Annotated in this window: 52 protein-coding genes and 1 riboswitch (2 of these 53 cut by a window edge); of the genes, 26 read left to right on the forward strand and 26 right to left on the reverse strand. The window is 58.2% G+C overall.

Annotated elements, in window-relative coordinates; translation table 11 throughout:
* From ptsP to ACP7A4_RS01425, 4 genes are all read left to right on the forward strand, one after another.
* On the forward strand, positions 1 to 1,533 hold the 3' portion of the coding sequence (gene ptsP, locus ACP7A4_RS01410) for a phosphoenolpyruvate--protein phosphotransferase (protein WP_426245242.1). 1,329 nt of this gene lie to the left of the window's left edge; 1,533 of the gene's 2,862 nt are visible here — the last part of the coding sequence; its start codon lies off the left edge, out of view; its stop codon occupies positions 1,531 to 1,533.
* Positions 1,533 to 2,474, forward strand: coding sequence for a 1-phosphofructokinase (gene pfkB / locus ACP7A4_RS01415; protein ID WP_203302268.1), 942 nt, complete (start codon positions 1,533 to 1,535; stop codon positions 2,472 to 2,474). The genes ptsP and pfkB overlap by 1 nt, the downstream gene beginning before the upstream one ends.
* 11 nt (positions 2,475 to 2,485) lie before the next feature.
* A complete protein-coding gene (locus tag ACP7A4_RS01420) occupies positions 2,486 to 4,222 on the forward strand; it encodes a PTS fructose-like transporter subunit IIB (RefSeq protein ID WP_203302269.1) in 1,737 nt (578 codons plus the stop codon).
* A 176-nt stretch (positions 4,223 to 4,398) separates the two neighbouring features.
* Positions 4,399 to 4,803, forward strand: coding sequence for a hypothetical protein (locus tag ACP7A4_RS01425; RefSeq protein ID WP_426245245.1), 405 nt, complete (start codon positions 4,399 to 4,401; stop codon positions 4,801 to 4,803).
* Positions 4,804 to 4,851: 48 nt separating this feature from the next.
* Here ACP7A4_RS01425 and ACP7A4_RS01430 read toward each other — a convergent pair whose 3' ends face one another.
* Positions 4,852 to 7,386 carry a PepSY domain-containing protein gene (locus tag ACP7A4_RS01430; protein ID WP_426245247.1) on the reverse strand — a complete coding sequence of 845 codons (2,535 nt, stop codon included), beginning with the start codon at positions 7,384 to 7,386 and terminating at the stop codon, positions 4,852 to 4,854.
* 137 nt (positions 7,387 to 7,523) lie between these two features.
* Complete coding sequence (locus ACP7A4_RS01435; protein ID WP_048362501.1) at positions 7,524 to 9,848, reverse strand: TonB-dependent receptor; 2,325 nt, start codon at positions 9,846 to 9,848, stop codon at positions 7,524 to 7,526.
* A 216-nt stretch (positions 9,849 to 10,064) separates the two neighbouring features.
* On the opposite strand from ACP7A4_RS01435, the gene ACP7A4_RS01440 reads away from it, so the two are divergent.
* Positions 10,065 to 10,745, forward strand: coding sequence for a Fe2+-dependent dioxygenase (locus ACP7A4_RS01440; protein ID WP_426245249.1), 681 nt, complete (start codon positions 10,065 to 10,067; stop codon positions 10,743 to 10,745).
* A 3-nt stretch (positions 10,746 to 10,748) separates the two neighbouring features.
* A complete protein-coding gene (locus tag ACP7A4_RS01445; RefSeq protein ID WP_203302272.1) occupies positions 10,749 to 11,471 on the forward strand; it encodes a tetratricopeptide repeat protein in 723 nt (240 codons plus the stop codon).
* 103 nt (positions 11,472 to 11,574) lie between these two features.
* Here the strand turns inward: ACP7A4_RS01445 and ACP7A4_RS01450 are convergent, their stop codons facing one another.
* The 5 genes from ACP7A4_RS01450 to ACP7A4_RS01470 all read right to left on the reverse strand — a co-directional run bounded on the left by ACP7A4_RS01450 (position 11,575) and on the right by ACP7A4_RS01470 (position 16,607).
* Positions 11,575 to 12,738, reverse strand: a complete 1,164-nt coding sequence (locus tag ACP7A4_RS01450; protein WP_203302273.1) for a type III PLP-dependent enzyme — start codon at positions 12,736 to 12,738, stop codon at positions 11,575 to 11,577.
* 380 nt (positions 12,739 to 13,118) lie between these two features.
* Positions 13,119 to 14,276 carry a betaine/proline/choline family ABC transporter ATP-binding protein gene (locus tag ACP7A4_RS01455; protein WP_059765161.1) on the reverse strand — a complete coding sequence of 386 codons (1,158 nt, stop codon included), beginning with the start codon at positions 14,274 to 14,276 and terminating at the stop codon, positions 13,119 to 13,121.
* Positions 14,273 to 14,926: an ABC transporter permease gene (locus tag ACP7A4_RS01460; protein ID WP_048362506.1), complete on the reverse strand. Its 654-nt coding sequence runs from the start codon at positions 14,924 to 14,926 to the stop codon at positions 14,273 to 14,275. The genes ACP7A4_RS01455 and ACP7A4_RS01460 overlap by 4 nt, the downstream gene beginning before the upstream one ends.
* A gap of 9 nt (positions 14,927 to 14,935) precedes the next feature.
* Positions 14,936 to 15,829, reverse strand: coding sequence for a glycine betaine ABC transporter substrate-binding protein (locus tag ACP7A4_RS01465; protein ID WP_059765159.1), 894 nt, complete (start codon positions 15,827 to 15,829; stop codon positions 14,936 to 14,938).
* Between the two features lie 25 nt (positions 15,830 to 15,854).
* Entirely contained in the window at positions 15,855 to 16,607 is a 753-nt protein-coding gene (locus ACP7A4_RS01470; protein WP_173426994.1) for an ABC transporter permease, read from the reverse strand.
* 305 nt (positions 16,608 to 16,912) lie between these two features.
* Here ACP7A4_RS01470 and ACP7A4_RS01475 point away from each other — a divergent pair, with 305 nt between their 5' ends.
* Positions 16,913 to 18,496, forward strand: a complete 1,584-nt coding sequence (locus ACP7A4_RS01475; protein ID WP_048362509.1) for a peptide chain release factor 3 — start codon at positions 16,913 to 16,915, stop codon at positions 18,494 to 18,496.
* 228 nt (positions 18,497 to 18,724) lie between these two features.
* Positions 18,725 to 19,051 carry a hypothetical protein gene (locus tag ACP7A4_RS01480; RefSeq protein WP_048362510.1) on the forward strand — a complete coding sequence of 109 codons (327 nt, stop codon included), beginning with the start codon at positions 18,725 to 18,727 and terminating at the stop codon, positions 19,049 to 19,051.
* A gap of 130 nt (positions 19,052 to 19,181) precedes the next feature.
* On the opposite strand, the gene ACP7A4_RS01485 is transcribed toward ACP7A4_RS01480, so the two are convergent.
* From ACP7A4_RS01485 to ACP7A4_RS01525, 9 genes are all read right to left on the reverse strand, one after another.
* On the reverse strand, positions 19,182 to 20,156 hold the full coding sequence (locus ACP7A4_RS01485) for a peptide ABC transporter ATP-binding protein (protein ID WP_059765157.1): 975 nt from the start codon (positions 20,154 to 20,156) through the stop codon (positions 19,182 to 19,184).
* On the reverse strand, positions 20,156 to 21,124 hold the full coding sequence (locus ACP7A4_RS01490; RefSeq protein WP_059765155.1) for an ABC transporter ATP-binding protein: 969 nt from the start codon (positions 21,122 to 21,124) through the stop codon (positions 20,156 to 20,158). The genes ACP7A4_RS01485 and ACP7A4_RS01490 overlap by 1 nt, the downstream gene beginning before the upstream one ends.
* 10 nt (positions 21,125 to 21,134) lie before the next feature.
* Entirely contained in the window at positions 21,135 to 22,049 is a 915-nt protein-coding gene (locus ACP7A4_RS01495) for an ABC transporter permease subunit (RefSeq protein ID WP_048362513.1), read from the reverse strand.
* 10 nt (positions 22,050 to 22,059) lie between these two features.
* Positions 22,060 to 23,070: an ABC transporter permease subunit gene (locus tag ACP7A4_RS01500; protein ID WP_048362514.1), complete on the reverse strand. Its 1,011-nt coding sequence runs from the start codon at positions 23,068 to 23,070 to the stop codon at positions 22,060 to 22,062.
* A gap of 75 nt (positions 23,071 to 23,145) precedes the next feature.
* A complete protein-coding gene (locus ACP7A4_RS01505; RefSeq protein ID WP_059765153.1) occupies positions 23,146 to 24,741 on the reverse strand; it encodes an ABC transporter substrate-binding protein in 1,596 nt (531 codons plus the stop codon).
* A gap of 76 nt (positions 24,742 to 24,817) precedes the next feature.
* Positions 24,818 to 26,200, reverse strand: coding sequence for an OprD family porin (locus ACP7A4_RS01510; RefSeq protein ID WP_048362516.1), 1,383 nt, complete (start codon positions 26,198 to 26,200; stop codon positions 24,818 to 24,820).
* 165 nt (positions 26,201 to 26,365) lie between these two features.
* Positions 26,366 to 27,964 (reverse strand): ABC transporter substrate-binding protein, encoded by a 1,599-nt coding sequence (locus ACP7A4_RS01515; protein ID WP_048401319.1) that lies wholly within the window; start codon positions 27,962 to 27,964, stop codon positions 26,366 to 26,368.
* A gap of 299 nt (positions 27,965 to 28,263) precedes the next feature.
* Positions 28,264 to 29,889 carry an ABC transporter substrate-binding protein gene (locus tag ACP7A4_RS01520; protein WP_048362518.1) on the reverse strand — a complete coding sequence of 542 codons (1,626 nt, stop codon included), beginning with the start codon at positions 29,887 to 29,889 and terminating at the stop codon, positions 28,264 to 28,266.
* Between the two features lie 417 nt (positions 29,890 to 30,306).
* Entirely contained in the window at positions 30,307 to 31,026 is a 720-nt protein-coding gene (locus ACP7A4_RS01525) for an SIMPL domain-containing protein (RefSeq protein ID WP_426245256.1), read from the reverse strand.
* Positions 31,027 to 31,317: 291 nt separating this feature from the next.
* Between ACP7A4_RS01525 and ACP7A4_RS01530 the strand changes: the two genes are divergently transcribed.
* From ACP7A4_RS01530 to ACP7A4_RS01550, 5 genes are all read left to right on the forward strand, one after another.
* Positions 31,318 to 32,580 (forward strand): ATP-binding protein, encoded by a 1,263-nt coding sequence (locus tag ACP7A4_RS01530; protein ID WP_059765147.1) that lies wholly within the window; start codon positions 31,318 to 31,320, stop codon positions 32,578 to 32,580.
* Positions 32,573 to 33,133, forward strand: a complete 561-nt coding sequence (locus ACP7A4_RS01535; protein ID WP_059765145.1) for a response regulator transcription factor — start codon at positions 32,573 to 32,575, stop codon at positions 33,131 to 33,133. The genes ACP7A4_RS01530 and ACP7A4_RS01535 overlap by 8 nt, the downstream gene beginning before the upstream one ends.
* Positions 33,134 to 33,237: 104 nt before the next feature.
* The gene (locus ACP7A4_RS01540; RefSeq protein ID WP_426245259.1) at positions 33,238 to 33,732 is read left to right on the forward strand and encodes a hypothetical protein; all 495 of its coding nucleotides are present in this window, start codon (positions 33,238 to 33,240) and stop codon (positions 33,730 to 33,732) included.
* Positions 33,733 to 33,783: 51 nt separating this feature from the next.
* Positions 33,784 to 34,074, forward strand: coding sequence for a PA4642 family protein (locus ACP7A4_RS01545; RefSeq protein WP_048362523.1), 291 nt, complete (start codon positions 33,784 to 33,786; stop codon positions 34,072 to 34,074).
* A 265-nt stretch (positions 34,075 to 34,339) separates the two neighbouring features.
* A complete protein-coding gene (locus tag ACP7A4_RS01550; RefSeq protein ID WP_426245261.1) occupies positions 34,340 to 34,792 on the forward strand; it encodes a hypothetical protein in 453 nt (150 codons plus the stop codon).
* 94 nt (positions 34,793 to 34,886) lie between these two features.
* On the opposite strand, the gene mqo is transcribed toward ACP7A4_RS01550, so the two are convergent.
* Together mqo and ACP7A4_RS01560 are read right to left on the reverse strand one after the other, a co-directional pair.
* Positions 34,887 to 36,386 carry a malate dehydrogenase (quinone) gene (gene mqo, locus ACP7A4_RS01555; protein WP_048362525.1) on the reverse strand — a complete coding sequence of 500 codons (1,500 nt, stop codon included), beginning with the start codon at positions 36,384 to 36,386 and terminating at the stop codon, positions 34,887 to 34,889.
* 733 nt (positions 36,387 to 37,119) lie between these two features.
* Positions 37,120 to 37,353, reverse strand: a complete 234-nt coding sequence (locus tag ACP7A4_RS01560; protein ID WP_238938276.1) for a hypothetical protein — start codon at positions 37,351 to 37,353, stop codon at positions 37,120 to 37,122.
* A 158-nt stretch (positions 37,354 to 37,511) separates the two neighbouring features.
* Between ACP7A4_RS01560 and ACP7A4_RS01565 the strand changes: the two genes are divergently transcribed.
* Positions 37,512 to 38,096: a YajG family lipoprotein gene (locus tag ACP7A4_RS01565; protein ID WP_047273725.1), complete on the forward strand. Its 585-nt coding sequence runs from the start codon at positions 37,512 to 37,514 to the stop codon at positions 38,094 to 38,096.
* A gap of 59 nt (positions 38,097 to 38,155) precedes the next feature.
* Here ACP7A4_RS01565 and ACP7A4_RS01570 read toward each other — a convergent pair whose 3' ends face one another.
* Both ACP7A4_RS01570 and ACP7A4_RS01575 read right to left on the reverse strand, forming a co-directional pair.
* The gene (locus ACP7A4_RS01570) at positions 38,156 to 38,362 is read right to left on the reverse strand and encodes a hypothetical protein (protein WP_048362527.1); all 207 of its coding nucleotides are present in this window, start codon (positions 38,360 to 38,362) and stop codon (positions 38,156 to 38,158) included.
* Between the two features lie 84 nt (positions 38,363 to 38,446).
* Positions 38,447 to 39,610 carry a 1-acyl-sn-glycerol-3-phosphate acyltransferase gene (locus tag ACP7A4_RS01575; protein ID WP_426245264.1) on the reverse strand — a complete coding sequence of 388 codons (1,164 nt, stop codon included), beginning with the start codon at positions 39,608 to 39,610 and terminating at the stop codon, positions 38,447 to 38,449.
* A 108-nt stretch (positions 39,611 to 39,718) separates the two neighbouring features.
* Between ACP7A4_RS01575 and ACP7A4_RS01580 the strand changes: the two genes are divergently transcribed.
* Genes ACP7A4_RS01580 through ACP7A4_RS01595 form a run of 4 tightly spaced genes read left to right on the forward strand, consistent with a single transcriptional unit; the run spans position 39,719 to position 41,709 of the window.
* Complete coding sequence (locus tag ACP7A4_RS01580) at positions 39,719 to 39,901, forward strand: CPXCG motif-containing cysteine-rich protein (RefSeq protein WP_426245266.1); 183 nt, start codon at positions 39,719 to 39,721, stop codon at positions 39,899 to 39,901.
* 5 nt (positions 39,902 to 39,906) lie between these two features.
* On the forward strand, positions 39,907 to 40,167 hold the full coding sequence (locus tag ACP7A4_RS01585; RefSeq protein WP_059765127.1) for a putative signal transducing protein: 261 nt from the start codon (positions 39,907 to 39,909) through the stop codon (positions 40,165 to 40,167).
* A gap of 48 nt (positions 40,168 to 40,215) precedes the next feature.
* Positions 40,216 to 40,842 (forward strand): SOS response-associated peptidase, encoded by a 627-nt coding sequence (locus ACP7A4_RS01590; RefSeq protein ID WP_059765123.1) that lies wholly within the window; start codon positions 40,216 to 40,218, stop codon positions 40,840 to 40,842.
* 45 nt (positions 40,843 to 40,887) lie between these two features.
* On the forward strand, positions 40,888 to 41,709 hold the full coding sequence (locus tag ACP7A4_RS01595) for a M48 family metallopeptidase (protein WP_059765121.1): 822 nt from the start codon (positions 40,888 to 40,890) through the stop codon (positions 41,707 to 41,709).
* Between the two features lie 72 nt (positions 41,710 to 41,781).
* On the opposite strand, the gene ACP7A4_RS01600 is transcribed toward ACP7A4_RS01595, so the two are convergent.
* From ACP7A4_RS01600 to ACP7A4_RS01610, 3 genes are all read right to left on the reverse strand, one after another.
* Entirely contained in the window at positions 41,782 to 42,366 is a 585-nt protein-coding gene (locus ACP7A4_RS01600; RefSeq protein ID WP_048363013.1) for a TMEM165/GDT1 family protein, read from the reverse strand.
* Between the two features lie 91 nt (positions 42,367 to 42,457).
* Positions 42,458 to 42,578: riboswitch (yybP-ykoY riboswitch) on the reverse strand.
* Between the two features lie 49 nt (positions 42,579 to 42,627).
* On the reverse strand, positions 42,628 to 43,626 hold the full coding sequence (locus ACP7A4_RS01605; protein WP_426245269.1) for a methyltransferase: 999 nt from the start codon (positions 43,624 to 43,626) through the stop codon (positions 42,628 to 42,630).
* Positions 43,627 to 43,656: 30 nt separating this feature from the next.
* Entirely contained in the window at positions 43,657 to 44,622 is a 966-nt protein-coding gene (locus ACP7A4_RS01610) for a 2-hydroxyacid dehydrogenase (protein WP_426245271.1), read from the reverse strand.
* 80 nt (positions 44,623 to 44,702) lie between these two features.
* Between ACP7A4_RS01610 and ACP7A4_RS01615 the strand changes: the two genes are divergently transcribed.
* From ACP7A4_RS01615 to ACP7A4_RS01635, 5 genes are all read left to right on the forward strand, one after another.
* Entirely contained in the window at positions 44,703 to 45,332 is a 630-nt protein-coding gene (locus tag ACP7A4_RS01615) for a LysE family translocator (RefSeq protein ID WP_048362535.1), read from the forward strand.
* A gap of 105 nt (positions 45,333 to 45,437) precedes the next feature.
* The gene (locus tag ACP7A4_RS01620; protein WP_426245273.1) at positions 45,438 to 47,090 is read left to right on the forward strand and encodes a fatty acid--CoA ligase; all 1,653 of its coding nucleotides are present in this window, start codon (positions 45,438 to 45,440) and stop codon (positions 47,088 to 47,090) included.
* Positions 47,091 to 47,182: 92 nt separating this feature from the next.
* The gene (locus ACP7A4_RS01625) at positions 47,183 to 48,949 is read left to right on the forward strand and encodes a DUF1302 domain-containing protein (protein WP_426245275.1); all 1,767 of its coding nucleotides are present in this window, start codon (positions 47,183 to 47,185) and stop codon (positions 48,947 to 48,949) included.
* 31 nt (positions 48,950 to 48,980) lie between these two features.
* The gene (locus ACP7A4_RS01630; protein WP_059765113.1) at positions 48,981 to 49,622 is read left to right on the forward strand and encodes an MBL fold metallo-hydrolase; all 642 of its coding nucleotides are present in this window, start codon (positions 48,981 to 48,983) and stop codon (positions 49,620 to 49,622) included.
* Positions 49,623 to 49,722: 100 nt separating this feature from the next.
* Positions 49,723 to 50,439: an OmpA family protein gene (locus ACP7A4_RS01635; protein ID WP_059765111.1), complete on the forward strand. Its 717-nt coding sequence runs from the start codon at positions 49,723 to 49,725 to the stop codon at positions 50,437 to 50,439.
* A 114-nt stretch (positions 50,440 to 50,553) separates the two neighbouring features.
* Here ACP7A4_RS01635 and ACP7A4_RS01640 read toward each other — a convergent pair whose 3' ends face one another.
* On the reverse strand, positions 50,554 to 50,988 hold the full coding sequence (locus tag ACP7A4_RS01640; protein WP_048362539.1) for a YhcB family protein: 435 nt from the start codon (positions 50,986 to 50,988) through the stop codon (positions 50,554 to 50,556).
* A gap of 139 nt (positions 50,989 to 51,127) precedes the next feature.
* On the opposite strand from ACP7A4_RS01640, the gene ACP7A4_RS01645 reads away from it, so the two are divergent.
* From ACP7A4_RS01645 to zapE, 3 genes are all read left to right on the forward strand, one after another.
* Entirely contained in the window at positions 51,128 to 51,763 is a 636-nt protein-coding gene (locus tag ACP7A4_RS01645; RefSeq protein ID WP_426245278.1) for an alpha/beta hydrolase, read from the forward strand.
* A gap of 24 nt (positions 51,764 to 51,787) precedes the next feature.
* On the forward strand, positions 51,788 to 53,143 hold the full coding sequence (locus ACP7A4_RS01650) for a tryptophan--tRNA ligase (RefSeq protein WP_059765107.1): 1,356 nt from the start codon (positions 51,788 to 51,790) through the stop codon (positions 53,141 to 53,143).
* A gap of 91 nt (positions 53,144 to 53,234) precedes the next feature.
* Complete coding sequence (zapE, locus tag ACP7A4_RS01655) at positions 53,235 to 54,329, forward strand: cell division protein ZapE (protein WP_203302285.1); 1,095 nt, start codon at positions 53,235 to 53,237, stop codon at positions 54,327 to 54,329.
* A gap of 65 nt (positions 54,330 to 54,394) precedes the next feature.
* On the opposite strand, the gene ACP7A4_RS01660 is transcribed toward zapE, so the two are convergent.
* Together ACP7A4_RS01660 and ACP7A4_RS01665 are read right to left on the reverse strand one after the other, a co-directional pair.
* Positions 54,395 to 55,315, reverse strand: coding sequence for a GlxA family transcriptional regulator (locus ACP7A4_RS01660; protein ID WP_173427001.1), 921 nt, complete (start codon positions 55,313 to 55,315; stop codon positions 54,395 to 54,397).
* Positions 55,316 to 55,542: 227 nt separating this feature from the next.
* Positions 55,543 to 56,426, reverse strand: the 3' portion of a protein-coding gene (locus ACP7A4_RS01665; protein WP_426245281.1) for an NADP(H)-dependent aldo-keto reductase. The gene runs 157 nt beyond the window's last position; only the last 884 of its 1,041 coding nucleotides appear in the window; the start codon falls outside the window, past its right edge; the stop codon is at positions 55,543 to 55,545.

A 56,426-nucleotide genomic window follows, 5' to 3' on the forward strand; every position in this document is an offset into this window, starting at 1 on the left:
TTGGCTCAGGTGCGACAGGACATTGAAGGTCTGATTCAACGCAGCCCGTCCAAAGCCATTCGCGAAATCTTTATTACCCATCAGGAAATGCTCGACGATCCCGAGCTGAGCGATGAAGTCGACAACCGTTTGAAGCAAGGCGAAAGCGCAGAAGCGGCGTGGATGTCGGTGATCGAAGCCGCAGCGCGTCAACAGGAGTCGTTGCAGGATGCGTTGCTGGCCGAGCGTGCCGCCGATTTGCGCGACATCGGCCGCCGTGTGCTGGCCCAACTGTGTGGCATCGAAACGCCAGCCGAACCCGAGCAGCCTTATGTGCTGGTGATGGATGAGGTCGGTCCCTCTGATGTGGCGCGCCTTGATCCAGCCCGGGTCGCGGGTATTTTGACCGCCCGCGGCGGCGCCACGGCCCACAGCGCCATTGTCGCCCGTGCCTTGGGCATCCCGGCGCTGGTCGGTGCGGGGGACGCGGTGCTGTTGCTCGCGCCAGGCACCCAGCTACTGATAGATGGACAGCGTGGCCGCCTGCACGTTGCCCCGGACGCCGACGCGTTACAGCGCGCCACGCAAGAGCGTGACAGCCGTGAACAACGCTTGCAGGCCGCCAGCGCATTGCGTCACGCGCCTGCGGTGACCCGCGACGGGCATGCGGTCGAAGTGTTTGCCAACATCGGCGAGAGCAAGGGCGTGGCCAATGCTGTCGAGCAGGGTGCCGAGGGCATCGGTTTGCTGCGCACCGAACTGATTTTCATGGCCCATTCCCAAGCGCCGGATGAAGCCACGCAAGAGGCCGAATATCGCCGCGTGCTCGACGGTCTCGACGGTCGCCCTTTGGTGGTGCGCACTCTGGACGTGGGCGGTGACAAGCCGCTGCCGTACTGGCCGATTGATAAAGAAGAAAACCCGTTTTTGGGCGTGCGCGGTATCCGCCTCACGCTGCAACGCCCGCAGGTGATGGAAGGACAGTTGCGCGCCTTGCTGCGTTCGGCAGACAACCGCCCGCTGCGCATCATGTTCCCCATGGTCGGCAGCGTCGCGGAATGGCGTGCAGCGCGGGACATGACCGAACGTCTGCGCCAGGAAATCCCCGTGGCCGACTTGCAGCTGGGGATCATGATCGAGGTGCCTTCGGCCGCGTTGCTGGCCCCGGTGCTGGCCAAAGAGGTGGATTTTTTCAGCGTCGGCACCAACGACCTGACGCAATACACCCTGGCCATCGACCGTGGTCACCCGACCCTGTCGGCGCAGGCCGATGGCTTGCACCCGGCGGTGTTGCAACTGATCGACATCACCGTGCGTGCGGCCCATGCCCACGGCAAATGGGTGGGTGTGTGTGGCGAGTTGGCGGCAGACCCGCTGGCCGTTCCCGTGCTGGTGGGGTTGGGCGTGGATGAATTGAGCGTCTCGGCCCGCAGCATCCCGGAAGTCAAAGCGCGGGTGCGAGAGTTGAGCATGGATCGCCTTAAAACCCTGGCCGCCGACGCGTTAAGCGTGGGCAGCCCGGATGAAGTTCGTGCATTGGTGGAAGCGCTCTAATGGCCAAGATTCTGACCCTTACGCTGAACCCGGCGCTGGATTTGACCGTGCGTGTGGCGCAGTTGCAGCCCGGCGAAGTCAACCGCAGCCAGGCCCTGTTGACCCACGCGGCGGGCAAGGGCATCAACGTCGCGCAAGTGCTGGCCGATCTTGGCCACAAGCTGACCGTCAGCGGCTTTCTCGGCGAGGATAATCAACAGCCTTTCAACGCCCTGTTTGCCCGACGTGGGTTTGTCGACGCCTTTATTCGGGTGCCGGGTGAAATCCGCAGCAACATCAAACTGGCCGAAGACGATGGTCGCGTCACTGACGTGAACGGCCCGGGCCCGCTGGTCAGTGAATTCGCCCAGCAAGCGCTGATCGACAAAATCGACCAGATCGCTGCCAGTCATGACGCGGTGGTGGTGGCGGGCAGTTTGCCGCGAGGTGTCAGTGCGCAGTGGTTGCATCACTTGCTGCTGCGGCTCAAGGCGATGGGCTTGAAAGTGATTCTGGACACCAGCGGCGAAGCCTTGAAACAAGGCTTGAGCGCAGGGCCGTGGCTGATAAAGCCCAACACCGAAGAACTCAGCGATGCCCTGAGCTGTGACATCAGCAGCCTTGAATCCCAAGTGGCCGCCGCTTCGCGTTTGCAAGCGCAAGGCGTTGAGCATGTGGTGATTTCCCAGGGGGCTGACGGTGTGAACTGGTTTAGCCACGGTCAGGCACTTCAGGCCTTGCCACCCAAGGTCAGCGTCGCCAGCACCGTGGGCGCAGGTGACTCGCTGTTGGCGGGCATGCTGCATGGCCTGCTCAGCGGGCATACCCCGGAACAGACCGTGCGCACCGCCACGGCGATTGCGGCCATGGCGGTCACCCAGATTGGTTTTGGTATCAGCGATGCGGCGCACTTGGCGACGCTCGAAAGCGGCGTGCGCGTGCGCTCCCTGACAGAAGAATAAGAGGCAAGGACATGAAATTAGCCATTGTGACGGGCTGCCCCAACGGCATGGTGACCAGCGTGCTGTGTGCCCGGTTGCTTGACGCTGCTGCGCAACGTCAAGGTTGGAGCACCAGCGTTGAAGTGCATGACCCCAAGCACCCTGAGCGTCAATTATCGGCAGCGGTGATCGACGAAGCCGAGTGGGTACTGGTGGTGAGCAGTACGCCGCTGGACATGCAGCGCTTTATCGGTAAACGCGTGTTTCAAAGCACCCCGGCCCAGGCCTTGCAAGATGTAGAGGGGGTATTGCGCCGGGGCGTGGAACAAGCCCAGGTGTACGCCGCTGCTGACGCGGTGGTCGAGGCTGCGGCGCCTGCCCGCGCGCCCAAAATTGTCGCGGTCACGGCGTGTCCAACGGGCGTGGCGCATACCTTCATGGCCGCCGAAGCCTTGCAACAAACGGCCAAGCGCCTGGGCTATGACTTGCAAGTCGAAACCCAGGGTTCGGTGGGCGCACGCAACCCGCTGAGCGCCCAGGCCATCAGCGAGGCTGACGTGGTGTTGCTGGCGGCGGACATTGAAGTGCCGACCGAGCGTTTTGCCGGCAAGAAAATCTACCGTTGTGGCACCGGTATCGCGCTCAAGCAATCGGAGGCCACGCTGAAAAAAGCCCTCAGCGAGGGGCAGCAAGAATCGGCTGCCACGGGGGCTTCGGGCACGGTCAAATCGGAGAAGACAGGTGTGTATAAGCACCTGCTGACTGGCGTGTCGTTCATGTTGCCAATGGTGGTGGCGGGTGGGCTGCTGATCGCGTTGTCATTCGTGTTTGGCATCACGGCGTATAAAGAGCCAGGCACTTTGGCGGCGGCGTTGATGCAGATCGGCGGTGATGCGGCGTTCAAACTGATGGTGCCGTTGCTCGCGGGATACATCGCCTACTCGATTGCTGACCGTCCGGGCCTTGCGCCGGGGATGATTGGCGGCCTGCTGGCCAGCACCTTGGGGGCGGGGTTTATTGGCGGGATCATTGCCGGTTTTATCGCCGGTTATTGCGCCAAGGCGATCAACCGTTATGCGCGGTTGCCGCAAAGTCTTGAGGCATTAAAACCGATCCTGATCATCCCGCTGTTCGCCAGCCTGTTTACGGGCTTGGTGATGATCTACGTGGTGGGTAAACCGGTGGCGGGCATGCTTGAAGGGCTGACCCACTTTCTGGACAGCATGGGCACCACCAACGCTATTTTGTTGGGCGTGCTGCTGGGCGCGATGATGTGCGTCGACTTGGGCGGGCCGATCAACAAAGCGGCGTATGCGTTTTCAGTGGGGCTGTTGGCGTCGCAAAGTTATGCACCGATGGCGGCGACCATGGCCGCGGGCATGGTGCCGCCGATTGGTTTGGGTATTGCCACATTGATCGCCCGGCGTAAATTTGCGCAAACCGAGCGGGAGGCGGGCAAAGCGGCGCTGGTACTGGGTTTGTGCTTTATCTCTGAAGGCGCGATTCCGTTTGCAGCCAAAGACCCGTTGCGAGTGATCCCGGCCAGTGTGGTGGGCGGTGCATTGACCGGTGCGTTATCGATGTACTTCGGCTGCAAATTAATGGCGCCGCACGGCGGGTTGTTTGTGATGTTGATCCCCAATGCAATTAACCATGCATTGTTGTACTTACTGGCGATTGTGGCGGGCAGTGTGCTGACGGCGGTGGTGTATGCCGTGATTAAACGTCCAGAACCGGTGGATATCGCACTGGAGGCGGCGAAGGCTTGAACGTGGTGTGGTCGCCGGATTAATTATTCGGCGGCACTTTTTGTAACTGAAAGTTAATTAAAGTGAGTGGCTGGCGCAGATACTTTCTATGACAATTGTTCCCTCTGTTCACTGATTAATTCCCTACTCTAATAAAGCGCAAACATCAGCGCTTTTCTTGTATTAAGGGATTAATCATGAGTATTGGTTTGTATAGAAGTCGTATTAGAAAAATTGTTTTTAATTATATATTGGGTGCCCTGGTTGTTCTGTTTGGCGCTGCTGGACCGGCTTTTGGGGCCGCGCTGTGTGGTGGTGGTCCGGTTTTTTTGGGGGGGATGACATGTGACATGCTGCCTATAGGGGGTGGGTCGGCTTTATGTCTATTTGTCGGTTATGACAAAAACTCCAATGGTCGAGTCGAAGGCGGGAGTTCGGATACTTGCATTTTTATTGATGCGGGTAATAAGCAGCATCCTAACTACAGTTGTCAAAAAGCCTGTAATTACACCCATGACTGCTCTAAGCCTCAGTGTTTTTCTTCAGACAATGTAGGACAAGTAGTTAAAAAGATTTGGACTGAGAGTAGCGCTCTAAACTAAGTTGCCCCGAAAGACTGCCTTGAACTCGTTCAAGGCAGTCTTTGTGTATCAATAAACGTCCCGACGATAACGCCCCTGTTCAATCAGGTGCTCCAGTGCCTCGGCACCCAGTATGTCGATCAACGCCTGATCCACACCCGCTGCCATGCCTTGCAAGCTGCCGCAGATATAAATAGCTGCGCCCTGCGCCAACCAGCGCCGCACTTCATCCGCCGATTCGCGCAGGCGGTCTTGCACATACACTTTGTGCGCTTGATCACGCGAAAAGGCCAAGTCCAGACGCGCCAGATCCCCGTTGGCCAGCCACCCTTGCAACTCTTCGCGGCAATAGAAATCATGGGCAGCGTTACGCTCGCCGAAGAACAGCCAGTTGTCCTGTATCCCTTCGCTAATCCGTGCCTTTAACAGACTGCGCAACCCGGCCAGTCCGGTGCCATTGCCCAGCAAAATCAGGGGGCACGATTGCTCGGGCAAGTGGAAGCCACTGTTGCGCCGCAGTCGCAAATTGATGCTTGAACCCACGGGTGCATGTTCGGTCAGCCAGCCCGAGCCAATGCCCAGGCTGCCATCGGCATGCCGCTCTTGGCGCACGATCAATTGCAGCACTGCGTCTTCAGGAATCGAGGCAATGGAGTATTCGCGCATGTTCAAGGGGATGAGCGCATCGACCAATGCCTGGGCGTGCATGCCCACCAAATGCCCACGGTTCTCGGGCAGTTGGCGACTGGCGAGTGCTTGTGCCAGGGTTTCACGCAGCCCGTCGAGTTGCACCATGCTGTGTGGCTCAAGGCCCAAGCCGTCGAGAAAGTGCTCTACCGCCCAGGCGCATTGGCGCGGCAGGACTTCGACCAAATCACCCGCCTGCCACGTGTGGCTGTTGTCGGGTGTGCTAAGCCCCAGCAGGTACGCGCTGGAACCGAGGCTGCCGGGGTTGAGCCGATCTCGCTGTTCCAGCGTCCAGTTGCTGTAACGCGGGGCCTGCCATGGCGTGCTGGGCGCGCCACCGGTGAGCTGGCTCAGTTGCTGCTGCCATTGTTGCAGTGCCGAGGTATCGCCGTTGTCGACGTGCACCGGGTTGAACAAAGACTGTGCGCCACGCTCGCTTAGCCACTGTTCTATACGGGTGGCAAAACCGCAGAAGTCGGGGTATTGGCGATCTCCCAAGGCCAGCACGCCATAAGTGAGGCCATTCAAGGCCAAGGGTTGGCCCACAACCTTGCGTTCAAACCCGCGGGCGCTGTCCGGCGCTTCCCCGTCGCCAAAAGTGCTGACAACAAACAGCGCGTTGCTGGCGTTTTGCACGTCATCTACAGTCAGCGCGGACAGCGGCTGCACCCGTACAGGCAAGCCGCAGGCCTGCAATTGCCCGGCGGTTTGCCAGGCCAGTTGCTCGGCAAAGCCGCTCTGGCTGGCGAAGCCGATCAACCATGAAGGCGCATCGCTGCGCAGCTCTGCAAAACCCTGGCGCGCCTGTTTGACGTGACGCTTTTTGCGACGACGGTCCAGGTACAGTAACCAGCCGGTAATAAAGAACAGCGGCATGGTCAGGCTGGCGACGGTGACCAGAATGCGCCCGGTCAGGCCCCAGTAACTGCCCACGTGCAGGGCGTAAATGCTGGTCAGCAACTGCGCCTTGTAGCTTTTGTCATCGTAGCGCTCATGTTTTTTGATCACGCCGGTCGCGGGGTCGAGCACGATCTGGTTGAAGGCCCGCTCATGGGGTGAGTCTGTGCGCAGGTAGAAAACCGTCGCGGGCTGGCCTGCCGCTGGCGGCATGCGCACGTTGTACAGACTCAGCTCGGGGCCTGCGGCTTTTTGGATGCTGGCCCAGATCGCAGCGTAATCGGCGATGGGCGCGGGGCCCGCCGGGCCGGGTTGGCCGCGACCGCCTTTGCGTTGCTCACCGTGGGGCGCATCTGAAAACAGCCGTTGCAGGCCTTTGTTGTACCACTCGTAGGACCATGACAGGCCGGTGAGTGCCGCCAGCAGGTAAAAGATCAGGCACCAGGTGCCCGCCACTGCGTGCAAGTCCCAGTTGAAACTGCGGCCTTTTTTCGCCCAGTCCAGTGTGAGCCACGCGCGCCAGTTCAGCGCCTGACGCGGCCAGCGCAGGTACAAGCCCGAGAGGCAGAAGAAAATCAGCATCAAGGTGCACGCGCCGGTGATCTGGCGACCGGTTTGGCCGATGGCCAGAAAACGGTGCAATTGCAGCATCAGGCCGAAGAAATCCTGGCCTGTGGCATCGCCTTGATAGTCGCCGGTGTAGGGGTCGACATAGCGCATTTGGCCGCGCCGCTCGCCCGGTGGCGGGGTGAAGAACACGCGGGCGGCACTGTCGCTGTCAACGCCCACCCACAGCATCGACACTTGCTTGCCTTCGCGGGCTTCGACTCTGCGTACCAGTTCGGCGGGCGGCAATACGCCGCTGTCGAGCTTTTGGACCTTGAGTACCGAGGGGTTGAGCAGGTTCAGCAGCTCGTCCTGAAACGACACGGTCGCACCGGTAATGCCCATCAGGGCCAGCACTAGGCCGGCGGTTATCCCGAAAAACCAGTGCAACTGAAACAGTGTTTTCTTGAACACAACGGCCGCCTTGCTTGCTCAATTGAATGCGTGTTTTACGCCACAGGCCTGACGTCATCAACGTCAAGCCCTGAGGCTTTCACACAAAAGCCCCGGCCATTGGATGGGCGGGGCTTTGTGTGGCTAACGTGTGTTTCTTAGAAGTGGAAGCTGGTGGTCAACAAGGCGGTACGGCCTGCGGCCTGGCTGGCGAAGTGCGCAGCGTAGGCTTTGTCGTAGTACGTCTTGTCGGTCAGGTTTTGCACGTTCAGTTGCAGGTCGACGTTTTTGGTCAGCTTGTAACTGGCCATTGCGTCGTAGCGGGTGTAAGAGGGGACGTACACCGTGTTTGCGGTGTCGCCGTAGACCTCGTCTACATAGAACGCGCCGCCACCGACGGTCAGCTTGGGTGTCACGTCATACGTGGTCCACAGGCTGAAGCTGTTTTTCGGCGTGTTAGGCATTTCGTTGCCTTTGTCCGACAGCGCGCCGGTATTGATGCTGCCATTACGGTTGGCTTTCTTGCCCGGATCAACCAGCTCGCTTTTCAGGTAGCTGTAGCCTGCAAACACTTGCCATTTGTCAGTGATCTTACCGCTGGCCGACAGTTCCAGACCGTCTACGCGGGACTCGCCAGCGTTTTCGTAGGTGAACGAGTCAGTCAGCACGCGGGTGTTTTTCTTCTCGGTGCGGAACACTGCTGCGGTCAACGACAGACGATCCTGGAACACATCCCACTTGGTGCCCAGTTCGTAGTTAACCGTCTCTTCGGGTTTCAGGTCACTGGTGATGGTGCTACCCGGTGCAACCAGTGCGTTACCTTCTGCACCTTCACCCACAATGCCGCCGGGGGGTGTTGCCGAGGTGGCGTAGGACAGGTAAACGCTGCCGTTATCCAGTGGCTTCCAGACCAGCCCGGTTTGCCAGTTGAAGAAGTGGCTGTCGTTCTCGGCTTTGCTGCGCCCTGTGGCTGAGTTGGTGTTGGCGGTAGTGCTGAAGGCGTCGTAACGCAGACCTGCGTTCAGCAGCCATTTTGGATCAAGCTCAATGGTGTCGAAGACGTAAGCCGCTTTGGTCACGCCAACGGTGTTAGTGCCGTAGTAGTTGCGCGAATCGGAACCACCCCACACATCGTTCGGATTTGGGTTATCAAGCGAAGTACATACCCCACCGCTGGTGCCCACCATGCCCGGTGTGCAGCCGTTCGGTTTCGGGTTGCCTTGAAGCTGGCCATTTGGGCCGTAAATGCTGTAGCTGCTGGCGCGGGTTTCTTCACGCGTGAACTCAACACCTGTGGAATAAGTGTTCTTGAAGCCCATCACCTGGAAGTTACCAAACAGGTCTGTCTGGTTGGTGGTGGTTTCAGTCGTCGATACGCGGGAGTTCGCGCGGCGCCATACCGTGCCGTATTGGTTGACGTTGTGCTGGCTGTCATCCGGCTGGGTCAAAATGTAGTCCTGACCGGTGTTGCCGTGGCGAAAGGTGTTCTTCAGGGTCATCGCATCGCTAAAGTCATGCTCGAACGAAACGGTGCTGATATCGACACGGGTCTTGCGGAAGTCACGGTCTTTGAGGCCGTAGAAGTTGTTGCTGTTGCCGCCATCGTCGGGTTTGTCATGTCCGTGAGCCGCTGTTTTCGAGCTGTTGCTGTAGCCGTATGGAATCCCCGAGTCCGGCAAGTCGTTGCTTTCCAGATGGTAGTAGCTGAGGTTCAGGCGGTTTTCAGTGCCCAGGCCGAAGGTCAGCGACGGTGCTACGCCCCAACGGTCGTAGTTGATCGAATCGCGACCGGCTACGTTTTGCTCGTGGCTCATCAGGTTCAAACGGAACGCTGCGGTGTCCAGGAACTGGCGGTTTACATCAAGGGTGTAACGGCGGGTCTGGTCGGAACCGTAAGTGAAGCCGCCATTGAGGAAGTCGCCCATTTTTGGGGTCTTGCTCACCATGTTTACGCTGCCGCCAGCCGATCCACGGCCTCCCATTGAGGAGTTCGGGCCTTTGCTGACTTCGATCGACTCAACGTCAAAGATCTCGCGGGTCTGACCACCGGCATCACGTACGCCGTCCAGGTACATGTCGCCCTGGGCATCAAACCCGCGAATGAATGGACGGTCGCCTTGCGGGTTGCCGCCTTCGCCTGCACCGAATGTCACACCCGGAACGGTGCGCAAGGCGTCTTGCAGCGATGTGGCGGCCGTGTCTTGCAGCACTTGCGCCGGGATCACGGTGATGGAACGCGGGGTGTCCACCAGCGGGGCGGTGTATTTCTGCGAGCTGCCTTTTTCGGTCTGATACGACTGTGCTTGCTGCTCACCCGTCACCGTGGTCGCGCCCAGGGAAATACTGTTGCTCTGTGTTTTGCTTTCGGTGCTTTCAGCCGCCTGTGCCATGTGTGCAGCAGAGGTTGCGGTGATTGCTACACCGATGGCCGAAGCCAGTAAGCGCGGTGAGCTGACAGGTATTTTTATTGGTTGGCGCGACATGTGAAGATCCCTTCCCCCAGAATTTGAGCCGCGAAATATAGTGCAAACAATTCCTTGTATCAATTGAGAGCAATTACTATTAGCGCGAAATTTACATTCTTTACAGTTTTGCTTTACGGTTTTTTCACACTCGTTCGTCTCTAGGTCCGATCAGGGTTTTACACGATCAATAAGAATCAATACCATTGCCATCCCTTTGCTATCAGGTACTGCGCCATGCTGCTGCATATTCCCGGCTTGTTCTCCCGTGAAGAAGTACTGCGCATACGCGAGGCGCTGGCGCAGGCCGATTGGGCTGACGGCAAAATCACCGCCGGGTTTCAGTCGGCCAAAGCCAAACACAACCTGCAATTGCCCGAAGGCCATCCGCTGGCCAAAGAAATCGGCGCCGCCATGATTGATCGGCTGTGGCAGAACCCGCAGTTCATGTCCGCTGCGTTGCCGCACAAAGTGTTTCCGCCGTTGCTCAATTGCTACACGGCGGGCGGCAGTTTCGACTTTCATATCGACAATGCCGTGCGCCAGCCCAAGGGCAACCCGGAACGGGTGCGCACCGACCTGTCGGCGACGCTGTTCTTCAGTGACCCCGAAGATTACGACGGCGGCGAACTGGTGATTCAGGACACTTACGGCGTGCGTCAGGTGAAGCTCCCGGCGGGCGATATGGTGCTGTACCCCGGCACGAGCCTGCACAAGGTCAACGCGGTCACGCGCGGGACGCGCTTTGCGTCGTTCTTCTGGACCCAGAGCCTGGTGCGCGAAGACAGTCAGCGCACCCTGCTGTATGAAATGGACGGCGCGATTCAGCAACTGACCCGTGACGTGCCCGACCACCCCTCACTGATCCAGCTCACCGGCACTTACCACAACCTGCTGCGCCGCTGGGTTGAGGTGTAAGTCATGCCTTTCCAATTGCGCCGCGAAGAAGTGCTCGATGGCGAGCAGTTGCGCGCCATGCTCACTGAAAACCCGGCTCGCGCGGCGCAGGCGATTCTGATCGCCGCCAAACAAGGCATCGTCGATGGCCAAGCCTTGTTGGGCCAGATCTTGCTCGACGGGCAAGGGATTGAGCGCGACGCGGTGCTGGCCAAACGCTGGTTTCAAATTGCCGCCAACGGCGGTCACCTGATGGCGCGCAACATGCTGGGTCGTTGCTGGGAACTGGGTTGGGGCGGGCCGGTTGATTGGGCGTTGGCCAGCCTTGAATACCGCCAGGCGGCCGAAGCCGGGCTGGACTGGGCGATGTACAACTACGCCAATTTGCTGGCCACCGGGCGCGGGGTGATCGAGAACCAGCCCGCCGCGCTGGCGCTCTACCGGCAGGCGGCAGAGCGGGGGCATGCCAAGTCGATGAACCTGGTGGGGCGGTATCTGGAGGGCGGACAGTTTTGTGCCCAGGATCTGGATGCGGCGCGGCACTGGTACAAATGCTCGGCCCAAGGTGGGGATTTTCGCGGGCAGTTCAGTCATGCGTCGGTGCTGGCCGAGGCTGGCCAGATAGACGAAGCGCTGGTGTGGTTCGAGCGAGCGTTGGCGGGCGGTAATAGCAAGTTTCTTGCCGTGGCGCATCAGACCCTGGCCAGCGCGCCCGATCCCAGAATCCGCGCGTTGGCGCAGCCTTAGGCGTTTTGAGCGTTTTGAGCTTGAACGCACCCTGTGCCATTGAGCACAGAGCGCAGGTATAAAAAAACCCATGACGTGTCATGGGTTTTTTAAGCGTTGAGGCTTACAGGTAGTACGACTTCAGCGGCGGGAAGCCATTGAATTCAACAGCACTGTAGCTGGTGGTGTAAGCACCGGTCGACAACCAGTACAGCCGGTCACCAATGGCCAGGTTCAACGGCAGGCCGTATTTGTAGTTCTCGTACATGATGTCGGCGCTGTCGCACGTTGGCCCGGCGATCACGACTTCTTCCATTTCGCCTTTCTTCTCAGTCCAGATCGGAAACTTGATGGCTTCGTCCATGGTTTCGATCAGGCCCGAAAATTTACCGACATCGGTGTACACCCAACGCTCGACGGCGGTGCGCGATTTGCGTGCCACCAGCACCACTTCGCTGACCAGAATACCCGCGTTGGCGATCAGCGAACGACCCGGCTCCAGAATGATTTCTGGCAGGTCGTCGCCGAAGTCTTCTTTGAGGAAGCGAATGATTTCTTCGGCGTAGGTTTCCAGGCTGTTGGTGCGGGTGATGTAGTTGGCCGGGAAGCCACCGCCCATGTTGATCAGCTTGAGCACGATGCCGTCTTCTTCTTTCAGGCGCTCGAAGATCACTTTGACCTTGGCAATGGCAGCGTCCCACACGCTGATGTCGCGCTGTTGCGACCCCACGTGGAACGAAATGCCGTAGGGCACCAGGCCCAGGTCACGGGCCAGAATCAGCAAGTCCATGGCCATGTCGGTCTGGCAGCCAAACTTGCGGGACAAAGGCCAGTCAGCCGTGGTCGAGCCTTCGGTCAGGATGCGCACATACACCTTTGAACCGGGGGCGGCTTTGGCAATGTTGCGCAAGTCGGCTTCGGAGTCGGTGGAGAACAGGCGCACGCCTTTGTCGTAGAAGTAACGAATGTCTTTGGATTTTTTGATCGTGTTGCCGTAGCTGATGCGCTCGGGGCCGACGCCTTGGGCCATGACTTTGTCCAGCTCGTAGATCGACGCGATGTCGAAGTTCGAACCCTTGTCGCGCAGCAAATCAATGATTTCGACGGCCGGGTTGGCCTTGACGGCGTAGTACACCTTGGCGAAATCAAAGCCGGCCCGCAGATCGTCATAGGCTTTGCTGATCATCGCGGTGTCGATCACCACGAACGGGGTTTCCTGGGTGTCAGCGAACGCCTTCATTTTTTGGAAGGTTTCGCGCGCGTAATAGTCTTCGACCTGAATCGACATGCTGTGGGACTCCTAGTGGCAAACGTCATCAATCAATGGGTGCAACTGAACATCCTCCGTATCCCCACTTTGGTTCGCCTACTTCCCAAGGCATGTCCGCCGAAAGCAAAAAAGGTAAATGAACCTTGCTGTCTCGTCGTCAGTACTTGAGCCGGATGGATCGTTTCCAGCATGGATGTTCGGCGCGAACTGTAGGGGGTGATTGCGCATTGAGCAACAACAAATGTCGCGTTTATGTACGCGTTCGTCGCGGGTTCAATGACAGCTATTTAACTAACCGACATTGATGACGTAGGGATGTTCCATCAACAGGCATTTGAGGCGGGATATCAGCTGTAGGCGCGAGCGTGCTCGCCCCTACAGTGATCAGGCTATGGCGCTTAAGCCAGTGCGGTTTCGGCGGGTGACACGATGCTGGTTTTAGCCCCGCGTGAACGGCCCGAACTCAGGTACGCCGCAATGGATTCCTGGGTCACTTCACCCTGGAACACACAGTCGGCGTCCATCACCGGCAACCACGAGCGGTTGAATTCGTACATGCGCGACAGCAGGATGCGCAGGTGTTCTTCGGAGGCCGCCGTCGCGGTGAACTGGCGCAGGTATTGGCCGCAGGTGCCGGTCTGGCGATGCAGGTCGCGGCGACGTACATAACCCAGTGCTTTGTTGTCGGCGCAGGTGACCACGACGTACCGACGGTCGAGTTCGTCCATCAGCTCCAGTGCTTCGCCCACGGGCGTCTCAGGGCTGACCGATGGCGCGTTGTCGGCTGCGTCTTCGGCCTTGACCAGCAGCAGGCGTTTAAGCGTGCTGTCCTGACCCACGAAGTTGCTGACAAATTCGTCGGCCGGGTGGGCCAGCAAGGTGTCCGGGTGGTCCATCTGCAACAGTTTGCCGCCCCGGAAGATGGCAATTTTGTCGCCCAGCTTGATCGCTTCGTCGATGTCGTGGCTGACCATGATCACGGTCTTGTTCAGCGCCCGTTGCATCTCGAAGAACTCGTTCTGGATCATCTCGCGATTGATCGGGTCAACCGCACCGAACGGTTCGTCCATCAGCAGCAGCGGGGCATCCGCCGCCAAGGCGCGGATCACGCCGATACGCTGCTGCTGGCCGCCCGACAATTCACGCGGGTAACGATGCAGGTATTGCTTGGGTTCGAGCTTGATCATGCTCATCAGCTCGCGTGCCCGTTCGTGGCACTTTTGCTTGTCCCAGCCCAGCAGGCGCGGGACCACGGTGATGTTCTCTTCGATGGTCATGTTGGGAAACAGACCGATCTGCTGGATCACGTAGCCGATGTTGCGGCGCAAGGTCACCGGGTCGAGGTCGGTGGTGTCTTCGCCGTTGATCAAAATCTTGCCCGAGGTGGGCTTGATCAGGCGGTTGATCATTTTCAGTGTGGTGCTCTTGCCGCAACCCGAAGGCCCGAGGAACACGCAGATTTCGCCTTCGTTGACGGTCAGGTTTACCGAGTCCACGGCTTTGACGTCTTTGCCGTTGCTTTGGAAGGTTTTGCTGAGGTTTTGAAGTTCGATCATTTGAGCAGTCCTTTTGGAGTCAGCGAGCGTTGCAGCCATTGCAAAAGCAGGTCGGCGATGATGGCCAGCACACTGACCAATACCGCGCCGACAATGAGCATCGACATGTCGCTACGGCTGATTGCAGCAAGAATAAGTACACCCAGGCCACCGGCACCGATGGTGGCAGCGATGGTCATGACACCAATGTTCATGACCACGGCGGTGCGTACACCGGCCAGAATCACGGGCACCGCGATCGGCAGTTCAACCATGCGCAGGCGCTGGCCGAAGGTCATGCCGATGCCACGGGCGGCTTCACGAATACCCGGTTCCACACCCGTCAGGGCGAGGAAGGTGTTGCGCATGATGGGCAACAGCGAATACAGGAACACGGCGGTGATGGCCGGCATCGGCCCAAGGCCCTGGCCAAACTTGGAGTAGAACGGCAGCAGCAGGCCAAACAGGGCAATGGAGGGGATGGTCAGCAGCACGGTGGCGCTGGCTTGCAGTGGTCCGGCCAGTGTCGGAAAGCGCGTCATCAGCACCCCCAGTGGCACACCGACAACAATGGCCAAGGTCACGGCGATGCCGACCAAGGTGATGTGCTGCCAGGTCAGATGCAGTACGAGCGACCAATCCATGTGGGAAAAGGCGTTTAAAAATTCCATGTCTTCTCCTCAGTTCAGTGGATGTTGGCGCAGAAACGCTGCGGCGACTTTGGACGGGCTTTCGTGATCGACGTCGACCTTGGCGTTGAGCTGGCGCATGGTTTCGTCGTCAAACAGATCCGCCAGCGGCTTGAGCAGCCCTTCCAGGTCCGGGTGCGCGTCGAGGTAGGCTTTGCTCACCACCGGCGCTGCGGTGTAGTCGGGGAAGTAATGCAGGTCGTCGTCCAGCAACTTGAGGTTGAAGGCGCTCAACCGGCCGTCGGTGGTGTAGACCAGACCGGCAAACACCTGGCCGTTTTTCAGCGCGGTGTAGACCAGGCCCGCGTCCATCTGACGGATGTTGCGGCGGGTCAGGTCCATGTCGTACAGCTTGACCATGCCCAGCAAACCGTCAGAGCGGTTGGCGAACTCGGTGTCCAGCGCCACCAGTGCCTCTTTGTTTTGCGGCTCACGCAGGGCCTTGTTCAGGTCGCTGACGGTGTTGATCTGCGGGAAGGCTTCGGCCACTTTTTGCGGCAGGGCCAAGGCGTAGGTGTTGCTGAACTTGGAAGGGTGCAGCCAGATCAGGCCTTTTTTGGCGTCGAGTTCTTTAACGCGGTCGTAGGATTGCTGGCTGTCGAGTTTGTCGGTGATGTGGTTGTAGGCCACCAGCGACACGCCGGTGTATTCCCACACCATGTCCAGTTGCCCGGACTCATGCGCCGAGCGCGCCAGGCTGCTGCCCAGACCGCCCGTCACTTGGGCGTTGTAGCCTTTGCTGTTGAGGTATTGCGAGGTGATTTCAGCGAGCAGGGTTTGCTCGGTGAACACTCGCGCCCCGATGCGAATCAACGGTTTTTCTGCGGCTTGGACCATTCCTGCGAACAGCAGGATGCAGCCTAAAAACAAGCTTATTTTTTTCATGGTTTTTCCTTTGCTCAGCCAGACCTTAAGCAGGTCGCAGGCCGCGTTCCAACCAAAGGCGGCTGATGAGTATCACCAGGCCGTCGAGCAGCAGTGCCAGCAGCGCAGTGCAGGCGGCGCCGAGGATCAGTTGCGGTTGGTTGTTCAAGGCAATGCCAGGGAAAATCAGGCTGCCCAGGCTGTTGGCGCCGATCAGGAACGCCAAGGGCGCGGTGCCGACGTTGATCGCCAGCGCGACCCGGATGCCACCCATGATGATGGGCACGGCATTGGGCAGTTCGACCCGCCATAGCACTTGGCGCGGGGTCATGCCGATGCCGACGGCGGCTTCTTTGAGTGAACCCTGTACGTTTTTCAGGCCTTCATAGGTGTTGCGCACAATGGGCAGCAACGAGGCGAGAAACAGGGCGAAGATGGCGGGACCGCTACCGATCCCTAAAAAGCCCAGCGCAATGGCCAAAACGGCCAGCGGTGGCACGGTGTTACCAATGTTGAAGACTTGCATGAAGCGTTCCGCACGTCCGGCCATTGAAGGTCGGCTGAGGAAAATGCCAGCGGGTATCCCTACGAGGAGGGCGGCGAGCATTGAAGCGAGTACGAGGTACAGATGGGCTTGCAGGTAGAACAACAAATCATCTTGATAGTGTTCGATAGTGCTGATGCCGATCCAATGGACCAACAGGGCCAGGAGGGCGACAACTGCCACGCATCCTATAAGCCCTTTTCCATAGCGATTAGCCACAGGCGGACTCCTTTTTATTTCAGTCGGCGGACACATTCTCGTGTGGCAAGGCCATTCCTGGCTGCCGACAATGGGTTCGCGAAGAGCAACAGGCGGGGGCAGAGTAAACGCCGGCATCGCCTGTCATTAGCGCAGCCTCGTCAGGCTAACTTGCTGATATTTCAGCCCCTGACGCGATGTCGTATCAGGAGAGTGGACGCCTCCACCGTTTAAAAGGTTCACATTATTTACGGCATATTGCCACCCTTGTGATCACATCCAGGGTACCAACGGTGGCTGTTGATGCCTGATTTGAGCTATAATCCGCGCCCTTTTTTGAATCAATCGTCAGGCGATTTCCCATGACCAACCAGGCCGCCGAAGTCGCGAAACGCCGCACTTTCGCCATCATTTCCCACCCCGATGCGGGTAAGACCACCATCACCGAGAAACTCTTGCTGATGGGCAAGGCCATTGCTGTGGCCGGTACGGTGAAATCGCGAAAGTCCGACCGCCATGCCACCTCCGACTGGATGGAAATGGAGAAGCAACGGGGTATTTCGATTACCACGTCGGTCATGCAGTTCCCGTATCGCGACCACATGATCAACCTGCTCGATACCCCGGGCCACGAAGACTTCTCGGAAGACACCTACCGCACGTTGACCGCTGTCGACTCGGCGCTGATGGTGCTCGATGGCGGTAAAGGGGTTGAGCCGCGCACCATCGCCCTGATGGACGTATGCCGCCTGCGTGACACGCCGATTGTCAGCTTCATCAACAAACTGGACCGCGACATTCGCGACCCTATCGAGCTGTTGGATGAGATCGAAGCCGTACTGAAAATCAAAGCTGCGCCGATCACCTGGCCGATTGGCTGCTACCGCGATTTCAAAGGCGTGTACCACCTGGCAGACGACTACATCATCGTTTACACCGCCGGTCACGGCCACGAGCGCACCGAAGTCAAAATCATCGAGAAACTCGATTCTGACGAAGCCCGCGCCCACTTGGGTGATGAGTACCAGCGCTTTGTCGATCAGCTGGAACTGGTTCAGGGCGCGTGCCATGAGTTCAACCAGCAAGAATTCCTCGATGGCCAACTGACACCGGTGTTCTTCGGTACGGCGTTGGGCAACTTCGGTGTCGATCACGTGCTCGACGCTGTGGTCAATTGGGCCCCTGAGCCGCTGCCGCGTGTGGCCAACGAGCGCACAGTGGAGCCGACCGAAGAGAAATTCAGCGGCTTCGTGTTCAAGATCCAGGCAAACATGGACCCTAAACACCGTGACCGTATCGCCTTTATGCGTATTTGCTCGGGCAAGTACGAAAAGGGCATGAAAATGCGCCACGTACGGACCGGCAAAGACATCCGCATTGGCGATGCGCTGACGTTCTTCTCTTCTGAGCGTGAACAGCTCGAAGAAGCCTACGCGGGCGACATCATCGGCCTGCATAACCACGGCACCATTCAGATCGGCGACACCTTCACCGAAGGCGAAGTGCTGGGCTTTACCGGCATCCCGCACTTTGCGCCGGAACTGTTCCGTCGTGTGCGTCTGCGCGATCCGCTCAAATCCAAGCAACTGCGTCAGGGCTTGCAGCAACTGGCCGAAGAGGGCGCCACGCAGGTGTTCTTCCCGGAGCGCAGCAACGACATCATCTTGGGCGCCGTCGGTGTACTGCAATTCGACGTGGTGGCCAGCCGTCTGAAAGGCGAATACAAAGTGGAATGCTCCTACGAGCCGATCACCGTGTACTCGGCGCGCTGGATTGAGTGCAGCGATAAGAAGAAGCTTGAAGAGTTCCAGATCAAAGCGGTCGAAAACCTCGCGATTGATGGTGGTGGTCACCTGACGTACCTGGCGCCGACCCGCGTCAACCTGGCGCTGATGGAAGAGCGCTGGCCTGATGTGAAGTTCCGCGCAACGCGTGAGCACCACTAAGGCCTGCGAGCCTGTTTGAAAAAAGCGAAGCCTTTGGGTTTTGCTGATCTATCAAGGGACATGTCACTGCAATCGGTAGGCGCAAGTTTGCGCCTACCGATTGCAGTCGCCTTGAGCCGATCAGCATGATCCGGGGGGCTTCGCTTTTTTTATGGACGCTCGCTTGGCGAAGGCGAGGAAGACGGACTAGCGTTACAGGACGTTTCTCACCCTAGGATGGAATTCCCCATGAAGCTTTATCAACGCGCTGTGTTGTTGCTCAAAGTGCTGGTGTTTATAACGATCAGCAGTTCGCCAGCCTGGGCGAGCAATCCACTGACCCATCCGGCTGCTGGCGTTTCAGCGAACGGTGTTGCAGGCCCTACATTGCACGCCATCTTTAAATCGGAGTCTGAACCTGGAGACCAGGGTCAGGGCGGCAGCTCCGGGGATGATGATCAGGTTGACGGTGATGACGACTCGGCCGACAGCGCCACGAATGACGGAGACGGCAAGACCGATCGTCAGGACGACGACAGTGTCGATCACGGCAAAGCCAGCGAAGGTCAGTACTGAGCCGAATAACCAACGGTTGGCGCAGACAACTCACACGAGGCACTCGGCGGCCATGCCGTCGAAACCAGGAACCCGAACGCCGCAGGCTGCGTGCTTGATCGCAACCTGCGGCAGCGCCTACGAAAGACGCTTAGCTCTGTAGGAATTGTTCGGCGTGATGGCACGCCACTTGGCGGTTATCCAGCAGCCGTAACGGCGGTTCATGGGTGCTGCAAAAGTCGGTCGCATACGGGCAGCGCTTGTGGAAGGCGCATCCCGAGGGCGGGTTCAAAGGGTTGGGCAGTTCACCCACAATTTTGATTTTCGGCTTCAGCGGGTCCGGGTGGATGGTCGGGGTCGCCGACAGCAGCGCCTGGGTGTAAGGGTGCAGGGGGCGGGTGTAGATTTCTTCTTTTGGCCCCATCTCCACCGGACGACCGAGGTACATCACCAAAACCGTGTCCGCTACGTGCCGCACCACCGCCAGGTTGTGCGAGATGAACACGTAAGCGGTGTTGAACTCCTGCTGCAAGTCCATGAACAGGTTGAGCACTTGGGCCTGAATCGACACGTCGAGGGCGGAAGTCGGCTCGTCTGCCACCAGCACTTTGGGTTGCAGCATCATGGCGCGCGCCAGGGCGATACGCTGGCGCTGGCCCCCCGAAAACATGTGCGGGTAGCGCTGGTAGTGCTCAGGGCGCAACCCCACTTGCTTCATCATGGCCTGCACTTTTTCCCGGCGCTCGCTGGCGCTGAGTCGGGTATTGATCAGCAGCGGCTCGGCCAGTTGATCACCGACTTTCTGGCGTGGGTTCAACGAGGCATAAGGGCTTTGAAACACCATCTGCACGTCTTTGCGCAGTTGCTTGCGCTCGGCCTTGTTGGCGCCTGCCACCTCTTGACCGGCGATTTTCAGCGAGCCGGAGGACGGCTCTTCAATCAGCGTCAGCGCGCGGGCGAGGGTGGACTTGCCGCACCCCGACTCGCCGACCACGGCCAGGGTTTTACCGGCTTCAAGTTCAAACGACACGCCATTGAGGGCACGCACCAGGGCGTGGCCTTTGAACATGCCACGGGACACTTCGTAATGGCGGGTTAGGTCACGGGCAGTAAGAACGACAGTCATTACGCCACCTCCTGATTCAAGGGGAAGAAGCAGCGCACCTGGCTGTGAGCTTTAGTCTCCAGCGCAGGGCGTTGTTGGCGGCATGTGTCTTGTACATACGGGCAGCGCGGCGACAGCAGGCAGCCTTGCGGGCGGTCGTAACGCCCCGGCACGATGCCGGGCAACGTCGCCAGGCGCGCCGCACCCATGCTGTGTTCCGGGATGGCTGCCAGCAAGGCTTCGCTGTACGGGTGCGCGGGCACATCAAACAGCCCCGGCACCTGACCGACTTCCACCGCTTGCCCGGCGTACATCACGCACACGCGCTGGGCGGTTTCGGCCACCACGGCCAAGTCGTGGGTGATCAGCACCAGGCCCATGTTCTGTTCGCGTTGCAGGTTAAGCAGCAAGTCCATGATCTGGGCTTGAATGGTCACATCGAGCGCGGTGGTCGGTTCGTCCGCGATCAGCAGTTTTGGCTCGCCGGCAATGGCCATTGCAATGGCCACGCGTTGGCTCATGCCACCGGACAGTTGATGCGGGTAGGCGTCCATACGGCTGGCGGCGCCGGGTATTTCGACTTTTTCCAATAGCTCGATGGCGCGCTTGCGTGCGGCTTTGCCGGACATTTTCAGGTGCAGGCGCAGCACTTCTTCAATTTGAAAACCCACGGTGTAACTGGGGTTGAGCGCGGTCATCGGGTCTTGAAAGACCATCGCCATGTCTTTGCCGACGATTTTGCGGCGTTGACGGGCGCTGAGGCTCAGCATGTTTTGGCCGTCGAAGTTGAGCGCGTCGGCGGTGACGATGCCGGGGTGCTCGATCAGCCCCATCAGCGCCATCATGGTCACGGATTTACCCGATCCCGACTCGCCAACGATGGCCAATACTTCGCCTTTATCCACCGACACACTCAAGCCGTCGACCACCGGCACCGCGTGGGCGTCGCCAAAACGGACGTTGAGATTCTTGATTTCTAACAGTGACATGGGAATCTCCTCAGGCGGCGTTCTTGAGTTTCGGGTCTAGCGCATCGCGCAGGCCGTCGCCCATCAGGTTGATTGCCAGCACGCTGAGCAAAATGGTCAAACCGGGCAGGCTGACGACCCACCACGCACGTTCGATGTAGTCGCGGGCCGAGGCCAGCATCGTGCCCCACTCCGGCGTCGGCGGTTGTACGCCAAGGCCCAGGAAGCCCAGGGCTGCGGCGTCGAGGATCGCCGAGGAGAAACTCAACGTGGCCTGAACGATCAGCGGCGCCATGCAGTTGGGCAGCACGGTGATGAACATCAGGCGTGGCAAGCTGGCACCGGCCAGACGCGCAGCGGTCACGTAGTCGCGGTTCAGTTCGCCCATCACCGCCGCCCGGGTCAGGCGCACATAAGAGGGCAGAGAGACCACGGCAATCGCGATCACGGTGTTGATCAGGCCAGGGCCGAGGATGGCGACAATCGCCACCGCCAGCAGCAAGGAGGGCAGGGCCAGCATGATGTCCATCAAGCGCATGATGCCGGGGCCGAGAAAACGCGGGAAAAACCCGGCAAACAGGCCCAGGATCACGCCCGGAATCAGCGAGATCACCACCGATGACAAGCCGATCAGCAAGGACAGGCGCGAGCCTTCGATCAGTCGGGACAGCAGGTCACGCCCCAGTTCATCAGTGCCGAGCAAAAACTGCATCTGCCCGCCTTCAAGCCACGCCGGTGGCGTCAGCAGGAAGTCGCGGTATTGCTCGCTCGGGTTGTGCGGGGCAACCCACGGCGCAAACAGCGCGCAGAACACGATGATGCTCATGAAAATCAGCCCGGCCACGGCGCCCTTGTTGCGTGAAAACGCGTGCCAGAATTCTTTGTAAGGCGAGGGATAAAGCAGGCTTTGATCCACCGCAGTTGCGGGTGTAGGTGTGGTAGTCATGGTCAGGATCTCAGCGCTGGTGGCGGATGCGTGGGTTGGCAAAGCCGTAGAGGATGTCCACCACGAAGTTGACCAGAATCACCAGGCAGGCGATTAACAGGATGCCGTTTTGCACCACGGGATAGTCGCGGGCGCCAATGGCTTCGATCAGCCATTTACCGATGCCGGGCCACGAGAAGATGGTTTCGGTCAGTACGGCGCCGGCCAGCAGGGTGCCGACTTGCAGGCCGACCACGGTCAGAACCGGGATCAGGGCATTGCGTAGGCCGTGCACAAACACCACGCGTGCGGGCGACAGGCCTTTGGCGCGGGCGGTGCGAATGTAATCTTCGCGCAGCACTTCGAGCATCGAAGAGCGGGTCATGCGCGCAATCACTGCCAGCGGGATGGTGCCGAGCACAATCGCAGGCAGGATCATGTGGTGCAGCGCGTCCCAGAAGGCTTCGGGTTCGTCGCTGAGCAGGGTGTCGATGAGCATGAAGCCGGTTTTGGGCTCGATGTCATACAGCAGGTCGATGCGCCCCGACACGGGGGTCCAGCCCAGGCTCACCGAGAAGAACATGATGAGAATCAAACCCCACCAGAAAATCGGCATGGAGTAACCCGCCAGGGAGATGCCCATCACCCCGTGGTCAAACAGTGAGCCTCGCTTCAAGGCGGCGATGACCCCGGCCAGCAGTCCGAGAATGCCGGCAAACAACAGGGCCGCCATCGACAGTTCCAGGGTGGCGGGGAACAGCGCAGAAAATTCGGTCCACACGCTTTCACGGGTTCTCAACGATTCGCCCAAATCGCCATGGGCGAGCTTGGTCACGTAGTCGAAATACTGTTCGTAGAGTGGCTTGTTCAGGCCCAAACGCTCCATGGCCTGTGCATGCATCTCTGGATCGACCCGACGTTCACCCATCATGACTTCGACCGGGTCGCCGGGGATCATGCGGATCAGGGCGAAGGTCAGCAAGGTGATGCCGAAGAACGTAGGGATCAACAGCCCTATTCGGCGGGCAATAAAACTAAACATCGTGTGGTGTACCTCATCAGCCGGTTAGGCAGGACCGCCAGGGTTCGGGTGAACGCTGGCGGGTGTTTTATTGTTCTACTTCACCTGGGTGGTGGCGAAGTTGTTATTGGTCAGCGGGCTAAGGATGTAGCCCTCGACGTTGCTGCGTCTGGCGTTAAACAGTTTGGGGTGCGCCACGCTGATCCACGGCTGGTCTTCGTGAAACACGGCTTGAGCGCGCTCGTACAAGGCAGACCGCTCGGCGGGGTCAGTAATTGCCCGTGCCTGAGTGATCAAGTCTTCAAATGTCTTGTTACACCAGCGGGCGTAGTTTTCGCCGTTTTTGGCAGCATCACAACTCAAGTTTGGCGTGAGGAAGTTATCCGGGTCGCCGTTGTCGCCCGCCCAGCCCGCACTCACCAGGTCGTGCTCGCCATTTTTGGCGCGTTTGAGCATCTCGCCCCATTCCATGACCCGGATGTCGAGTTTGATCCCGACCTGTGCCAGGTCCGATTGCAGCATTTGTGCGGCCACCAGCGGATTGGGGTTGGTCACCGCGCCGCCGTTGCGGGTGAAGAAGGTCAGTACCGTGCCTTCGGGCACACCGGCTTCTTTGAGCAAGGCGCGCGCTTTGTCCAGATCCCGTGGCGGGTTTTCAATGCTTTTGTTGAAGCCCAGCAGGGTCGGCGGGTACGGGTTAATGCCCGGTGTCGCCTTGCCCTCGCCGTACAGCGCCCGGATGTACGCGTCCTTGTCGAAGGCGATGTTGATGGCTTGACGCACCCGCACGTCATTCAAGTATTTATGCGTGGTGTTCATGGCGATGTAGCTGGTCATCATGGCTTCGATCTCATCGACCGCCAGCTTGGGGTCGGCCTTGATCGAGGCGATGTCATCGGGTTTTGGATAGACCGCAATCTGGCATTCGTTGGCCTTGAGTTTTTGCAGGCGCACGTTGCTGTCGGTAGTGACGGCGAAAATCAACACGTCGCTGGGCGGCTTGCCACGGAAGTAGTCCGGGTTGGCCTTGAAGCGCACTTGGGCGTCTTTGTTGTAGCGCACAAACATGAACGGGCCGGTGCCGATGGGTTTGCTGTTCAACTCGTTGGTTTTGCCGGACTTGAGCAACTGGTCGGCGTATTCGGCGGAGTAGATGGAGTTGAAGGGCATGGCGATGTCGCGCAAGAACGGCGACTCGGCGTGATTGAGGGTGATCTTGACGGTCATGTCGTCGATTTTTTCGACGCTTTTGAGCAAGTCTTTGAAGCCCATGCTTTCAAAGTAGGGGAAGCCGACCAGCGACAGTTTGTGCCACGGATGATTGGGGTCCAACTGGCGCTGAAAACTCCACAGCACATCATCAGCGTTCAGGGTGCGGGTCGGTTTGAAAGAGTCAGAGCTGTGAAACTTCACGCCGGGGCGCAGGTAAAAGGTGTATTCAAGCCCGTCGGGGCTGATGTCCCAGCGCTCGGCCAGCGCCGGTTCAACGTCTGTAGTGCCGGGTTTGAAATCGGCCAGGCGATTGAGGATGGTTTCAGCCGAGGCATCGGCTGTCACGGCAGTGGTGTATTGAACAATGTCGAAGCCTTCAGGGCTGGCTTCGGTGCACACCACCAACGACTTGGCGCAAACACTGACAGCGGTGCTGAGCAATGCCACGGCAAGGGCAGTGCGTAGGGGAAGTCGTTTCATGGCAACCCTCTCCAATCGGTTGAATTTGCGTTGCGCCAATGCCTGTGTGCGAGCAACAGGCATTGGCGCGGCAGGGTTAAAGGATGTTGAACGGAATGGTGGTGACCACACGGAACTCGTTGATGTTGCCGTCAGACTGGAATTTGCTGGCGCGGTGCGTGGTGTAGGTGGCGCGAATCGCGGTGGCTTTCAGTGGACCGCTTTGAATTGCATAGGACGTGCCAATGCTGTACTCGGAGTGGTCTTCGCCGTCCATTTTCTTCACGTCATAGGCGGTGCCTTTGTATTTGGTGCCGTCAATGTCAAAGCCACGCGCATGGTAGGCGTTGAATTTCAGGCCCGGCACGCCGTACTGCGCCATGTTGATGCTGTACGCCAACTGCACCGATTTTTCGTTCGGGCCGTTGAAGTCAGACAACAGGGAGTTGGCCAGGTAAATACCGTTGGTTTCGTGCAGGTAGTCGAAGTACTCGTCACCGATCACTTGCTGGTACGACAGGGTGACGGTGTGTGCCTGGTGAGTCAGGCCGAAGGCCAGGCTGAAGGTATCGTTGTTGATATCCCCCATGGCCTTGCTGCCGGTGTCGATGGTTTTGTAGTAGTTGAGGTTGGTGTTGAGCCCCAGTACTGCGTTGTCGCCCAGATCGTGTACCGCGCCAAAGTAGTACTGGTTCCAGAAATCTTCAACGTGGGTGGCATAGAGCGAGGTTTTCAGGCTCTTGAACGGCTGGTAGTTGAGGCCGGCCACGCTGGCGCGGTCAGTGGTGACCTTGGCGCTGTCGCTGTATTCCGAGCGAAACTTCTTCAGGCCTTGCTCGGTGCGCGGCGATACGCGGTCAAAGGAGCCAGCGTCGAACGACAGGTTGTTGAACTCTTCACTGTGCAGCCCCACCCCCTGGAAGCTGGAAGGCAGTGCGCGGTTTCCGATCACATCGATGGTCGGGCTGCTGAAGTTCTGTCGGCCCACCACCAGTGTGGTGTTGGACACGCGTGCCTGAAGGTTCGCCAGGCCCAGCTTGCTCCACTGGCCAACGGCATCGCCATCGCTGTGGGTCAGGGTGCGGTTGTTTTTACCGGCGATGTCACCGACATCACGGTCCAGCGCAATGGCGTTGTAGGCCGCCACTTGGGTTTTGAAACCCACGGTGCCCTGGGTGAAGCCCGAGCTGTAATCAATGATGGTGCCTTGCACCCAGTTGATCCGGCGCGGTGTGGTTTTTTCCACGCCGTGGTCGTTGTAGGTGAAACGGCCGTTGTTGCGCTTCAGTTCGTTGGCGTACCAGTTGCGCGTTGTACCGCCCAGGCTTTGACCTTCAACGAAGCCGCTGGCTTCGCTTTGGCTGCTGGCACCGGTTTTGACTTCGGTGGGCACAAACGCCTGGCTCATCTCTTCTGCTTGTGCCATCGCCGCAAGGCTGCTGATGGATAAAGCGAGTAACGCGCTGCTTGTGACTCTCATGGTTGAGGCTCCTCTGCTACTTTTTTATTGCCGCTCTTTATGTGTTGAGCTGGCTGTTGTGGAACGAGTTTGAGCACTGCAAACGTTTGCTTGCGACCACTTGGCCGCAGTGTTCAGCAGGCCGCCCCATGCGGCCTGATGACACTGACAAACGCGGGGTAGGGGTTAGTCGTCGATACTCACGCCGGAGAAGGCGTTACGGCCAAACGGGCTCACGGTAAAGCCCTGCACTTTGGCACTCAGCGGCTGGTTAACCGTGGAGTGGGCAATGGGTGTGATCGGCACTTGTTGCTTGAGCAGTTGCTGGGCTTGCTTGTAGAGCACCGTGCGCTGATCGCGGTCGGTCACGATCTTGGCGTTCTTGACCAGGGTGTCGTACTCCTTGTTGCACCACATGGAGTAGTTGTTGCCGCCAATCGCGTCGCAGTTGTAGAGCGTGCCGAGCCAGTTGTCCGGGTCACCGTTGTCACCGGTCCAGCCAATCAGGCTGATGTCATGTTCGCCATTTTTGGTGCGTTTGATGTACTCGCCCCATTCGTAGCTGACGATCTTGACCTTAAGCCCGATCTTGCCCCAGTCCGATTGCAGCATTTCGGCCATCAGCTTGGCGTTGGGGTTGTACGGACGCTGTACGGGCATGGCCCACAGGGTAATTTCTGTGCCTTCCTTGACCCCGGCAGCCTTGAGCATCTCTTTGGCTTTTTCGGGGTTGTAGGGCGCGTCTTTGATGGTGTCGTCATACGACCACTGGGTGGGCGGCATGGCATTGACTGCTTTCTGCCCCGCGCCCTGATACACGGCGGTCAGGATGCTGTCTTTGTTGACGGCCATGTCCAGTGCTTGACGCACCTGGAGCTGGTCGAAGGGTTTATGCCGCACGTTGTAGGCGATGTAACCAAGGTTGAAACCGGGCTTTTCGATGACCTGAAGTTTGGGGTCTTGCTTGAGGCTGGCAACGTCGGCCGGACGTGGGTTGAGCGAGACCTGGCACTCGTTTTTACGCAGTTTTTGCATGCGTGCCGAGGCGTCGGTGTTGATCGAGAAAATCAGGTTGTCGAGTTTGACCTGGCTCGGGTCCCAATAGTCCTTGTTGGCCGCATAGCGGATGTTCGAGTCTTTTTGATAACGCTGAAACACGTACGGCCCGGTGCCCACCGGCTTTTGGTTGATGTCGCTGGGCTTGCCTTCCTTGAGCAGCTGGTCGGCGTATTCGGCCGACAAAATCGAGGCAAAGCTCATGGCGATGTTCTGGATGAACGCGGCGTCGACCGAGTTGAGCGTGATGACAACCGTCATCGGGTCGGTTTTTTCAACGCGCGCGATGTTCTTGTCCAGGCTCATGCTGCTGAAGTAGGGGAACTCGGTGGGGTACGCCTTACGAAACGGGTGGTCACGATTGAGCATGCGGTTGTAGGTAAACAGCACGTCATCGGCGTTGAAATCGCGGGTCGGGGTAAACCATTTAGTGGTGTGAAACTTCACACCGGGACGCAGATGGAAGGTGTAGGTCAGGCCGTCTTCGGAAATGTCCCAGCGGGTGGCCAGTGCCGGCCCTGCTGCGGTGCCGCCTTTTTCAAACTCGGCGAGGCGGTTGTAAATCGGTTCGGCCGCATCGTTATCGGTGGCGGTGGTGTATTGCGCGGTGTCAAAGCCTGCCGGGCTGCCTTCGGAGCAGAACACCAGGCTGTTGGCGGCATGGGCCAAGGGGCTGCCGGCAAGGACGCCAGCGCTGAGCAGAACCGATAAAACCAGAGGATTACGCATAGCGTTCCTAGTCCTTTTTCTTGTTTTTGTGTCCTGAGCGCTGCACGTACGGGCCAACACACTCAAGGCGTCGATACCATCCACTACGGTTTGACTCCCGGCGCTGTTCGCGGGTGGCTCAAAGACGTTAAGAGGTCAAAGAGCCGCCGTAAATGCGTCGGGCCTGACAAGTTCGTAGGAAATATCTCGGCGTCCTATAGCTTTCTCTGTAGTACAGAGTGGCTTAAGGATGAGGGGGATTTCCGCCGTCCTGGCAGATAAGTGAATGCGACTTACAGGTCGCATTCACCGGTCCTTTTTTACTTGCTGATGCCTACGCCGTAGAAGGACGTCAGACCGAGTGGGCTGATCTTGAAGTCCTGTACGTTGCTGCGCATCGGCTGATACACCGTCGAGTGTGCGATAGGTGTCATCGGAACCTGATCTTTGAGCAGGTGTTGCGCCTGTTTGTAGAGCTTGGTGCGTTCGGCCACGTCGGTGGTGGCTTTGGCCGCCTTGATCAGCGCGTCGAACTGGGGGTTACACCACTTGGAGAAGTTGTTGCCGTTGATGGCGTCGCAACCAAACAGGGTGCCGAGCCAGTTGTCCGGGTCACCGTTGTCACCGCTCCAACCGATCAACATCGCGCCGTTTTCCCCGCCTTTGGAACGCTTGATGTACTCGCCCCATTCGTAGGTGACGATCTTGGCCTTGATGCCGATCTTGTCCCAGTCCGATTGCAGCATTTCGGCCATCAGCTTGGCGTTGGGGTTGTACGGGCGTTGTACCGGCATGGCCCACAGGGTGATTTCTGTGCCGGGTTTGATGCCTGCTTCTTTGAGCAACTCTTTGGCTTTTTCAGGGTTGTACGGTGCATCTTTGATGGTGTCGTCGTAGGACCATTGCGTTGGCGGCATGCCGTTGACGGCCAGTTGGCCAGCGCCCTGGTACACCGAATCAATGATTTGCTGTTTGTTGACGGCCATGTCCAGTGCCTGACGCACCTTGAGCTGGGCCATCGGGTTAGGCTCGTTGCTGCCCTTGACCTTGTCCATCACGTTGTAAGCGATGTAACCCACGTTGAAGCCCGGTTTATCAGGCATTTGCAGGGCTTTATCGGCTTTCAGGGCGGCGAGGTCAGCAGGGCGCGGGTAAATCGTGACTTGGCATTCGTTCTTTTTCAGCTTTTGGATACGCACCGACGGGTCGGTGGTGATGGCGAAAATCAGGTTGTCGATTTTGACGTCTTCGGGCTTCCAGTAATCTTTGTTACCGGTGTAACGGATGTTGGAATCTTTCTGATAGCTCTTGAAGACAAACGGCCCGGTGCCAATCGGCTTTTGGTTGATGTCAGCCGGTCGGCCTTCCTTGAGCAGTTTGTCGGCGTATTCAGCCGATTCGATAGAAGCGAAGTGCATGGCCATGTTCTGGATGAACGCGGCATCGACGGTGTTCAGGGTGAACTTGACGGTTTTGTCGTCAAGTTTTTCCACCTTGGCGATGTTTTTATCCATGCCCATGTCGGTGAAATACGGGAATTCGGTGGGGTAGGCCTTACGGAACGGCATGTCTTTATCGAGCATGCGGTTGAAGGTGAACAGCACGTCATCTGCGTTGAAATCGCGTGTAGGCGTGAAGTATGGCGTGGTGTGGAACTTGACGCCGTCACGCAGGTGAAAGGTGTAGGTCAAGTTGTCCGGGGAGATATCCCAGCTCGTCGCCAAGCCAGGCTCAACCTGTGTACTGCCACGTTCGAACTGGCTCAGGCGGTTGTAAATGGTTTCGGCCGACGCATCGAAGTCGGTACCGGTGGTGTATTGGCCCGGGTCAAAACCGGCTGGGCTGCCTTCAGAGCAAAACACCAGATTGGTCGCTGCGTGAGCGAAAGGTGCGCTTGCCAGCAGGCTGGCGCCCACTAAAAACGGAATGACCGCGTGTTTGAACATGGTGGCCTCATGATTTTTGTCATTTTTGGTTTGAGGGCGACCTTGTGAGTCGACCCGGCGATACTTATGCACGGCCTATACCCAATGCAAGATGTCTTAGCCGTTGAACGCAATTTTCGTGGAACGATCGTACAGGAATGTCGCATTTATGTAATTTATGACGCATTTGATCGTTTGCGCGCCGATTTTAGAAGCATTTCGTTACAGGTTTTGCCGCTACGCAGTCACCGGTTGCACTGTTTTAGGTCGGGGGTGTTACTTATCTAGACTCTCGCCTTGAAAAGATGTCAGCTGATAACGATTAACTGTGTAAGTCATATCTTTATATTGATTCAGACGTGTCTTAGGCTTTTTCGCCTACGAAAAAGCCCCTGGAGCGCAGCCGCTTCAGGGGCTTTTTCAAGGGGGGGAAGGGCGTTATTGCATTTGCACTTCAATCACCCCGTCAGCGCTCATGCTGACTTCGCTGGTGCCCGCCTCAACGTCTGGGGTGGGTGCCGCCGCCATGTCAGCAGAAGCGGCTTTCATCATCATCGCGCTGCGCATGTAGGGTTGCGGATAACCGTTGCTGTTGAGGTTCAGGCTGACGATTTTGTAACCCTTGCCGCCCAGCGCATCGGTGGCCAGTTGCGCGCGAGTCTTGAACGCATTCACGGCATCTTTGAGCAGGGTGTCTTCACTGGTTTTGCGCGCAGCATTACCGACCGCGAATTGCATGTTGCCCATTTTCAGGGTTTGCATCAGGTCGCCGGTGAGCTTGGACAGGGCTGCGAAGTCTGCACTTTCCAGGCGCAGTTCGGCGCGTTCACGCCAGCCCGTGATCTTCTGGGTTTTGTTGTCGTAGATCGGGTAGCTGTTACGGCTGCCCTGGCGCAACGTCACGTCTTTAACCTGCTTGGCCTGGCCAATCGCCTTGTTCATGGCGGTGGTGATTTCTGCGGCCAGCTTGGCGGCGTCGGTGTTTTGCGCTTCGGTGTACAAGGTCACGATCATCAGATCGCGCGGCACTTCCTGGCTGGCTTCGGCGCGCAACGAGATCTGGTTGTAATGCAGGTCATCGGCGGCCAGCGCGGGCAGACTGGCCAGTGCGCCAATGCTCAGGGTCAGAAGGGCGGCAGTACGAGGGAACATAGACATGAAGGCTCCTTGGGTGAGGTACGCAGGTGTGGTCATGCAGGCCTGCGTCTGAGCAATAAGACTCTGATAAATGGATTTCAGTTCGCCCGATTACATTTTTGATACATATACCCAGGTGTCAAGGCGCCAACGCTCGTGAAGGCATGGACGGGGTTGTCCGCTCAAACCAGGCGCGTGAGTAGCCGTATTCTGTAAAAAAACACTGTGGCTCATTGCCGCACGTTTGCCTGTGGTGCCATCAGCTTGGTTATACTCCCGGCGATCCGCCTGGAGCGCTCATCAGGAGAGCTCATGCTCGCCCCCGTACAGTTAATGTCTGCGACACGTCAGAACCTCTGGCGCCTTACGCTTATCCGCACCTTGGTGCTCGCTGCTCAAGCGGGTTCGGTGGGGATCGCCTACCTGTTTGATTTGTTGCCGCTGCCCTGGTTTCAGCTCTGCGTGACCCTCGGCTGCTCGATGCTGTTGTGTGCTTTTACCGCGATCCGGTTGCGCACCACGTGGCCGGTGACCGAGTTGGAATACGCGTTGCAACTGGCCTGTGATCTGTTTATCCACAGTGCCTTGCTGTATTTTTCGGGCGGCTCCACCAACCCGTTTGTTTCGTATTACCTGGTGCCGCTGACCATTGCTGCGGTCACGCTGCCGTGGCGGTTTTCGGTGGTGCTGTCGGGGATCGCGCTGGCGCTGTACACCTTGCTGCTGGTGCAATCCTATCCCCTGGACACCGTTGCGTTCTTCCGCGAAAAACTACAGATCTACGGCATGTGGCTGAGTTTTGCCTTGTCGGCTGCCGTGATCACGTTCTTCGCCGCCAAAATGGCCGAAGAGCTGCGTCGTCAAGAGGAACTGCGAGCCTTGCGCCGTGAAGAAGGTCTGCGAGACAAGCAACTTTTGGCCGTGGCCACCCAAGCCGCTGGCGCTGCTCACGAGCTGGGTACACCGTTGTCGACCATGAGTGTGCTGATCAAAGAGATGCGCCGCGAACACCCTGATCCAGACTTGCAAGACGACCTGAGCGTGCTGCAAGACCAGGTCCAGCTGTGCAAGCAAACCTTGCAACAATTGGTGCGCGCAGCCGAAGCCAATCGTCGTCTGGCGGTTGAGGTGCAGGACGTCACTCAATGGCTGGATGAAGCACTCAATCGCTGGCATTTGATGCGCCCCGAAGCGACGTATCGCTTTCAGTGCCTGGGCCATGCGCCGATCCCGCGTCTGGCACCGCCGCCCGATTTAACCCAGGCGCTGCTTAACCTGCTCAATAACGCGGCGGATGCCTGCCCGGAAGGGCTTGAAGTGACCGTGGATTGGGATGCTGTGGATTTGACCATCAGTATTCGTGACCACGGTGCAGGTGTACCGTTGGCCATCGCCGAACAAATTGGCAAACCCTTTTTTACCACCAAGGGCAAAGGTTTCGGCCTGGGCCTATTCTTGAGCAAAGCCAGCGTGACACGCGCTGGTGGCTCGGTAAAACTCTACAGTCACGAGGATGGCGGCACGCTCACCGAGCTGCGCCTGCCCCGTGTCGCCCGAGGAAACGAAAATGAGTGAAGAAATTCAGGTCGAAGGCGAAGAACTGCCGCATTTGCTGCTGGTTGACGACGACGCCACGTTCACCCGCGTGATGGCACGCGCCATGAGCCGACGCGGTTTTCGCGTGAGCACCGCAGGCTCTGCCGAAGAGGGGCTGTTACTGGCCCAGCAGGACCTTCCCGACTATGCCGCGCTGGACCTGAAAATGGACGGCGATTCGGGGTTGGTTTTGCTGCCTAAATTGCTGGAACTTGACCCGGAAATGCGCGTGGTGATCCTCACCGGTTATTCGAGCATCGCCACCGCTGTTGAGGCCATCAAGCGCGGCGCCTGCAACTACCTGTGCAAACCCGCCGACGCCGATGACGTGCTCGCGGCACTGCTGAGCCAGCACGCCGATCTGGATGCGCTGGTGCCGGATAACCCCATGTCGGTTGACCGCTTGCAGTGGGAGCACATCCAGCGCGTACTGGGTGAGCACGAAGGCAATATCTCCGCCACTGCCCGCGCATTGGGCATGCACCGCCGGACCTTGCAACGCAAATTGCAAAAGCGCCCCGTGCGCCGCTGAGTCAACCTGCACTCAGGTTGTACGCCTCTGTGAAACCGGTCGCGCAGACCGGTTTACAGCGCGAGCCCATGCTAGAGTGCTGGCTTCGTCTCTCGGAGCTGGTCATGAGCCGTTTAACCCGTTGTGTTGCCTCTTTTGTGTTGGTGGCCAGTCTGCCTTTGGCGGCCGCGCCCGTGAGCACTTCGCCTTTGCATGCGCAGTTTTTGCCTGCCGATGACCTGCAATTGCGCACCGAGAAACCCGATCAGCAACAGCTGATGCTGGTCACCTCTTATTCCGTCGTAGTGGGCAGCCAGCGCCAGTCCAATCAACAGCCGATTCCGGTGACGTCGCCATTGTTGGTGCGCTTGAAAGGTAAGCCGATGAGTCAGGGCGCCACAGTGCGTGAGGTGTTGATTTCGTTCGATGGTGAAAGTAAAAGCCTGAAAAAGCCCGCCTTCGACAGTAAGACCAAAACCCTGACGCTGTCATACCCGGTCGCCCAGTATCGGGTGGTCATGGATTTGCTGCGTAACGACACGCTCTATTGCCAGTTTCTGACGTACGCCAATGGTCATATCTGGGCCGACTTGCACACCGGCAGCGTGCGTGCGCGCTGAGGCTTGGGTAAACTGCGTGCCCCGTGAAGTATCAGCAAGCTGGAGTCGGACATGCGTAAAGATAAGAAGCAGTTGATTGGTGATGAGATTGGCGATGAACAGATCAAGTTGTTCCTCGACTTCGAGCCTGTGGACGCCACTTCACCTTCGCTGCATAAACTGGTCAAAGCGTACCGTGGTTTGCGTATTGATGATTTCGAACGTTTCCTGACCTTTTTCAAAGAAGCGGGCTACGACCTGGATGGTAAAGACGAACACGGCCAAACCTTCGTCGACATCATCAAGGACCAGCGCAACGCGGCCGACTATATCCAACTGATCGAGACTGCTCGCAACGCGTAGCCGTTGCCTAAGGCGACGTCCGATTGCACAGCAATCGTCAATTTCACCTGCGCGATTTTTCAGCATGGCGTGACTTGATTTGACGGCGGCGTTGCCGCCGGATGCCGCCGCGCTTATTCCCTCTAGTGTTTAAAGACCCATCCCACGCCGCTTGCACCGTTTGCGGCGGGGCGCTTTTGCGTGGGCGAACAATACTCAAATCGACAGTTAGCCTGTTAACCGCTCATCAGGACGATGAGCCCTTCTACTGAAAAGGACTTCTACCATGAAACGAATCCCTGATTTTTTGGCCCGCCTTTTTTTGGGTCTGCTGCTTGGCGGGCTGGGTTCGGCCGCGCTGGCCATTGACGAAATACTGGAGGTCGAAATTCATAATGCGACGTCCGCAGCGATCTCACCGGGCAAAGATTTCTCGTGGCTCGACAACACGCAGGCGACGGGACATGACTTTGTGATTGAGCCGGGACACAGCCAGGAATTGACCTATTACCTGCCGCAGTCGCGGGGCAATGAGTCGTTTAGCTATCAGCAAGGGGAGCGCGTGTGCGGGTTCGGCTTCAGTCACCTTGAGCCGGGAAGCGCCAACATAAACCGTCGGGTTTATGCCAAGTCTATGGGGCAGGTTGCGAGCGTGTGTGGGGCCGATTTGATCGCAATCACAGACGACGATGACTTTGTCAGTAATGGCGGCAGCCGGGTGTTGTTCACCATGAAATAGGCGTTGCGCCTGTCATGCGCTTTTGCGGTGCAACAAAAAAGCCCGCGCCCCAAAAAGGGGCGAGGGCTTTGTGGGCTGCTTACATCAAGCGGCCTTATGCGATGCTGTTGCTCGGTTCGACCAGCTCAAGCAGTTGCGAATTACGTGTGCTGATTTCGCGGTACAGCTCGGCGTCTGTCTCCAGGGTTTTTTCCCGTGCCGGGAAAATTTCCTTGAGCTTGGTGGCCCATTCGCCTGTAGCTCGTTGCGCGAAGCAGCGCTCGATCAGGTCAAGCATGATCGAAACCGTCACCGAGGCACCGGGGGAGGCGCCCAGCAGCGCAGCCAGCGAGCCGTCTTTGGCCGCCACCAGCTCAGTACCAAATTGCAGCACGCCGCCTTTTTTCGGGTCCTTTTTGATGATCTGAACCCGCTGGCCCGCAATCTCAAGGCGCCAGTCTTCGGCTTTGGCCTGTGGATAAAAGCGACGCAGGGATTCGAGGCGCTGCTCCATTGATTGGCGTACTTCACTGACCAGGTACTTGGTCAGGTCCATGTTGTCGCGAGCGACGGCGAGCATGGGGCCGATGTTGCCCAGACGGATCGACATCGGCAGGTCAAGGAACGAGCCGTGCTTGAGGAACTTAGTGGTGAAACCGGCATACGGCCCGAACAGCAGCGACTTTTTGCCATCAACCACACGGGTGTCCAGGTGCGGCACTGACATCGGTGGCGAACCCACGGCTGCCTGGCTGTAAACCTTGGCCTGGTGAAGCTTGACCACCTCCGGATTGTCGCAACGCAGCCACTGGCCACTGACCGGGAAGCCGCCGTAACCTTTGCTTTCTTCGATGCCCGAGGCTTGCAGCAGCGGCAAGGCCGCGCCACCGGCGCCCAAGAACACGAACTTGGCATCAATGTGGCGCGTGTTGCCGCTGTTGATGTCTTTGATGCTCACGGTCCAGCCGCTGCCATTACGCTTGAGGCCGGTGACTTTCTTGCTGTATTTGATCTGGGTGTCGGGAGCGCTGGCCAGATGCTTGAGCAATTGCTTGGTCAGGGCGCCGAAATTGACGTCGGTGCCGTGCATCACACGGGTCGCCGAGATGACTTCGTCCGCAGGGCGGCCCGGCATCATCAGCGGCATCCATTCGGCCATTTTGGCTTTGTCTTCGGTGTATTCCATGTCGGCAAACGCATGGTGCTTGCTCAGCACCTCAAAACGTTTTTTCAGGAAGGACACACCTTTTTCGCCTTGCACGTAGCTCAGGTGAGGAACTGGGCTAATGAAGGATTTGCACGAACCGAAGGTCCCTTGTTGCGCCAAATAGGCCCAAAACTGTTTCGAGACTTCGAACTGGGCATTGATATGCACCGCTTTTTTGATGTCGATCGAACCGTCAGCCGCTTGCGGCGTGTAGTTCAATTCGCACAGTCCGGCATGGCCGGTGCCAGCGTTGTTCCACGGGTTGGAACTCTCCGCAGCGCCTGAGTCCATCTGCTCTACTACTTCCAGCGACATGCCGGGGTCGAGCTCTTTGAGCAGTACGGCGAGGGTGGCACTCATGATGCCCGCTCCAACCAGTACTACATCGACTGCTTCGTTATGCGCCATTAACGCGTCTCCAAAATCTACGGCACCAAATTGACGGCATAGCTGCCAGGTGTTCCGAGGCGTGGATCAGGTAGAGCCTCAGGTCACGCGTGGCCAGGATCGCCATGTCCGATTCATCGCAATTGCTTGCTGCTTCAGCGGACGCCACCAACCGGGCCTTGAAGGTTCATATGAACGCATTTCAGGGCGCCGGAGGCAATTCGACTTAAGGTCAAGAGCGTCCGTTTGTGCAACCAAATCCGTAAGGCGGACAGGTTTCAGTCTTGTGCGGTAAAGCTGACTTCGAACCTGCTGGATGGGGCAGTAACAGACGCTAATGGTGCATGTTCAGACGCAAAACTTTTCATTTGCTCGCCACACTCTTGTGAAGTTGTGAAAACCCGTTTTTTTCACGCTCTTTTGAAGACGTGAACCTCAAAAAAGGGCTGCCGCATGCCTGGCACCAAACCCGTGAACGACCTGCAATACAGGTGCGGCAAAACGGGCGAACGCAGTGGCCGAGCAGCATGGCAGCTCTGCAGATTGTTTAGAGGGGTGTGCACGATCAACAGCAAGCGCGCCGGCTCTACACAATCTGTGTGGGCGGCTCTCTGTGGGCGGTTTGGGGTGCCAATACACGCGTATTAGCGGTGTTGCGAGGCCCGATCAGGAGACGTCCTTATAATCGGGGGGAGATTGTAGCGAAGAAACGCGGGCAATTGATCCTGTTAAATGACTTTTATTGGTGTTTGAGTCAAACACCTAACAGCGGTTGCACCCTTGAGCGCGTTGCAGGCGAGGCCACGCGGGCGTTAGCGGGTAATACCTGGTGCAACCAATTGAGGCGAACTTCTTCAATTTCGACCCAGTTGTCGCCAGCCGGAGGCTTTATGCATTGTTTAAAGGCCTGGCAGCGGCCTGATGCATCCAGACGGACAAAGCAGCGATGTGGGCGAGTAACGCTCAGTAACAACCCTAGCCAGCTCATGGCAAGTCCCTCTTGAGTGAATGTGTAGAACATTGCCACGCAGACATGACGCACTGATGTATCGGCCATGACAGACCAGTGACAGCAAGCGGCTGGTTCACAGGTGCGCAGCACCGCTATACTGGCGGCCGGTTTTACCCAGTCCTGGAGAGATGAGCATGTTGCAACGCCTGTTGTTCGGTTTGATCACTGTGACCAGTTTGACCCTGGTCGGCTGCGCCCACAGCCCGCAACAACTTAGCCCGCAACCAAAACTGACCACGCAGCTCGCACCGGTCGGTCGCGGTCAGCCTGTGGTGGTGCGAGTGGTGGATGGCCGTCCGTCCCCCACCTTGGGCACGCGCGGTGGCATGTACCCTGAGACCAGCGCCATCAGTGTCAGCAGTGCGGACCTGATCCCGAAACTGCAAGCCCAGGCTGAAGCCGCTGTGCGTTTGTTGGGCTACACCCCGACGACCAATGCGATGAATGCCCCGCAACTGACCGTGACCCTGGCTGAGCTGAAGTATCAGTCGCCAAAGGACTCGATGTACGTGACTGAAGCGACCATTGGCGCAACCTTCCGTTCTGACGTGAAGAATGGCGGCCGCACCTACAGTGGTCGTTATGGCGCGTCCCTTGACCAGCGCTTCGGTATGGCACCGAATCAGGAAACCAATACCAAACTGGTGAGCGATGTACTGAGCGATGCCCTGACCCGCGTGTTTAAAGACCCGTCGGTAGGTCGTCTGCTGGGCGAGTAACCGTTCAACAGCAAAAAGCCCGAACTCGTTGAGTTCGGGCTTTTTTGTGCGCGCAGGGTTCAGGCAGCTTGCGCATACAACTCAAGTTGACTGACGCCGGTGAGCATATCCAGTTCGGGCAGGTCGGCATGGGTGTGACCACTCAGCGCGCAATACACCAGCCAGTGACGATCCTGAACGTTGAACGCTAAACCTTCGATCAGCGCCTGCTGCTCATCGTTGGGCGTAATGCGATAAAGGTGGTCCTGGTTTTCGGCGTGCAGCATGACAAACTCCGTGTCGGTCTAGAGGGGCCACAGAATGACCTCTCTGGAAGACGATACGGTGACAGCACACTTTAAGGGTGGAGATTAAAGCGCCAGACCAGCCTTGATGCGGTATTGGTTGCGTACCGGCATTGCATATTGCAGCACCAGATAGGGCCGGTGTTCTACCGGGCAGGCGTCCAGGCGGCGTTGCCATTCCTGATGGGCCTTGGCCAGTTCATCGGCGGGGAACACGTCGCTCGCCACCGGCACCTGCAATTGCGGGTCAGCTTCGGCCCATTGCGCGTAGGCCAGGTAATGCGCGGGGAACAGTCGGTATCCCGTCAGGATCTGACGATCCATTTCGGCGGCCAGCAGTTTGCTGTCTTCGAAAACATCAGTGATCGGCGCTGCGAAGTTTACGTGTACCCGGCCTTTGTAGCCGGTGATGCCGTTGGCGATGCTGGTGTCATCTTCGCCCGGTGCCTTGCTGTACGTGCCGGTTGTGGCGCGGATGTACAGTTCACGCGCTTTGGCCTGATCACACGGGTCGTATTCATAGCTGATCGACACCGGGGTCATGTTCAGTGATTGAATGACTTCGCCGAAGGGTTCGCTTTTACGGCTCATGTGAAACATCTTGAGGATTGCCGAGTCAGTGCGGTCGTCACCGTCTTTTGCACGGCCTTCGGCTTGAGCAATCCAGATGGACACACCATCGTTGCGGATCGAATGGTTGATGTACGCCGACAGCAATTGGTAAGCCGCGAGTTTTTCGCGGCGACCTGTGATCGAGCGGTGCACGATGAAGCTCTTGTTCAGGCGCATCAGGTCGCTGACAAAGGGTTTTTGCAGCAAGTTATCGCCGATGGCGATGCGCGGCGTCGGCAGGCCCGCATGGTAGACCGCGTAGTTGACGAATGCCGGGTCCATCACGATGTCGCGGTGGTTGGCCAAAAACAGATAGGCGGTGCCCGACTTCAGGTTTTCAACGCCGGTATAGGTCACGCCGTCGGTTGCGTGTTCAATCGTGCGATCGACGTAGACCTCGACCTTGTCTTGTAATGAGGCGACAGAGTTAACCCCTGCGAACTCTTTTCGCAGTCGATGCGCTATAAGAGGTTTTAACAGCCAGCCGAAAGCGCCAGCCAGGCGCGGGAAGCGAAAGTGGGTAAGGATATCTAGAAACGCCTTGTCGCTGAGCAGCCGGGCCAGCACTGCTGGGACTTCGGCGTCGTCGTAAGGTCGGATGGTATCGAATTGGCCCATCATGCTCTCTTGTTGGAAACGGCTAGGGTAAGTAAACAAGGCAGGCCAAAAATAATAGCCCTGCAAATAGACCGGCGATTATACGCACAAGTTACTTTGGAGACCGCGATGCATGAAACCGAACAGTACGACTGCCCTTATTGCGGTGAGCGGGTAGATGCGCAGCTTGATCTTTCCGGTGGCGATCAAACCTACATTGAAAACTGCCCTGCGTGTCGTCGACCGATCTGCTTCACGCTTCAGATTCACGGTGATGAGTGGATGCTCGATGTACGCACTGATACCGAGTAATGGCCATGCAGCGCATTTATGAGCCGCAAAGCTTGATGGAAGCCGAGCTGTTGTTGGGCATGCTCGCCAGCGAAGGCGTACCGGCCTGCCTTCAGGGGCGTGACCTGGTGGGTGGGATGGGCGAGTTGCCGGCATTGGGGCTGTTGGGTTTGGCGGTGGCCGACGATCAAGCGCTTTACGCGCGCGAGCTGATCGATGCGTACAATGCGGCCTCACCCGTAGCGGGCGACGAGCCCGAGAGTTTTCCGGATGTGCTGGTCTGTTAAAAAGACCGTTTTTTCACCGCTATCTATATAGAAGAGTTGTGCTGGCCCATGTGTGGACGTTTTGCCCTGTTTCGTTGGAATCCTGCATTTGCCGCTTTGCCCGGTTTTCCGGCGGATCAGCAAGCGCAGTGGAATATTTCGCCCAATGACTCGGTATTGATCCTGCGGGCGGGGGCGCAGCCGGATCAGCGCACGTTGGCCCGGGCGCGTTGGGGCCTGACTCCGGCCTGGTTGACTGACCTGTCCCGCACGCCTGCGCATGCGCGCGCGGAGACCCTGGCCGAACAACCCATGTTTCGTGATGCCTTTCGTCAGCGTCGCTGTTTGCTGCCGGCCAACGGCTTTTATGAATGGCGCGGCTCCACGCGTAAGCGTCCGTATTGGCTGACACCGGGTGAAGGTGCATCACTGTTTTTTGCAGCGATTTGGGAAGCCTATCCGGTGGAAGGTCACGAGTGGTTGAGCACTGCGGTCATCACTCAGGCGGCCGCCAGTCAGCGGCGGCCGTTGATTCTGGACGAAGAGGGTCAGCGGGCGTGGCTGGACCCCGAAACCCCGCTGCATGTGTTGCAAGCCCTGCTGGCCAGCCCGCAATCGGCGCTGCGTGAGCGGCCGTTGGCCAACCTGGTCAATGATCCCAAACTCAATGCGCCGGAATGTCTGACGCCGGGTTGAGGGGTGTGTCTGCTACGATACGCGCCATCTTTATGGAGAGTCGTGATGGGTAAGTTAGCGGTAGTGTGCGTGGTCGGCGCAGGGCTGTTGCTCGGCGGGTGTCAGGCGGTCAACACGACCAAGGCGGGTGCGGTCGGGGTTGAGCGCAAGCAATACATGTTCAGCATGCTCTCCAGCCAGCAGGTCGATCAGATGTACGCGCAGTCGTACCAGCAAACGGTCAGCGAGGCGAATACCAAAGGCGCATTGGACAAAACCAGCGCCAACGCTAAACGCTTGCAGGCCATCGCTAACCGACTGATTGCCCAGGCACCGGCGTTTCGCCCGGATGCTGCGCAATGGGATTGGGAGGTCAACCTGATCAAGAGTGATGAACTCAACGCCAACTGCGGCCCTGGCGGCAAAATCATCTTTTATAGCGGGATCATTGATCAGCTCAAGCTGAGCGACGATGAAATCGCCGCGATCATGGGTCATGAGATTGCTCACGCCTTGCGTGAACACGGTCGCGAGTCCATGTCCAAAGCCTATGGCATTGAAATCGCCAAGCAGGGGGCGGGCGCGTTGTTGGGCTTGGGGCAAGACAGCATGCAATTAGCCGATACCGTGGTTAATTACAGCCTGACCTTGCCTAACAGCCGCAGCAACGAAAACGAGGCGGATCTGATCGGTCTTGAGTTGGCGGCTCGTGCGGGCTACAACCCGAACGCTGCGATCACCTTGTGGCAGAAAATGGCTCAGGAGTCGCAGAACGCGCCACCTGAATTCATGAGCACTCACCCGGCGTCCAGCAGCCGGATTGCAGCATTGGAAGCGGCGATTCCCAAGGTGATGCCGCTTTATCAACAGGCGCCGAAAACCCAGTAACGGCAGGCCTCTCACCCCCGCCCTCTGCTTTTGGTAGAGGGCGGGGGTGAGGGCAGATTTCAAACCGGGCGCTTAAACCCAGCCACTGATCACCATGGCCTTGTACACGGCCACGGCAGCCAAGACGACAAACGCCCCCGCAGCCAGGCGACGGATCAGGGTCAGCGGTAGTTTGTCGGCCGCAAAATTACCCGCCAATACCACTGGCACGTTGGCAATCAGCATGCCCAGCGTGGTGCCGATAATCACCAGCCACAAATCGGGGTACTGCGCCGCCAGCATGACGGTTGCCACTTGGGTCTTGTCGCCGATTTCAGCAATGAAGAAAGTGATCAGGGTGGTCACGAAAGGGCCGTACTTGCGTGCGGTACTGGCTTCGTCGTCGTCCATCTTGTCCGGCACCAGCGTCCACAAGGCGGTGGCGGTAAAGCTCGCCGCAAGAATCCAGTGCAGCATTGCATCGCTGAAGAAGGTGCTGAACCAGGCGCCAACGGCACCCGCCGCCGCATGGTTGGCCAGGGTCGCGACCACGATGCCGGCAATAATGGGCCAGGGCTTGCGAAAGCGCGCAGCGAGAATGAGTGCGAGCAGTTGCGTCTTGTCGCCGATTTCGGCCAAGGCAACGATTGCAGTAGGAACAAGTAAGGAGTCGAGCATCATCAGGTGGTTTCCAGGGGCGGGTCGACACGGCTATGACACGTACAGCCTTCCCGCCCCGGGTAAGGTGTTCGTGTCATAGGTCTTGTCAAACCCCAGTCCGTCTGTGCGGACACCTGGGTCGCATACGCCATGGTCTGTTGACCAAGTATGTTGACGTATGCCGGATGAGCGTGAAGCTCAGAGGAGACTACTCCCCTAGGACGGAGCGGATTCTGCCTATGCAAATCCGATCCGGCAAGCCTTGTTTTTCAAATCGTCTTATCGACGCTTGGCGCTGTAAATCCGAAATCCCTGGCCTTGGGCCTTGACCGCGCAGGCGCCAAAGTGCTCTTCGATCAGGGGCTGGTAGCGCAGGAAGCTGTTGGCAACAATCCGAAGTTCGCCACCTGATTTCAGATGTTTGACCGCTTTTTTCAGCAAGTTCTCGGTGGCGTGGTAGTCCGTGTGGACGCCGACATGGAACGGTGGGTTGCTCAAAATTGAGTTCAAACCCATCGGCGCCGCATCAATACCGTCGCCGGTAATCACTTCGGCTTCCAGGCCATTGGCGGCCAATGTCAAACGGCTGCTGGCGGTGGCGAATGCATCCACGTCGAGCAGCGTGACAGTGTTGTGCGGATAGCGACGTTTGACGGCGGCCCCGAGCACGCCCGCACCGCAGCCGAAGTCCAGCACATGGCCGCTGGGCAGTTTGTCGAGGTTTTCGAGCAGCAAAGCACTGCCACGGTCCAGACGGCCGTGGCTGAATACGCCCGGCAAGCTGACGACGTTGAGCGGACCTTCGGCCAGCGGCAGTTCGTAATGTTGCGCCAGTTGGGCCAGTACAGGAGCGGCGGGTGCGGTGTCCACGGTGACTTGCCACAGTTGGCAATGCCGCGCGCTGTCGAGTTTGCGCGGTTTGCCGAACGCGGCCAGCTGTTTGGATGCGCCTTCAATGCCCCCTTTCTTTTCACCGACCAAAAACACATCGGCATTGGGCAAGCGGGCGGCCACGGCGTTAAGGACGTAGTCGCTCAGTTCTTTGGACTTGGGCAAAAACACCACGGCGGTGTCAAACGAGCGCTCGGGTAATTCAACCCCGAAGTGCACGCGCCCGGCAAAGCGGGCGTCCAGTGCGGTTTGATCGCCTGCGTGCCAGCACCAACCGTGAGCATTGGGTAACTGGCCCAGCAAATCGTCCGGCGGCAGGCCGACTAACAGCACCTCACCTTGAAAGTATTCGGGCTGGCGAAGCAGTACTTCACTGCGCGGATCCATAATCTGCTCCTCAAAAAGGGGCGCAGTTTATCAACTGACGACCCGCAGCGCTGTACCGTTGAAGAACGCTTGGGCGTTTTCGCTTAATTGCCCCACGATTCGCTGCCGGGCTTCGCGGCTGCCCCAGGCGCTGTGCGGGGTAATGATCAGACGCGGGATGTCAGCCGCCAGCAACGGGTTGCCGTCGCGTGGCGGTTCAACGCTTAACACGTCGGTGGCAGCACCGCCTAAATGGCCACTGCGCAAGGCATCGGCCAGGGCCTGTTCGTCGATCATCCCGCCGCGCGCGGTGTTGATGACGAAGGCGCCGGGCTTGAGCAATGCCAACTGCGGGGCGCCGATAAAGTGATGCGTGTGCTCATTGAGCGGGCAGTGAAAGGTCACGGCATCGACCTGGGGCAGCAGTTCGTTCAGGGCCAAGCGATCGGGGCGAGCAGGGCGGCCCGGGATCTGCCCGAGCAAAACGCGCATGCCAAACGCTTCGGCCAGTTTTGCCACGGCGCTGCCCAGTTCGCCATGACCGAACAGGCCGAGGGTTTTGCCTTCTAGCTCAACAATCGGGAAGTCCAGCAGGCAGAATTGTTTGGCGGTTTGCCATTCGCCTGCGGACACGGCTTTTTGGTAGTCGATTACGCGCGTGGCCAGTGCCAGCAGCAACATCAAGGTGTGCTGTGCCACTGAGGGGGTGCCGTAACCCTGGCAGTTGGCGACAACCATGCCGTGCGCCCGGGCAGCCTCAAGGTCAATGTTGTTGGTGCCCGTGGCAGCGACCAAAATCAGCTTCAGGTCCGGACACTGGGCGAGGGTGTCGGCGTTCAACAGGATTTTATTGCTGATGACCACGCTGGCACCTTGCAAGCGTTCGACCACGTTGGCTGGCGTCGTGTCGGTGTACAGCTGCAACGCGTTGAAACACTGGCGCAGGGGGCTGAGGTCAAGATCGCCCAGGTCCAGTGAGGGGTGATCGAGGAATACGGCGCGGTGAGTGTTCGTCATCAACTGTACCTTTTGTACTGTGAAATGAAGGCGTAATGTGGCGAGACTATCAGAAGAAACAATTTGTAATGGAGCCGTGCATGTATTGGACAGAATTCTTGACCGTCGCCCTGATTCACCTGTTGGCGGTGGCCAGCCCAGGGCCGGATTTTGCCGTAGTAGTGCGTGAAAGTGTGACCCACGGTCGCCGCGCGGGCATGTTTACGGCGTTCGGAGTGGGCACGGCGATTTTTGTCCATGTGGGGTATTCGCTGCTGGGTATCGGCATCATTGTGTCGCAGTCGATTGTGCTGTTTAACGCCTTGAAATGGCTGGCAGCCGCTTACCTGCTGTACATCGGTATCAAGGCACTGCGGGCCAAACCGGCTGACCCGGCGGCGCTTGCCACGGCCCTGCCGGTGGGCGAGCGCACCGCACGCGGCGCCTTTACCTCGGGCTTTGTGACCAATGGTTTGAACCCCAAGGCCACGTTGTTCTTCTTGTCGTTGTTCACCGTGGTCATCAACCCGCACACGCCGTTGTCGATTCAGGCGGGGTACGGCGTGTATCTGGCAGTTGCCACGGGGCTGTGGTTTTGCATGGTGGCAATGCTGTTTAGCCATCAGCGTGTGCGCACCGGTTTTGCACGTATGGGGCATTGGTTTGACCGCACCATGGGCGCAGTGCTGGTCGCGCTGGGGGTGAAACTGGCCTTTACCGAAATGAACTGACGTGTTTTGAAACCCAATCACGGTTGTGAATGATTGGGTTTTTTTCGCGGGCGACTAGAGTTAACCCCAAGACGACGCTGATCGTTCACTCATTGGGGGTCATTCATGTTGCAGACTCGCGTTATTGCGCCTACTCCAGCGGCGTATACAGCTGCGCTGCTGATCAAGCAATTATTGTGGTCGGGGCGCCGCTACGAAGCCTCGCGTGAAATCGTTTATCGCGACCAGCGCCGCTACACCTACGACACGCTCAATGAACGTATTGCCCGGCTGGCCAATGTACTGACTCGCGCCGGGGTCAAGGCGGGTGACACGGTGGCGGTCATGGATTGGGACAGCCATCGCTACCTTGAGTGCATGTTTGCTATCCCGATGCTCGGCGCCGTGGTCCACACCATTAACGTCCGTTTATCGCCCGAACAAATCCTCTACACGATGAATCACGCGCAAGACCGCCTGGTGCTGGTCAACAGTGATTTCGTCGCGCTGTATCAGTCCATCGCCCCGCAATTATTGACCGTCGACAAAACCCTGCTGTTGACCGACACCCCGCAGGAGGAGGCTCAGTTGCCTGATTGCGTTGGCGAATACGAGCAACTGTTGGCAGCGGCCAGCCCTGACTATGCCTTCGAAGACTTCGACGAGAACTCGGTAGCCACGACCTTTTACACCACCGGCACGACCGGCAATCCCAAGGGGGTGTATTTCACTCATCGTCAGTTAGTGCTGCACACCCTGGGTGTTTCGACGATCCTGGGCAGCGTGCCGGCTGAGCGGCTGTTGGGCAGCAGCGATGTGTACATGCCGATCACCCCGATGTTCCATGTGCATGCGTGGGGCATGCCGTACCTGGCGACAATGTTGGGGCTTAAACAGGTGTATCCGGGGCGTTACGAACCTGAACAGTTGGTGGCATTGTGGCGTCGCGAGCAGGTGACGTTTTCTCATTGCGTGCCCACCATTTTGCAGATGTTGCTTAACGCCCAAGGCGCGCAGGGCACTGACTTCAAGGGGTGGAAAATCATTGTCGGCGGCAGTGCTTTGAGTCGCACCCTGTACCGCGCGGCCAAGGCTCGCGGCATCGAGTTGACCGGGGCTTATGGTATGTCCGAAACCGGGCCGCTGGTGTCTTGCGCACACCTGGACGATGCGGCTTGGGCCGGTTCAACCGAAGAGCGCATTAGCCACCGGATACGTGCCGGGGTGCCCGGGCCATTGGTGCAAGTCGGCATTGTTGACGAGCACGGGCGGTTTCTCCCGCACGATGGCGAAACGCAAGGTGAGTTGGTGCTGCGCGCCCCATGGTTAACCGGCAGCTATTTGTATGAACCCGAGAAAGGCGCGCAATTGTGGGCGCAAGGCTGGCTGCACACCGGCGACGTGGCGACCCTCGACAGTCGGGGCGAAATCGACATCCGTGACCGGATCAAAGACGTCATAAAAAGTGGCGGCGAATGGGTGTCATCGCTTGAGCTGGAAGACCTGATCAGCCGTCACCCGGCCGTGCGTGAAGTGGCTGTGGTCGGGGTGCCGGATGCGCAGTGGGGCGAGCGGCCGGTAGCGATGCTGGTCGTGGCCGCCGACGCTGATTTCGACGCGGCGATGCTCAAAGTTCACCTCCAGCCCTTTGTTGACGCGGGTACGATCCGCCCGTGGGCGATTCCGGCCAGCCTGGCGCTGGTCGATGAAATCCCTAAAACCAGCGTCGGCAAGCTGGATAAAAAACGTATTCGGGGGCAATTGACCTCGTTTGCCTAGCCGCTGCGTGCTGCGTCACCGTTGATCTTGTCAAAATCTGGTTTTCCTTCATCCTTGCGGGCTTATTGCGACGTGCCCACGGAGAAGTATCAATGCCCTCAGTCCACCGGTTCTGGCGCCGAGCCCAACTGCCACTGGCAGTCAGTTTCGCCGCGACGCTCGCCGGGCCTGCCTGGGGCGTGAGTTCTAATGTGGGCGATGTTGAGGTTCAGCTGGATTCCGAGTTGTCGATCGGCGCCAGTTGGTCCACTGCCAAGGCCGATCATTCGCTGATCGGCGCCAACAACGGTGGCACCGGTCACTCGCAGATCTCGGACGATGGCCGTCTTAATTTCAAGCGCGGCCAAACCTTCTCCAAAGTGTTGATGGGTGTTCACGGCCTGGAGTTGAAGTACGGCGACAGCGGTCTTTATGTACGCGGCAAGTATTGGTACGACTTCGAACTGCAGGATGACAGCCGCCCATTCAAAGACATCAGTGACAAGGGTCGCAAGGCATCAGCGCAGTCGGCTGGCGCGCAGTGGCTGGACGCGTTCGTGTACCACAACTATGTCATTGCCGATCAGCCAGGCGCCGTGCGTTTGGGTAAGCAAGTGGTCAACTGGGGTGAAGGCGCGTTTATCGGCGGCGGTATAAATGCTATCAACCCGACGCAGATGGCGGCCTATCGTCGACCGGGCACTGAATACAAAGACGGTCTGGTGCCGGTCAATCTTTTCTACCTATCGCAGAACCTCACGGACACACTGTCGGTTGAGGCGTTCTATCAGCTGGATTGGGAGCAGTCGGAGGTCGACAACTGCGGTACGTTTTTTTCTCAGTCGGACGTGATCGCCGATGGTTGCAGTGCTAATTACCGGGTGATGAGCAAGCGCTCGGCTTTGGAAGTGGCTGATTTGGCGGCGCTGACGTCGGTGGGTGTCGATGTCAACGGCGAGGGCGTACTGGTGCGGCGCGACGCTGATCGCAATGCACGCAACAGTGGCCAGTTCGGACTGGCCTTGCACTACCTGTTCGACCCGTTGGACACCGAGTTCGGCGCCTTCTTCATGAACTATCACAGCCGCGACCCGATCATCAGCGGGCGTGCAGCCCCTCAGTCGGTTTACAACGCCGCGGCAGCTGCGGGTGGTTTAGCGCCGATGGTCGTGGCGGGCAACGCCCGTTACTACGTTGAGTACCCTGAAGACATCCGCTTGTACGGCGTGAGTTTCGCCACCACTTTGTCCACAGGCACGGCCTGGAAAGGTGAGTTGAGCTATCGCCCCAACGCGCCTGTGCAACTCAATACCGACGATTTGCTGTACGCCAATGTGACGCTGCTGCCAGGCTTGGCGGATGCGTCGCCCTTGAGCGTGACAGCGGGAGGCGATTCGGCGGGCTATCGGCGTAAAGAGATCACCCAGTTTCAGACATCGCTGACTCACATTCTGGACAATGCGATGGGTGCCAATCGGCTGATTCTGATTGGCGAAGTCGGTATCACCCACGTTGGCGGGCTCGAAAGCCGCTCAGACGCGCGCTACGGCCGCGATCCGGTGTTCGGGCAGGCGGGTGACGATGGTTTTACCACCGCCAACGCATGGGGCTATCGCGCACGGGCTGTGTGGGAATACAACAGCGTGTTGCCGGGCATCAATCTCAAACCGAACGTGGCGTGGTCCCACGATGTGAGCGGCTACTCGCCCGGACCGTCTGCCACCTTCGAAGAGGGTCGTAAAGCGGTGAGTGTGGGCGTTGATGCGCAATACCAGAACACCTACACCAGCAGCCTCTCGTACACCAATTTCTTTGGCGGGCGCTACAACACGTTGAGCGACCGCGACTTCATGGCATTGAGTGTCGGGGTGAAGTTTTGAACCGTTTTAATCTGCTTTGGATATTTGAATCATGAATGCTGCGACAGCCTTGATCCGCGATACCTTTCCCGTCGGCCCGTTACAGTGCAATTGCACGATCATCGGCGATCCTGTGACTAAAAAGGCCATTGTGGTCGATCCGGGTGGCGATCATGAATTGATCCTGGCGCGGCTTGAGAAACACGGATTGAAGGTGGTCAGCATTATTCACACGCACGCGCATCTGGATCATTTTCTGGCGTCTGGCCAGCTTAAGGAAAAGACCGGCGCGACGTTGCACCTGCACAAGGACGACCAGTTTTTGTGGGACAACCTAAAGATGCAGTGCGAGCTGTTTGGTGTTCCCTACACGCCGGTACCCGCGCCGGATCGCTGGCTTTCAGACGATGAAGAATTGGCTTGCGGCTGTGGTGTCGCACTGCACACACCGGGACATACGCCCGGCTCCATGAGCTTTTGGTTTGCCGATGCGAAATTGCTGATTGCGGGCGATACGTTATTTCGGCGTGGGGTAGGGCGAACCGATTTGTGGGGTGGCGATCAGGCAACTATCGTACGTTCCATCAAGCAACGTCTGTACACGTTGGACGAAGACGCCACAGTGATTACAGGCCATGGCCCCGACACTCGCCTGGGCGATGAAATGCGCAACAACCCGTTTGTACGCGCTTGAGAAATAGATGGAATTTTTACCGTTGGTCGTGTTCAAACGCCAACAGAGGTCCATTGCCAACGGCCTTTGCCTCCAGAAAGTATTGAGTAGGAGCTTCACCATGTTTATTTCGCGTCGTTTGATTGTGGCCGCAAGCGCTGTTGCGTTGCTGGCTGGCTGCGCCTCGCCTAACCCGTATGACAATCAAGGTCAGGCGTCTTCTGGTATGAGCAAAACTGCCAAATACGGTGGTCTGGGGGCCTTGGCCGGTGCTGTCGCGGGTGCGGCCATCGACCACAACAACCGTGGCAAGGGTGCTCTGATCGGTGCTGCGGTGGCGGGCCTGGGTGCAGCCGGTTATGGCTACTACGCTGACAAGCAAGAAGCCGCATTGCGCGCAAGCATGGCCAATACCGGGGTTGAGGTGCAGCGCCAAGGTGACAACATCACCTTGGTGATGCCGGGCAATATCACTTTTGCGACCAGTTCTGCGAACATCTCGCCAAGCTTTTATCAGCCGCTCAATAGCCTGGCCAACTCGCTCAAGCAGCTCAATAACCAGCAACAGATTCAGATTGTGGGTTACACCGACAGCACGGGTAACTACAACTTCAACATGCAGTTGTCTCAGCAGCGTGCGCAAAGTGTAGCGACCTACCTGACGTCTCAGGGTGTTAGCGGTCAGTACCTGTCAGTCACGGGTAAAGGCCCGGCGGACCCGATTGCCAGCAACGCCACAGTGGATGGCCGCGCACAAAACCGTCGCGTACAGATCACCCTGGCGCCGATTCCGGGCATGAACTACCAGCAGCAGGGTCAAGTCCAGCAGTACCCATAAGGTTAATGCCTTGTGGTCGCAGCCTCAGGCAGCGGCTACAAAAAGCGTTCAACAAAAAGCCCCGCGATCTTTATGAGGTCGCGGGGCTTTTTGTTGAACGCTTTGCCGGATGAATTACTTCTTCAGGCCGTAATGCTCGTCGAGCATGCCGGGGGCGTTCGGGGTTTTTGGTGCGTAATCCAACGGCGGCTCTGAGCTGTGCGGCGGGGTAAGACGCTCGCGGTGCGGTTGAGGCGCTTCGGAGTGCAGTGCGGCCAGCAGGCGTTGGCGAGTCTGCTCGTCCAGGGCCAAGCGGTTGGCACCCTCGGCGAGGTGGTCTTGCACCTCCTGATAGCTCTGCGTGAGTTTTTTCACCAGATTGGCGGTGCTGTTGAAGTGGGTAACCACTTCACTTTGATAACTGTCAAAACGTTCCTGGATGTCATCTAGCTGGCGCTGCGTGCGGTTAGGCGCGGCATTGGGCAGCAAACGAGCGACCAGAAAACCTATGGCGACACCTGCAACCAAGGCGAGAGTCGGCAACAACCAAATCAAGAGCGAGTGTTCCACGAGTCCTTCCTCTATAAACGGCTTTGCTTTACGTTAACGGCTCGGACCTGCGCTGTATACCGCGATGCACTCGCAAATATGTCAGACAGAATCTATCAGCTAGACGAGTCGACCCAATTTGAGGTCACGGAGTTCCTTCTTGCTTACCCGCGAAACCCCCCTTGTGATTGATGGCCCGGTTGGCCAATTGGAAGCTTTATACCTTGATTGTGATGAGCCACGCGGCGTTGCGTTGCTGTGCCACCCTAATCCGGTACAGGGCGGGACGATGTTGAATAAAGTCGTTTCAACCCTTCAGCGCACGGCGCGCGATGCTGGCCTGGTGACCTTACGGTTTAATTACCGGGGTACAGGCGCCAGTGCCGGTAGTCATGACATGGGCACCGGCGAAGTGGATGACGCGCTCGCAGCCGCCCAGTGGCTACGTGCCAAACACCCAGACTTGCCGATGACCTTGTTGGGGTTCTCGTTCGGCGGCTTTGTGGCAGCCAGTCTGGGCGGGCGACTTGAAGCCCGGGGCGAAACACTTAAGCACGTATTTATGATTGCCCCGGCGGTGATGCGTTTGCGTGACGAAGATGCCTTGCCTCACAACGGCTCGTTGACCGTTATCCAGCCCGAAACCGACGAAGTGATCGACCCGCAGCGGGTGTATGACTGGTCCCAACAGCTCTCGCGCCCCCATGAGCTGCTGAAAGTGGCAGAATGCGGGCACTTTTTTCACGGCAAGCTGACGGATCTTAAGGATTTGGTGCTGCCACGCCTTTCGAATTGATTGCAGTCTGATAAGCGATTACCTATGACCACTCGTACTCGAATCCTCACCGGTATCACCACCACCGGTACGCCGCACCTGGGCAACTATGCCGGTGCCATTCGCCCGGCCATCGTGGCCAGCCGTGACAGCAATGCCGACTCGTTTTACTTTTTGGCTGACTATCACGCCCTGATCAAATGCGACGACCCGCAGCGTATTCAACGCTCGCGTCAGGAAATCGCGGCAACCTGGCTGGCCTCCGGTCTGGATGTCGAGCGCGTGACGTTTTATCGCCAGTCCGATATCCCGGAAATCCCTGAGCTGGCCTGGCTGTTGACCTGTGTGGCGGCCAAAGGCTTGCTCAACCGTGCGCACGCCTACAAGGCATCGGTAGACAAAAATCTCGAAAACGGCGAAGACCCGGATGCGGGCATCACCATGGGCCTGTACAGCTACCCGGTACTGATGGCTGCCGACATCCTGATGTTCAACGCCAACAAGGTGCCGGTCGGTCGTGACCAAATCCAGCACGTTGAAATGGCCCGCGACATTGGTCAGCGCTTCAATCATCTGTTTGGCAATGGCAAAGAGTTTTTCGCCATGCCTGAAGCCCTGATCGAAGAAAGCGTCGCGACCTTGCCGGGTCTCGATGGTCGCAAAATGTCCAAAAGCTACGACAACACCATTCCGTTGTTTACCAGCGCGAAGGACATGAAGAGCGCGATTTCGCGCATCGTCACCGACTCCAAAGCGCCGGGCGAAGCCAAAGATCCTGATAACTCGCACCTCTTCACCTTGTATCAGGCGTTCTCCACCCCTGAGCAGTCGGCCGAGTTCCGCAGCGAGTTGTTGCAGGGGCTGGGTTGGGGTGAAGCCAAGGAGCGCCTGTTCAAGCTGCTGGACGCCGAATTGGGTGAGCCACGCGAGCGCTATCACGATCTGATGTCGCGCCCCAGCGACATGGAAGACATTTTGCTGGCGGGCGCGCAGAAGGCTCGCAAAACCGCGACGCCGTTCCTGGCGCAACTGCGTGAGGCGGTTGGCCTGCGTTCATTTGTCAGTGCCGCGCAAAACACCACGGCCGCCAAGAAAAAAGCCGTAAAAGGCCCGCGTTTTGTCAGCTTTCGTGATGAAGACGCCAGCTTCCGTTTCCGTTTGCTGACGGCGGACGGTGAGCAATTGTTGCTCTCGCGCAGCTTTGCCGATGGCAAAACTGCCGGTCAGATCACCAAGCAGCTGCAATCGGGTGAGCCGCTGGATGTGCGTCATGAAGGCTTGGGCTTCAGCGTTTGGCTGGACGGCGAGTGCGTTGCGCACAGTCCTGCTTTTGCCGACTGTGCCACCCGTGACCTCGCTATCGACGCCTTGCGGTTGGCGCTGGTGCCTGTCCAGGACTAAGAAAGTGCGGCGTTTTGCCTCAGGTTTAATTGCCATTCCTCAGGGCCGTCGCTACAGTGACGGCCCGTTTTTGTTACCTTGCTAACGAATTATGACGCCTCTAGAACGATATCAAGCTGATCTGAAACGCCCGGACTTCTTCCATGATGCCGCGCAGGAAAACGCTGTACGCCACTTGCAGCGTCTGTACGACGATCTGGTTGCCGCCTCACAGAGCAAGCCGGGCCTGTTCGGCAAGCTGTTCGGTAAAAAAGAACAGACGCCGGTCAAGGGCCTGTATTTCTGGGGTGGAGTAGGCCGGGGCAAGACTTACCTGGTCGATACGTTCTTCGATGCCCTGCCGTTCAAAGAGAAAGTACGTACGCACTTCCACCGCTTCATGAAGCGTGTGCACGAAGAAATGCGCACGTTGAATGGCGAAAAGAACCCGCTGACGATCATCGCCAAACGCTTTTCAGATGAGGCGCGGGTAATTTGTTTCGACGAGTTCTTTGTGTCGGATATTACCGATGCCATGATTCTGGGCACGTTGATGGAAGAGCTATTCAAAAACGGCGTCACCCTGGTGGCGACCTCAAACATCGTGCCTGATGGTTTGTACAAGGACGGTTTGCAGCGTGCGCGCTTCTTGCCAGCGATTGCGCTGATCAAGCAGAACACCGATATCGTCAACGTCGACAGTGGCGTGGACTACCGTTTGCGTCATTTGGAGCAGGCCGAACTGTTCCACTTCCCGCTCAACGAAGCTTCTGAGAAGTGCTTGCGCGAAAGCTTCAAGGCGCTGACGCACAACTCGACCCGCGCGGTGGAAAATGATGACCTGGTTATCGAAAACCGCACCATTCGTGCCCTGCGCACCTGTGATGACGTGGCCTGGTTTGACTTCCGTGAGTTGTGCGATGGCCCGCGCAGCCAGAACGATTACATCGAGCTGGGTAAGATCTTCAACGCTGTAATCCTCAGCGGTGTTGAGCAGATGGACGTTAAGACGGACGACATCGCGCGTCGTTTCATCAACATGGTCGATGAGTTCTATGACCGTAACGTCAAGCTGATCATATCGGCCGAGGTTGAGTTGAAAGACCTCTACCTGGGCGGGCGTTTGAACTTCGAGTTCCAGCGTACGCTGAGCCGTTTGCTGGAAATGCAGTCTCATGAATACCTGACGAGGGCGCATAAGCCTTAGTCGCACGCCGCATCAAAAAAAGGCCTGCATTGCAGGCCTTTTTGGTTTTTCGCCAACGGATATTTTTATGCCGCTTGCTGAAACTGCTGCCGATATTGATTGGGCGACAGTTCGGTGTGCTGGCGAAATAGCCGCGCAAAGAAACTGGCGTCGTCGTAACCCACGTCGTAGCTGATGGTCTTGATGCTCTTGCGGGTCGCGGAGAGCAGCCCTTTGGCGGTTTCTATGCGCAGGCGTTGCAAGTAGTGCAAGGGTTTATCGCCGGTGGCCATTTGGAAGCGGCGCATAAAATTGCGAATACTCATGCCGTGTTCGCGGGCGACGTCTTCAAAGCGAAACTTGTCAGCGAAGTGCTCTTCGAGCCAGTGCTGGATTTGCAGGATGATGACGTCTTGATGCAGCTTTTGCCCGCCAAAACCAATACGGCCCGGCGCGTAGTTGCGCTGCACTTCGTACAGAATGTCGCGCGCTACCGCCTGGGCTATGTTGGCGCCGCAGAAACGTTCGATCAGGTAAATGTATAGGTCGCACGCCGAGGTCGGGCCACCTGCGCAGTACAGGTTGTCGGCGTCGGTCAGGTGCTTGTCTTGATTGAGATGTACGTGTGGGAAGCGTTCGGCGAAGGTGCTGAAAAAACGCCAATAGGTGGTCGCCTCTTTGCCATCCAGCAGCCCGGCTTCGGCCAGCCAAAACACCCCGGTGGCCTCGGCACACAAGACGGCGCCGCGGGCGTGTTGCGCGCGCAGCCAGGGAAGAATTTGCGGGTAGCGCTGGCAGAGTGTGTCGAAATCGTCCCAGAAGGCGGGCAGTACGATGATGTCGGAGTCTTCGAGGGCGCCGTCGACCGGCAGCATCACATTGCTGAAGCTTGAGACGGGAAGGCCGTCAGGGCTGACGAGGCGCGTTTCGAACGTTGCATTGAGGCCCTGGCCCAGTTGTTTACCGTGACGCAGGCTGGCGAGGTGGAAAAAATCCTTGGCTTGCATCAGGGTCGAGGCGAAGACCCGATCGATGGCCAATATGCTGACGCGCCGCAAGGGCGTGGAGAGATGACTAGACATGATTTGATTATTCTTATAGGTGAAATTGGTCAACTTACGGCTGGATCGTCTTATTTTCTGGTGGGCGTGTCTAGTAGGAGTTGGCGCAGGCTGCGATCTTTTGATTTTCGATGGAAAAAGATCGCAGCCTGCGCCAGCGACGTGGAGTGTTGTTACGGCGCAGGGTTAGGCTGGGCTTTGTGAATCGCTTCGATGCCGGCGAGCACATCCTCAGACAGCGTCACGTTGAAGCTGGCAATGTTGCTTGCAAGTTGCTCCATCGTGGTGGCGCCAATGATGTTGCTGGTGACAAAGGGTTGTTGTGTGACGTAGGCCAGCGCCATTTGTGCCGGGTCCAGGCCGTGTTCGCGTGCCAGTGCGACGTAACGCTCGCTGGCAGCCACCGCTTGTGGGTTGGAATAGCGCGAGAAGCGGCTGTAAAGGCTTAGGCGGCCTTTAGGCGGCCGTGCCCCGCCGCTGTACTTGCCTGAGAGCATGCCGAACGCCAGGGGCGAGTAGGCGAGGAGGCCGCATTGTTCGCGAAGGGCGATTTCTGCCAGGCCCACTTCAAACGTACGGTTGAGCAGGTTGTAGGGGTTCTGGATTGAAACTGCGCGGGGCCAGCCTCGGCTTTCGGCCAGTTGCAGGAACTTCATCGTCGCCCACGGGGTTTCGTTGGACAGGCCGATGTGGCGGATCTTGCCGGCTTTGACTTGTTCGTCGAGTGCTTCGAGGGTGTCTTCGAGCGGCGTGAACGTCTCGTCAGCGTGGTGCGTGTAGCCCAATTGGCCGAAGAAGTTGGTGCTGCGTTCAGGCCAGTGCAGCTGGTAGAGGTCGATCCAGTCGGTTTGCAGGCGTTTGAGGCTGGCGTCCAGCGCTTGCACGATGTGGTTGCGGTTGTGCTTGAGCTGACCGTCGCGGATGTAGTCAATGCCATTGCCCGGGCCTGCAATCTTGCTGGCGAGTACCCAGTCAGCGCGATCACCGCGGGTCTTGAACCAGTTGCCGATATAGCGCTCGGTGCTGGCGTAGGTTTCAGCTTTGGGAGGGACCGGGT

Source organism: Pseudomonas sp. TWR3-1-1 (genome assembly GCF_049896545.1).
In the GTDB taxonomy this organism is placed as follows: domain Bacteria; phylum Pseudomonadota; class Gammaproteobacteria; order Pseudomonadales; family Pseudomonadaceae; genus Aquipseudomonas; species Aquipseudomonas weihenstephanensis.

Coding starts and splice junctions, on each gene's coding strand:
- pfkB (WP_203302268.1), top strand. CDS start 1,533: ATGGCCAAGATTCTGACCCTTACGCTGAACCCGGCGCTGGATTTGACC.
- ACP7A4_RS01420 (WP_203302269.1), top strand. CDS start 2,486: ATGAAATTAGCCATTGTGACGGGCTGCCCCAACGGCATGGTGACCAGC.
- ACP7A4_RS01425 (WP_426245245.1), top strand. CDS start 4,399: ATGAGTATTGGTTTGTATAGAAGTCGTATTAGAAAAATTGTTTTTAAT.
- ACP7A4_RS01435 (WP_048362501.1), bottom strand. CDS start 9,848: ATGTCGCGCCAACCAATAAAAATACCTGTCAGCTCACCGCGCTTACTG.
- ACP7A4_RS01440 (WP_426245249.1), top strand. CDS start 10,065: ATGCTGCTGCATATTCCCGGCTTGTTCTCCCGTGAAGAAGTACTGCGC.
- ACP7A4_RS01445 (WP_203302272.1), top strand. CDS start 10,749: ATGCCTTTCCAATTGCGCCGCGAAGAAGTGCTCGATGGCGAGCAGTTG.
- ACP7A4_RS01450 (WP_203302273.1), bottom strand. CDS start 12,738: ATGTCGATTCAGGTCGAAGACTATTACGCGCGCGAAACCTTCCAAAAA.
- ACP7A4_RS01455 (WP_059765161.1), bottom strand. CDS start 14,276: ATGATCGAACTTCAAAACCTCAGCAAAACCTTCCAAAGCAACGGCAAA.
- ACP7A4_RS01460 (WP_048362506.1), bottom strand. CDS start 14,926: ATGGAATTTTTAAACGCCTTTTCCCACATGGATTGGTCGCTCGTACTG.
- ACP7A4_RS01465 (WP_059765159.1), bottom strand. CDS start 15,829: ATGAAAAAAATAAGCTTGTTTTTAGGCTGCATCCTGCTGTTCGCAGGA.
- ACP7A4_RS01470 (WP_173426994.1), bottom strand. CDS start 16,607: ATGTGTCCGCCGACTGAAATAAAAAGGAGTCCGCCTGTGGCTAATCGC.
- ACP7A4_RS01475 (WP_048362509.1), top strand. CDS start 16,913: ATGACCAACCAGGCCGCCGAAGTCGCGAAACGCCGCACTTTCGCCATC.
- ACP7A4_RS01480 (WP_048362510.1), top strand. CDS start 18,725: ATGAAGCTTTATCAACGCGCTGTGTTGTTGCTCAAAGTGCTGGTGTTT.
- ACP7A4_RS01485 (WP_059765157.1), bottom strand. CDS start 20,156: ATGACTGTCGTTCTTACTGCCCGTGACCTAACCCGCCATTACGAAGTG.
- ACP7A4_RS01490 (WP_059765155.1), bottom strand. CDS start 21,124: ATGTCACTGTTAGAAATCAAGAATCTCAACGTCCGTTTTGGCGACGCC.
- ACP7A4_RS01495 (WP_048362513.1), bottom strand. CDS start 22,049: ATGACTACCACACCTACACCCGCAACTGCGGTGGATCAAAGCCTGCTT.
- ACP7A4_RS01500 (WP_048362514.1), bottom strand. CDS start 23,070: ATGTTTAGTTTTATTGCCCGCCGAATAGGGCTGTTGATCCCTACGTTC.
- ACP7A4_RS01505 (WP_059765153.1), bottom strand. CDS start 24,741: ATGAAACGACTTCCCCTACGCACTGCCCTTGCCGTGGCATTGCTCAGC.
- ACP7A4_RS01510 (WP_048362516.1), bottom strand. CDS start 26,200: ATGAGAGTCACAAGCAGCGCGTTACTCGCTTTATCCATCAGCAGCCTT.
- ACP7A4_RS01515 (WP_048401319.1), bottom strand. CDS start 27,964: ATGCGTAATCCTCTGGTTTTATCGGTTCTGCTCAGCGCTGGCGTCCTT.
- ACP7A4_RS01520 (WP_048362518.1), bottom strand. CDS start 29,889: ATGTTCAAACACGCGGTCATTCCGTTTTTAGTGGGCGCCAGCCTGCTG.
- ACP7A4_RS01525 (WP_426245256.1), bottom strand. CDS start 31,026: ATGTCTATGTTCCCTCGTACTGCCGCCCTTCTGACCCTGAGCATTGGC.
- ACP7A4_RS01530 (WP_059765147.1), top strand. CDS start 31,318: ATGCTCGCCCCCGTACAGTTAATGTCTGCGACACGTCAGAACCTCTGG.
- ACP7A4_RS01535 (WP_059765145.1), top strand. CDS start 32,573: ATGAGTGAAGAAATTCAGGTCGAAGGCGAAGAACTGCCGCATTTGCTG.
- ACP7A4_RS01540 (WP_426245259.1), top strand. CDS start 33,238: ATGAGCCGTTTAACCCGTTGTGTTGCCTCTTTTGTGTTGGTGGCCAGT.
- ACP7A4_RS01545 (WP_048362523.1), top strand. CDS start 33,784: ATGCGTAAAGATAAGAAGCAGTTGATTGGTGATGAGATTGGCGATGAA.
- ACP7A4_RS01550 (WP_426245261.1), top strand. CDS start 34,340: ATGAAACGAATCCCTGATTTTTTGGCCCGCCTTTTTTTGGGTCTGCTG.
- mqo (WP_048362525.1), bottom strand. CDS start 36,386: ATGGCGCATAACGAAGCAGTCGATGTAGTACTGGTTGGAGCGGGCATC.
- ACP7A4_RS01560 (WP_238938276.1), bottom strand. CDS start 37,353: ATGAGCTGGCTAGGGTTGTTACTGAGCGTTACTCGCCCACATCGCTGC.
- ACP7A4_RS01565 (WP_047273725.1), top strand. CDS start 37,512: ATGTTGCAACGCCTGTTGTTCGGTTTGATCACTGTGACCAGTTTGACC.
- ACP7A4_RS01570 (WP_048362527.1), bottom strand. CDS start 38,362: ATGCTGCACGCCGAAAACCAGGACCACCTTTATCGCATTACGCCCAAC.
- ACP7A4_RS01575 (WP_426245264.1), bottom strand. CDS start 39,610: ATGGGCCAATTCGATACCATCCGACCTTACGACGACGCCGAAGTCCCA.
- ACP7A4_RS01580 (WP_426245266.1), top strand. CDS start 39,719: ATGCATGAAACCGAACAGTACGACTGCCCTTATTGCGGTGAGCGGGTA.
- ACP7A4_RS01585 (WP_059765127.1), top strand. CDS start 39,907: ATGCAGCGCATTTATGAGCCGCAAAGCTTGATGGAAGCCGAGCTGTTG.
- ACP7A4_RS01590 (WP_059765123.1), top strand. CDS start 40,216: ATGTGTGGACGTTTTGCCCTGTTTCGTTGGAATCCTGCATTTGCCGCT.
- ACP7A4_RS01595 (WP_059765121.1), top strand. CDS start 40,888: ATGGGTAAGTTAGCGGTAGTGTGCGTGGTCGGCGCAGGGCTGTTGCTC.
- ACP7A4_RS01600 (WP_048363013.1), bottom strand. CDS start 42,366: ATGCTCGACTCCTTACTTGTTCCTACTGCAATCGTTGCCTTGGCCGAA.
- ACP7A4_RS01605 (WP_426245269.1), bottom strand. CDS start 43,626: ATGGATCCGCGCAGTGAAGTACTGCTTCGCCAGCCCGAATACTTTCAA.
- ACP7A4_RS01610 (WP_426245271.1), bottom strand. CDS start 44,622: ATGACGAACACTCACCGCGCCGTATTCCTCGATCACCCCTCACTGGAC.
- ACP7A4_RS01615 (WP_048362535.1), top strand. CDS start 44,703: ATGTATTGGACAGAATTCTTGACCGTCGCCCTGATTCACCTGTTGGCG.
- ACP7A4_RS01620 (WP_426245273.1), top strand. CDS start 45,438: ATGTTGCAGACTCGCGTTATTGCGCCTACTCCAGCGGCGTATACAGCT.
- ACP7A4_RS01625 (WP_426245275.1), top strand. CDS start 47,183: ATGCCCTCAGTCCACCGGTTCTGGCGCCGAGCCCAACTGCCACTGGCA.
- ACP7A4_RS01630 (WP_059765113.1), top strand. CDS start 48,981: ATGAATGCTGCGACAGCCTTGATCCGCGATACCTTTCCCGTCGGCCCG.
- ACP7A4_RS01635 (WP_059765111.1), top strand. CDS start 49,723: ATGTTTATTTCGCGTCGTTTGATTGTGGCCGCAAGCGCTGTTGCGTTG.
- ACP7A4_RS01650 (WP_059765107.1), top strand. CDS start 51,788: ATGACCACTCGTACTCGAATCCTCACCGGTATCACCACCACCGGTACG.
- zapE (WP_203302285.1), top strand. CDS start 53,235: ATGACGCCTCTAGAACGATATCAAGCTGATCTGAAACGCCCGGACTTC.
- ACP7A4_RS01660 (WP_173427001.1), bottom strand. CDS start 55,315: ATGCAAGCCAAGGATTTTTTCCACCTCGCCAGCCTGCGTCACGGTAAA.